A 57,671-nucleotide genomic window follows, 5' to 3' on the forward strand; every position below is an offset into this window, starting at 1 on the left:
CAGTTCAAACATAATGTGTAATATTTATGAGTATAAGAGCTTATTAATTATATAAATATACTAAAAATCAATGAGATACAGAAATTTACGCAACACTATTTTCTTATTATTCGAGTAGATTTTCTACTGATTATCTGTGTTATATCACCATGATAACGAGGTATCTCCAAACTCTGATTACATGATTATTCTACCTGAATGTTTCTGCAATACAGTTCAGATAAAATAAGATTTCCCGATAGCCATTTCATCAGCTGAATCAGCAACAAGATTTTATTTTCCCTTTTATTGGGATTCCAATAACTTAGATAATCAGGATACTTTTACCATACTATCATGGTATCAGGACTACATATTATATTGGATATAGGTTTTATGAGAACAATAGCCATCTATTCCATATAACTACATCTTGTGTGTTTTTGAAACTTTGGTTTATCCAACCATATATATCGAAACATTATTTCTTATTACTGCAATTTTTATGGTTCTAAGATTGAATAATACTTATAGCATCTGTTTCTGAATACACGAAAATTGGTTTGATAAGTTTTAGGACTATATACAACAATATTCCGCTACATGGATATTCCAAAACAACCGGATGCTACAGCACATGGTAAGCCGGAATATGCCTCCAAAGAATTGTGTTGTTGATTTCGGTTTGCAACGGCTTTCTCCGGTAAATTTGGATGTAATAATTATTCCCGGAAGGTATCTTTCTGCCGTGCAGAGTTTTCCAAGCAAGTTGTACTTTTGTGGCCACAAAACTCCGTTTCGTACTCACAAAAGTAACTTGCCGAATGCAGGTGCATCGGAGCGGCTGGCCGCTGTTTCGCATGGCGAAAGATGGTCTGGGAAACCTAACCACCAATGTATCCAAGTATGAAGAATCAGAGAACCAAGTACATCAAGGTAAGAATGACACCGGAGGAAGTAAAACAGTTTAAGGAGAAATCAGCCTCCTATTCATCTGTGAGCCATTATATACGCTCGGCACTGGCAGAGTATTCTAATATTGGTATCAAAAGGCAGCTCGAACTGATGAATGACCTCGGTCTGTTTTACCGGAAATATCAAAATGAACTTTCCTGGGCTGGAGGAAACCTTAATCAGTCAGTTAAACGTGCCAATGAGCTTGCGGTAGCCGGATTACTCGCACCCAGCTATATTCAGGAAGTTCTGTTACCGGTTATTCTTGAAACTCAGGAAACATTGAACCGAATAAAGAAAGACCTTGATTCTCTGACACAGAAAGCTGTTAAAATCTGAATTGCAGACTACACGGTATTCAATCATTTCAGATATTATTATAGTATAACCATGGATTAATGAGCTTGAAGTATTTCGGTTACTCAGTCACTTAAACCTTGATAAATAAAGATTCAATATGATAGCAACCATATTACCGGGAAGTACGAACTTCCATGCTGTTGGTTACAATGAACATAAAGTCTCGAAAGGTGTTGCACGGCTTATCGAGATTCAGAATTTCGGTTCACTCGGAACATTTCACAAACCTACCCCGAGTGAACTGGTCGGTTATCTCCAGAAGTACAGTTCACAGAACAGCAGAATCAGAAAACCACAGTTTCATGTGGCCATATCATGCAAGGGACACGAAATGTCGGAAGATGAGTTGCTGGATTTTGCACACCAGTATCTCAAAGAAATGGGATACGGAGAATCCGGTCAGCCGTTGCTTGTTTATTCTCATTATGACACGGAGAATACCCATCTTCATATCATCACTTCGAGAGTGGCACCTAATGGAAGAAAGATTCAGCATAGCCATGAACGCAGACGTTCCCAGGAGGTAATAGACCGTATTCTTGGTAACGACAGGAAGAAGAAAACGGAAGATGACATTAATTTGGCCAAGCTATACACGTTCTCTTCATTTGCCCAGTTCAAGGCAATAATGGTTTCCATGGGATATGAGGTCTATCAGAAAGATGAGAATGTATTCGTCAAGCATGGTGGAAAGGTTCAGAAGGAAATCTCTTTTTCTGAAATAGAAAGTCTTTTCAAGAGCGGTTATAGGGAAAGGACACGTTGCCGTCAGCTAAGAAGCATATTAAAGAAGTACCGTGATGTAAGTTCCAACAAGGAGGAACTGCAGAAGGAATTGAAAACGAAGTTCGGTATTGACATTGTGTTCTTCGGCAAGAAGGATACACCATACGGATATATGCTCGTTGATCATGCAAACAAGACAGTCATTCATGGTGCAAGAGTACTGGCTGTAGAGGAACTCCTGGACTTCTCTACTCCTGAAGAACGATTCAACCGGATTGAGGACTATATTGACCGATTACTGACACTTAATCCGAAAATTACCCAGGGGGAAATATACAGTAAAATCAGGAAGCAGCGTGCCTATATCAAGAAAGGCATTATCTACTTTGATGACCAAAGCCGTCCGTTGAAACCTTTTATGGCAGAAGCTATCGACCGTAACAACCGTATAGCCATGGTTGAACTGTTCAGTCCGGCTAATGAAGCTGAACGTGATCTGCTCTGCAAAATCTTCAAAGTATCCCGCACTGATTTAGTGGATATATCTCCGGAAAGAACACACTATCATATTGATGCTGTAAACCGTTTGCGTGAGATATTCAATGATGATACTGTAACCTCGGTCAGAAGCCAACTTCATGAAGAGGGCTTTATTGTCCGTCAGGATGAAGATGTAACTTACGCCATCAATTTCAAGCAACACATCATTATAAATCTTACTGAAGAAAACTTCAATCTTGACCGGCCAAGAAAACAGTTTGTGAAGCAAATTGAACGGCAAAAATACCAGCAACAAACAAAGCCTACTTCACGTTTCTCAGGCAAGGGCAAGCTGCGTGATGCAGGTGGTGGCAGCCATAGCGAGAAACGTGAGTGGGAAGTTGGACAGAAAGGTAGTTATGATGATGTTGATGATGGCAATTCAATAAGAAGATGATTTTAATTATGCCGTTATTAATTTTCATCACTCATTATTATCTGAGTATGATACAGTTTATTGTAATTACTATTCATTGTATATTTATATCTTATAACTCTGATTAAATTACGTGCTACTTTTTGCTTTTATCCAAAAATTTCACGAATATTGCATATCGTCTGTGCATAAAAAGCGTATATTAACAGTTGTCTTAATTTGACTTACTACGTTTCAACAATTTGCACGGCTGTTTCATACATAAAAATTTGATTAGTTTAATTTAGTTCGTTATTAACTTATCATTATGAACTTAACAAAAGAAGAAAAAACAGTACGCAACATACTTATAAATGTTGCATCAAAAAAACAGCTAATATATTATTCCGATTTGTGCAAAACAGCAAATCTAAGACTTGATATGTCAATCCCTGCTGACAGAGGTAAAATAGGTGAAATTTTAGGTCACATTTCAAGATATGAACATGAAAATGGACGTCCACTTATATCTTCAGTTGTTGTTTCTAGAAGCATGGAACAAGGTGACGGTTTCTTTAAATTAGCAGAGGAATTAGGTTTTGGAAATTGGAAAAAATTAAAAAATGGGAAAATGTTTGAATATGATATGATTAATAAAGCACATAATTTTTGGTCAAAGTAGAGACCATAGTTTGAACTGTATCAATCCATGAGTTATTAGGTTAAATTATTTTATGGATAAGTATCTGAGAACAAGTTTAATTTAAATAGTATCTAAATCAAAGATTGATACAGTTCTAATTATATTGAATGCTGTTTTTATTTGGGGAGGCTTAAAACGTACTATAGTCTTTTATAGAAGATTGAACATGTTTTTGTGCAACAGTTATTGCATCATAACTTATTTCCTCTTCAGCACCTACTGCATCAAGAACTTTATCTGCTAACCACAACGTCAACATCTCTTTCACGTCTTGATGCAAGTATTCTGCAAGCTTAATCACATGTTCACGCTTTGCTCGTCTATCACCTCGTTCAATCTTACTGAACATAGGTGTGTCTATCTCCAGTAGTGCTGCCAATTGTCGTTGTAACACACCCTGCTTATCTCTGAGTTCTCTAATCCTATTTCCAAATAACATAATGTTATGTTTAAGTTTCGATATTATATTGATTTACTACTCGTTAGTTTCGTCTAATTCAGACGGAATATCATTTGAGGAATTAAATCCGTCCATCTGTTTTGATTAGTTTATTTAATTTCATTTCTTTAAACAAATCAAACAAAAGCATAGAGACGTTACTTGTCTGATCTCCCTCATTATGTCAATCATATTGAAGTTGACCATGGTTCGCAAAAATATTCATTGCGATAGTGATGCTGATGTCCATACGTGGCAAGAGCCTTCTATAGAAGGCCAAGTATAAAGCAACTTCCATTGGTATAATACACAAATATCACTACTGTATTATTTTAGTTCTAATTCAAGCATATATATTATAAATGAGCCTTTTACCCTCATGCTCAGGAGGTCTGCTTAGAGAAAAGATATCAGAAGTATCATAATTGATACCCAAATTAAATCAGCGAATCGCTTACCCAATTGTTTCTAAAACTCTTCCCAAAAAGGAGATGTCTTTTTAGGAGCAGCCCCTTTATTGCGAGACTGCTCAAACTATACATCACCATTGTTCAAAAAATAAAATTTATCGAACATAATTCTGTAAAATTTGATAGTTATTGCATCACATGTTATCATCCCTGTTTGCTTCCGGGCTGGCATTCACTTACTCTCCCGCATTTGCAGTACCATCAGCATAAACGCATTTCACTTCTCTGTTCGGAATGGTTAGAGGTGGAGCAACGTTTTGTTAACGCCTAATTATATATTGTTACTATTACTATCTTTCTCAGATAACACCGAATCGAATGAGCGTTCCAGTTCCAATTCTGGACGAGTTAGCAGAATTGGCATTTCCATTCTATTTTCTAAGACAATCTCTTTAGAAGCATTTTTAGCTCTTGAAACAGCAAATTTTCTAAGATCAGTTATCTGTTTCTCCATAGTCTTAGAAAGAGGTACAGTATTTTTGATAGCATCCAAAATATGTATCATCTGTAATTTGGGAGCAATATTAGATTCTTGTGATTCTACATATGCAGTAAACATAGCTTCCTTTACACATTCTTCAATTTCTGCTCCATTAAATCCTTCAGCTTTTTGGGCTAAAATATCTAAAGCAAATGAAGATACATTTTGACGATTTTTTTGCAAATGTATGGAAAAAATATTCTCTTTTTCTTTCTGACTTGGAAGATCCACAAAAAAGATTTCGTCAAATCTGCCTTTTCTAAGTAGTTCTGGAGGCAGTTGATTAATATTATTAGCAGTTGCCACAACGAATACAGGTGCTGTCTTTTCCTGCATCCATGTTAATATTGTAGAAAATATTCTAGAGGTCACACCACCATCTGTAGCTCCACTTGATTGTACACCGCTAAGACCTTTTTCTATCTCGTCAATCCATAATACACATGGAGCAACAGCTTCGGCAGTTGCAATTGCTTTTCGAATATTATCTTCACTCGACCCTACAATGCCCTGAAAGACTTTTCCTACATCTAACCGAAGTAAAGGCATATTCCAACTAGAAGCAATACTTTTAGCTATTAAGCTCTTTCCGCATCCTGGGACACCTAACAAAAGTAAGCCCTTAGGCTCTTTTAACCCCCAATCGCGAGCTTCCTTGTCATATGCTAACTGCCTTTTTTTAAGCCACTCCTTTAAATTTTCCATACCTCCGACATCTTTTAGACTTTCATTTTTTGGAAAGTAATCCAAAATGCCAGATTTCCTAATAATCTGCTCCTTTTCAGAAGATACAGTAAAAGGAGACTTATCGTCAAAGCCATCCTTAACAGAGGCAAGGCAGTAAGCTAAATCTGCCTCCATTGATGTCATTCCTAACGCAGCATCTATCAGTCTATTTCTTAGGTTTGTTTTGAGTTCAACTTTTGACTGCTTCGCCACTATATCCAAAACTTCTCCCAATTCATTACGTTTAGGAAGTGGTATTTGTAATACAGTAATATACTTTTCCAATTCAGCAGGAAGTCTGTAAATTGACGATAGAATAATTGCATGGGTATTGTTATTTGTTGCTTCTGCAATTTTACGGAACATCAATTTAACTTCATCCCTATCAATATGATTATTTATATCATCAAGAACAAATATATTTTTCTCCCCAGACTTTTTTGAGTTAAGAATATAAGCTAACACTTCAAGAGGGTTTTGCATACGCTCAATTCTTTTCTCTGTTTTATCAGGTAATATCTGAACAAGTCCATATACACAATCCCATTGATAGTAATTTACTTTCTTACCTTCTCTACGCAACAGCTCTACAATACCCTTAATCTTTTGTTTCGTTCTGTAGTATTCGTAACTATGAAGATATAATACAGGGTAGTATGCCCTAATCATTAGGATAAGTTTCTGAAAAACATCTTCCATACTATTATGAATTTTGATTTAAATTAATTGTTCTACGAGGCTTCATTTTACTTAAATATTTGGCAGGAACAGGCTTTTTTGTCATTACACGTTTGTTACCTAAATGTTGCTCCAATATATCCATAGCTTCATGAGCCTTTTCGTTTACATCATTTGGTAAATAGTCAGAATCTGTTATAATGGTCCCGTCTTTTAGTATAGTAAATTTAATAGAGGCAAATGGTTCATCTTCTAGTGGGTCATACGATTTTGCCTCCATATAAAAACTAAACCTTTCTTCTTCTGTAGGTGTAAAAGTATAATTCGATCTATAGGTAAATCCGTTTTTTTCAAATTCAGAGATTAAAGCATTTTTCGAGTATTCAGCATTGAGCTCTTGAAACTTTTCCTTTAATTCTTCTACTTTTACATGTGCATTTGGCATATAATAAGTATTGTAAGTAACCTCGTTAGTTGACACATCTAATTTCAAGGCAAACTCACCATTGAAGTTAGAATCATTTCCAACTTCAGTAACCAATAATATATTGTTTTGCAAAGAATACTTCCATCCTAACGTCTCACATGCAGCCATTAAAACATTAGCATTCATTATTTGAGGGTTTCGTACAAACCTAGATGATTCAAATCTTGACATAATTATAACGAAAATAACAATTCTTCAATATTTTTTAATGGATCATGGTAATCATCTTTATTCAAAAAGATTTTATCTGGAAACAATTGCTTTACCAATTTATTACCCAATCTGATATTATAAAAAGCATACAACTTTTCATCTATAGCTATAAATACACGAGAAGCTCCTTCTTGTTTATCTTTTAATATATTGTATTTGAATAGTTTCCTTAATTCTGAGCTGCTCAATAAAGCAATCAACTTATCCTTCCACTTGTCCCCAATATTTGCTTTTATAGCATTATCGGATAACGACAAGTAAAAGAGAGCTGTGAGATGTTTTATAATAGATATTGAATCTGTAGGCTCTAATTCATAGAAGGACATTGTTAAAGATAAAATCTTATCATAGGATTCTGTATTACCTGCATCATTTTTCTTTTTGGGTTTATATGAATCACTTGCATTATTCACCTTTGACTTCATTGTGGATGAATTAATTAGCTTCTGCAAGTGAATAATTACATTTTGAATATCATCACTTATGATAGAGCCATTGCCTGCAGATGATAATTTAAACAATTTTGCCCTATAAAAACCAACCTCTTTTTGAGATAGGCCATTTGACATTTTGCTTTCAATTTCATTCTTTAATGCCTCTATCTCTTTTGTAAGCAGGTCTGATTTTGCCATAGTTCTACGTTCCTCAAGAATATTGTCGTAATCAATAAATAATTCCTCAAGGTTAGCATCTTTTCTAAAATACTCAATCCTCTCATTTTTGTAGTTTTGTACATCGGCAGAAGGCAATATGGAAATCTCTTGCAATGCTTTTTCAATGTACTTTTCTGCAAATTGTTTCTTTGATAAAAGATATTGATTAATTGCAGCTTGATAATGAGCAAGACACATCTCTTCTGTTCTAACATGAGTGATATTTTTAGATGTCACAGAAAATGATAGAACGTTAAAACTTCCTGTAAACAATACACATTGACCATTTTTTACTTCAATAACATTCTTCTTATGGAATGCAGGAAGCTCAACATGAAAGAACTGTTTACTGTATTCAGTTTCTAAAGTTTCAAGTGCTTTTTGGGATTGGCTTCCTACCATCTTATCCTTGTGGCTGTCAAGCCCTTCGTCTGGAGCAGAGTAAGATATGAACACTTTACCTCCTTGTTTAAGATAATTCTTGATTAAAGGAAGTCTGTTGCGCATAAATGTACCATCTGCTACCCATGGACTGGATAACCATATTTCATCAGGTTTGTCAGTTTGGAAAATATTATGCAATTCGGATTCAAATGCAATAGTATCATATAATGCACGTTTATGAAGCCTTTCTGAAAGATCATTAGAATTAATTTCCTCTGCCTTTTTATTTTCTTCATTTGCTATAGATTGCTTATCCTCTTGCTCAATAAGTTTCTTTTCTGCTGTAATAATATTTGCTACATCTTCCTTTACCAAAGGATCAGACTTGGCAAGGTCTAAATCATTGTAAATCGTAAGGTCTTCACTCTCACTTGCAGCTTGAAGCATTTGGGAAAACAAAGTCTGTTTTAAATCTTCATCATCTTCAATTAATTGAGATAACTGAGGCAAAACACTCTGTGTTACATCGTCATAAACAATAGCCCTGACTTGTTTTGTTCTAATGCTCTGAACAAAACAAACTATCAATTCGTACTTATAAAAATTATGATTTTGTGGGGTTGCATTCTGAAGAATAAATCTTTCCTTTGAACTCTGCATATTTGATGCTTGTATTTCAGAAAGCGCTTTTATTTCTTCAAAGCTTAGAGGGGTTAAAGATTCTTCCTCTTTTAAAAAATCTGATTCATTGATAAGTTGAATATCATCAGATGAGATACAGTCACGTAAACCGGCAAAAGAATGATTATTATTTAAATACCAAAGTTCAAAATCGGAACTAAATGATTTCATTCTCTCACCATGAGCGGCAAATTCTTGTCCCTGTTCCGTGATAAAATATGCGGACTCGTCACCCGTCACAAGATTGTATCGAATCATAGAGTCAATAGCATTACGAATCATCTTTTGTTCAGCAATGTCATGCTCTATATCCAATCCTAATATTTTGCCAATATTGGAAAGTGATGTTTGTCCGTCAATACTAATTATTCCAACAATGGCTTTCTCAAATGCTGAAATTTTTTCCGGTTTGTTTGTAACTCCTTTATATAACTGAGCTACAAACTTAATAGTATATGGTATATATCCGATAATGAGTTCAGATATTGCTTTATTTTTATCAATGACATTATTGAGGCGTTGATCCAACGTCTCTTCAATAGTTTCCTTTTTGTCAAAATCCTCTTTTAGAGGTTGTGACTTAAACTTCTTAGACTTTGGGGTAAAATTTTTGTTTCGTCCCTTGTTATATGTATTTTGTTTCATCTTACCAAATGTTGAAGTTGTTTAATATCAAAATGGTCCATCTCATCAATTGATTTTTTATAATGAGCATTTTCTCTAAAGAAGTCTCTATTCCCAATGACAATTAGAAGTCTTCTTGCACGAGAGAAACCGACATTTATACGTCTAATATCTTCAGCAAATCCGTAATGTTTCTCTTTATTGCTTCTCACGGTTGAAATTATGATTATGTTACGCTCCATACCTTGGAACTTGTCCACTACATTAATTCTACAAGGAAGTGACTTGTCAATTTTTCCATCCTTGTACATTTCTTTAATTTTACCATATTGTGCTCCATAGAAAGTTATTATACCTATTTCTTTATCTTCTGGTTTTTCTTGAGAATCCATAAACTTTTGGAAACCGTCTGCTTTTTGCAAGGCTTTAATGACTGTTTTAATAGCATCTAGTTCACCGTAATTTACATATGATGTAGAGCCACTCGGCTGGCTTTCATATGTATTTACATTAACCCAAATAGCATGTGTTTGTGGTTCAATAAACCCAGGAATAGTAAGTCCATGATAACGACTTCCTCTAGCATTATATTGTTCATTATCCATGTCTTCATCAGCAAGTCCACATTTCAGACCTTCTTCAAGTTCTTCACTATAGAAATGACCAATCGTATCCATAATCTTTTTATGCATTCGGTATTGTGTATCCAAAGTTGCGACTATTGATGGTTTGAGTTTGAATGCTGTTCTAAATAATATTTCAAATTGTGACTCCTTGAAGCTTTCGATGGTTTCTGCCAATACTTTTTGATTTGCCTTTTTCAAGGATGTTATGATGTTATTTTCATTCATCATCGGTGGAAGCTGTTTATGGTCACCTATGATGATGATTTTCTTTCCCCATACCATAGGTACAGACATCTCCAATGGTGTAGCCTTACTTGCTTCATCCATAATAACAACATCAAAAGCATTCTCATTGTTACCAAACAAATATTTATATATTTCTTGAAGTTGTTTGGAGCCACATATACTACAAGTGGCAGCAACAAGATTTACATTACTCTTATATGCTTCATAGAAATACTCTCTTGTATTGCGATCTCTGACAGTAAGATCCCTCTTCCATTGATTTATAACAGATGCATACTTAGTATCATCTGTCATGCCTTTAAGAATGGAGTCTATCCAAATGTTTGTACCATTGTCTTCATTCTCAGCACTTGGTTTAATACACCAATCTTCCATAAAGTCCAACATGTACCTTTTTGCTTCTATTCCGATTTCTTTCTCCGTTGATGCATTCTGGATTCGTACAGGTCTAATACCTCTACGCCCCTGCAATCTTTCAAGAGCATTGTCAACTGCAAGGTTAGTTTGTGAAGTTAGAAGAATCTTCGAATCAGGTTTCTTAAGTATTTGTTGCCATATAATCTCTGCAATAACAGTTGTCTTACCTGTACCAGGAGGGCCTTGAATAATTGCAATATCAGGAGCAGAAACAGCTTTTGCTACAGCCTCCAATTGCTTATCATTAAGGAACTTTTCAATTTTTGTTTCTGTTATTCGTTTCTTAACCTCTTCAAGATTCTCATCAAATTCACCTGCATATCTAGGATCAAATAGGAAGTCACATAATCTTGGATTAGCAGGTGCAGGAATCCTTTTAGTTTTTGAATGTGGATAGAACTGGTTTGGATTGGTAATTCGCAACATTGAATCGGCCAATCTTTGTAACTCAGAAGATTTGCCAACCATCGGAAATTGCAAGTAGTCTCCAACATGTATAAATCTCTCAACTCGTCCTTGGGCATTGCGATCCTCCATGTATTCAATAAATTCTGAGCTAATTTCAAATTTAATACTATTGAGTTTTCTTCCAATGCATTTTCCTAGCTTCAAAGCATTTTTCAGCATTTGAGTTCTGTTATTTCTCAGTTCTTTAATTTCATCATAATCCTGATACTCTTCCTCATATGCCAAATCTATCGCTTCATTAATAGCATCATATTCATTAGCCTTGATGAGATTTACGTTCTCATTTATATAACCATTTCTAAGATTCTTTTCAAATTTTATATTTAATTGATGGTCAAACTCAAAAGACAATATAGTTTTACCTTCATCATTTAAATCATATTCATTTGTAAGCAAAGATGGGTATAAAGTTATACTAGAGTTGATAGCATCATGAAATGAAGCTAATTCTTCCAACTCAGTATACTCAATAGTGTAATTGAGAACCTGACATGTTTCATCATTTTCAAAAGAGGCTGTAAAAGAAGGAGCAATCTCAGTTATTTTTTCCGCTACCTCCTTATAAACTTTCTTACAATAGCTAATATCATCACTTAATAATTTGATAGCAACAGAAGGATGATATTCCGGTTCTTGAATACTTAAAGATTCACCACAATGTTGGCGAACTTGAGAAAGTAATTCTATATAGTTGTTATAATCAGCTGGATAAAATTCAACCAATCCTGATGCTGCTTTAACTCTAATCCGTTTGTTAGAAACAAATTTTAACTGCATTTCACGCAACAATCCCTTATTCGGAATTACAAAACAGCCATAGTCGTATTCTTTTTTTATGAAGGTCTTATTATCATATGCAGCAATAACCTTCTGGTGCATCTCGTATGCAGTGTTGAAAAAAGAATAAGAATCATTAGAAGTAAAAATATATGAATTCCCACTTACAGAAAGACCTTCAATTTGCACATCTGGTCTAAAATCTGTAGGTGTAAAGATAGCTCTGCAAGCAGCAATTCTTATACTTTGTATTGCTTGAGAGTTAAAGTTAAGATAACTTTTTCCCTGAGTTTTTATAAGTAGTTGACCACTAACAGAATCAAGTACATCTATCACTCCTGGCATTTCTTTAATCTCAGATATAATTGAAGCTATATTTTGGTTGCTTTTAAACGATGCGACTATAACAGTCCTGCGTTCAGTTGTCAATGTTTCAGGATAATCAGATTTTATTAATTCTTCTAGATATAACGCTTGACTATCATCGTTAAAGGTATATACCCCATCTGCATAGCTATAGTTCGGATCATAATCATTTAGGTTTGAATTTATACTCTCCAACAAATTATCAAGATTTTCTGATGACTTAAGTGTTAAACTACCAGAAAGAATATGCTTTACATCTTCAGCTACTTTATAGCAGTTATCAGCTGCTACATTTGATAACTCTTCAAGAATTTCTTCTGTTATATCAACGTAACCGACAAATGATATTTCTCCTTTTTTATTTGTTACAAAATCTATATTAGGATTACGGTATTTTGTAGCTTGAACATTTTTTATAGCTGAAGTCAATCTTTCCTGAAGAGTTGGAGCTTTAACTTTTAATGTTAATGTATTATACGTGCGGTTATTATAGTGCTCTTTCTCTATGGTTCCGACTTCTTCTACAATAAATAATTCCTTCTTATCTGTATTTAAAGCTCTTTCACCATCAATATATGCTTTCCACATTTTTCGAGATTGTTCTCTATTTATCTCTCTTACTGGTTCTTTCAAGGAAAGAAGACTTGTACAGAAATCCTTGATTTCACGATATGATGTCATAAGGTCATTGCGATCGAGGAAATCCATAAAATTGTGGTTTATGTATTCTTCAGCCATGAATTTCAGATTCATGCTCTTATATTCAGAGGGATCAGTTGGGACAACAAATTCTTCGTCTGAGATATAGCTTAACGAGAATTCAGTTAGATTTTGTCTTGGCGTAACATATATAGATAACTTCAATTCTTCGATAATAAATTGATATTTTCGAAAGTCTTTCTTGGTCTTTCCTTTATAAATAATTTTGCATTGATGGACACCAAGAATAGATTCGAAAATTTCTTTTGCTGTCTGAGTTGTAGATTTAAGATAATTCTTGCTACACTCAAAGGCTTGTTGAGAGTATACAATAATACATGGCGTTGACTCCAGTACCTCTGTAAATAATTCTTCCGTGAATGTTCTATCTAATTCAGCCATATTATTTTATTTTAGATAAACTATACTTATGTTTCGGTCGTACATATTTAATTGAACACGTATAATTTCCTCATTTTCAATAAGTAAAACTACACCATAATCCGCGAATGAAGCCCCCATGCTATCATACCCATAACCACGAAGTTGAACTATATTGTCGCTAACATTAGTAATGCGCATACGTTTTGGAGACATCTGTATATTGTTCTGCCACAAAGGGTGCATACCGTCCAAGTTAAACATAGTGACGGTATATCCTTCTCCATCTTCAATATTTTTTTCTATAACTAATCTTCTATTTGCTCCATAGTTATGGCCAGATATATCTTGATTATTTTGAAATCTTACGTGATCTGAAGAGGTGAAAGTAACAGAACCTTTTGGTGGGAAATTATTGCCTTCTATGAGATTTTTAATGAATTTATCCATTGTTATTTGTTTTTGGTACAAAGTTAATTAAATGTCCAAAAAGTGACAAGTTTATATTTGTGCAATGTATGAGTATTGTTACACGAAATCATATGACATAAACAATTATTGTACAATGTAATGTACTATTGTAACTTTTATAGTTAAATAAAATATGCGATTCAGATTTCATCTATCTGAATATTCTGGTTTATCCATCCCAAATCACAAATGTGTTGCACATTTCTTACCAAAAAAACTTGGTTAATACATTTGTCACAAAATCAATCAATACTTGAAATGATACAAACTCCGGTTATAGTGACATTTGCAAATCAGAAGGGAGGTGTGGGAAAGACTACCCTTTGCATCACCTTTGCCAACTATCTGGTGACAAAAGGTGCAAGGGTTGTGGTGATAGACTGTGACTTCCAGCACTCCATCATGAAATGCCGAAAGGCAGACATCAGAAAATACGGTGAGCAGGAAATGCCATACGAGGTATGGGCATACGAAGCCAACGACAAAGCGATGATGACTTCCCTTATGGAGAAACTTCACAACGATCCAGAAATAGATATTGTACTTATGGATTCACCCGGCAGTCTGAAAGCAGAAGGGCTGATACCCATGTTTGTCAACTCGGATATCATTATTGTTCCATTTCACTATGACCTGGTAACCGTTCCCTCCACAGCCAGCTTCCTCATGTTTGTTGACCGGCTGAAAAAAGCTGTCGGTGAAAGGATGAAAGCCAGACTCTTCATCATTCCCAATCTGAATGACGGAAGAATCGGCAAACGTTCCGAACTGCTTATCTGGGACAATGCAAGGGATACCTTCTCCAACTATGGATACGTCACTGCGAAGATTCCCAAACGTGCGGATATGGAACGGTTCAGCACCATGGCGGCACTGGATATGCAAGCAGCTATCGTTACATCGGTCTTTGATAAGGTCTATCAGAGTATCTTCGATACACTTCAACCGATAAGGGAAAAAGAACTCAAAGGCATACAGCTGACGGAAAATCTGAATCCCAAACCTAAGAAGAAAAAGAAGGCACAGCCGTGTGATGAAGCTTTACAGGACATTACCGGCCAATCTGAAACCAGTCCTTCAGAAAATGGCAACTGCAATCAGAATAAAGAACTATAGTAATCAGTAAACTTCAATAACCATAGCACTATGAGTAAGGATATACCGGAAATAGATGACCTGACAAGAGGTATCAATGATTCAGAACTTATATTGACGCATGATTCCGTAGAAACTCAGGTTGAGCAAAGAGAGAATAATAATGAAGCACAGGAAAAGGATACTGCTGTTTCCCTTTCGGATACAGGATGCTGGGATGACTTCATGGAATTCCTGCAATCGGACGGTTCGGGAACGGACAAAACTGAAAGGCTTGTCTGCAAGCTTGACCGTGACCTTGCGGATTCACTGGACGACTGCGATATACATGGTAGATGCCGCTCTGACCTGGTGAATGCCATTGTAAGGGCATTCTTCAAGTCATACCTGCCACGTCTGGCAGAATACAGAAGAGAAAAGAAATCGTTGTTTAACAGTTATAATCTGTAGGATATGAAAAAGACAGACTGGACCGACAGGATGCTGGCCGCTCTTGTCGAGCTGTATCCGGTAGAAACCACGGCCTATACAGCAGCAGTTCTCAATCTGAGCGAATCGACCGTCAAGCTGAAAGCCCGTGAGCTTGGACTTGTAAAAATGGCCAAATCCAGATGGATGGAGCGTGCCGACTATATCAGAAACCACTTTCAGGAGTGTTCCTTCTCTGAGATAGGGAAAGCTCTCGGCATTACCCGGATGAGTGTCGGACGCATAGCCGCTGCACTCGGACTGAAACGCAGCAGTGAAGAGAAACACCAGATTTCCTCACGTATCCGTACCCAGATGGTAAAGAGGGAAAGACGGCGTATCGTCTTCGGACTGGAACCGGTCACAGGTATCCGTGTCATCTCAAACAGGGCAAAGGTAAGGGTACGCTCAAACTTGAAGTCAAACGGATACATCATCAGTGAGGAACACAACGTGATTTATTATACCGGCACTACGGAACGCAGGGAACGTCTGGAAAGCCGGGGCATCAGACTGGGACTGCATATCCTTCCGCTTCCGGAGGACAGTTCCGCTCTTTCATCCAACATCATATTACAACAGCCATGCAGTACGGACAGATAGTATTCCTTCTCTTTGTGGCAATGGTATTCTACTATGCGGCAATGATTTTCATGGACTTCCAGAGGACGAAGGCCGCACAGAATGCCGAACAGGACAGCCATAAAGAAGAGGATATTGACATATCGGAAGAGGCGCGAAGTTTCAGACCGATAAAGATAAACCGGGATGAACCTGAATCAAAAGAAGGAAATCCCCAACAGAATAATACGGGGAATCCCGAATCAAATAATGAAAGTAATAATTCTGACGGTACAGAGAAATCTGCATCCAAATCAGAATCTTCCAGACACGTTTACCGAGAGGCCATCATGACTGACGGCATTCTGGTTGAGAATATCATTCAGGAAATAAACCGGCTGGCAGAGACCGGTACCAGTGACCTCGGTGCCGTTATCTTCAGCTGTGAGAATGCCTGATATATATACCGTTCCTTTAGTGACATCTGTTTCTTTGGCGATGAAATCATTTAATATTATTCAGAAATGCAGATAATAAAGAAAAGTGCCCGGAATCTTACGGAGCGTTTCATCGGTTCAAGTTTTGGACAGAAGTGTGTGATGGCGGCCATTGCACTCGTTATTTCCACATCAAATGTAATGGCAGGAAGCAAGGGAGCAGCAGGTTTTACCAAGGCCACCCAGGAAGTCAGTTCCTATCAGACTCCGGTATCGAACCTGATGAAGGCCATTGCTGCCGTTATCGTTCTGGTCGGTGCCTTCAACGTCTATTTCAAGATGCAAAACGGAGACCAGGACGTGAAGAAGACCATCATGCTTACCATCGGAGGCTGTATCGCATTCATCGCACTTTCGGAAGCTCTTCCGCTGTTCTTCCAGTAATCCTTTCCCGACATGACAATGAATCAGGAAGGATACCCTGTGTTCAAGGGATTGCAGAAACCGCTGGAGTTTATGGGCATACGCGGCCGTTTCCTCACTCTGGCAGCGGCAGCCATAGGCGTATCATTCGTAGGCTTCATCGGTTTCTCAATCACCTTAGGGAAGATTGCAGGGTTCATAGCCATGATGGTCATGGCACTGGCGGGACTGATAACCATCTACATCAAGCAGCGTGGAGGACTCCACAACAAGAAAAGGGCAAGAGGCATCTATATCTACAGAAGCCTTAGAAAAGAACAGTAAATCACTTTATACAGTATGGCACACAAAAGGAAAAGAATTTTTGACGGACTCTATGCACAACTGGAGGAGACGGACGGCAATGTCGTGCTGTTCTCGGCCAGAGGTGAGCCGTCCGTTATCTTCGAAATAACCAATCCGGTCCAGCAGCTCTGTACGGATGCGCAGCAGTACATGCTGTTTCATGACGTGCTATCCAATATTCTTCAGACCATCGGTGAGGGATATGCACTGCAGAAGCAGGATATTATGTGCAGACAGGCATATCATCATGACGTGCCGGATGATGCGGAGTTCCTGACAAGGAGCTATTTCAGGTACTTCGAGGGAAGGGAGTTCACAGAGATAAGGACTTTTCTTATCCTCACCCAGGAGGCCCAGAGAAGCCAGTTCATCCAGTATGACCCGAAGAGATGGCTCGATTTCCATTCCAAGGTATCAAAGACGGATGATATTCTGACGGAGAAGCATATCCGGCACAGGAAGCTCGGCAAGGAGGAAGTCAGCGAGTACTGCCACCGTTTCATGGCATTCCAGTTCCGGCACGGACCGTTCTCGATGACCAACTTCAAGGCTTCGGACGAATATCTCAGGACAGGTGACCGGATTATCCGTTCCTATCCGCTGGTGGATATTGACGAGATTAATCTGCCTTCCATGATAAAGCCGTACACGCAGATGAACATCAACGGCTACGGTATCGCAACCGACCTGCTTTCTTTCCTTACCGGCGTCCCCTACTCGGACTGTGTGGTGTTCAATCAGGTCATTCAGATACCGGGACAGAGGAAGCTGCTGCGCAAGCTCCAGGCCAAGGCGAAGCGTCACGGTTCCATGCCGGACCCGAGCAACCGTATTGCAAAGGCCGACATTGAGGAAGTGCTGGACAGGTTGGCCGTTGACAGTACCATGCTTGTGTACTGCAACTTCAACATTCTGGTGAGTTGTCCGCCTGACAAGGTTACTCCGGTAACTTCCTTTCTGGAGACAAAACTGTACGAGTGCGGCATCATGCCGTCAAGGACAGCCTACAACCAGCTGGAGCTTTTCATGGACAGTTTTCCCGGTAACGGCTATGCCTTCAATCCGGACTATGACCTGTTCCTGACACTTTCGGATGCTGCCCTGTGCTTTTTCTTCAAGGAGCATCTGAAGGAGTCTGAGGATACACCGCTGACCACATACTACACCGACCGTCAGGGACTGCCTGTCTGTATCGACATTACCGGCAAGGAAGGCAAAAGGAAAATGACGGACAATGCCAATTTCTTCTGTATCGGTCCTTCAGGTTCCGGAAAGTCCTTCCACATGAACAGTGTGGTACGTCAGCTTCTGGAACAGAATACGGATGTGGTCATGGTGGATACGGGCGATTCCTACGAAGGCATATGCGGATATTACAAGGGTACATACATAGCCTACTCGAAGGAGAAGCCCATTTCCATGAATCCCTTCAAGGTCACGAAAGAGGAATATGAGCTTAATTTCGGTGAGAAGAAGAACTTCCTCAAATCGCTGATATTCCTGATATTCAAGGGTAACGCATTTCCAACAAAGATTGAGGACATGCTGATAAACCAGACCATCGTGGAGTATTACGAAGCCTATTTCAATCCGTTTGAAGGATTCAGCGACAGTGAGCGTGAGGCACTGAGACAGAAACTGCTGGTCGCCGCCAAGATGGAGGATGACTATGAACAGTACACGCACAGCATGGAGGACATCGACAGGCAGATAAATACGGAAGAGGTTCAGGAGAAGGCTGAAAGCCGTGCCCTGCTGCTGCCTTCCGAAGTACGCCGTCTGAAGCTGATCCGACAGTGCCGCTCACTGACTGCTCTGATAAATGATGAAGCGGCCACAGAATCGGAAAAGGAACGTGCACTTACTATCATAGAAAAATATAAGAGGGAACTTTATAACAATTCCATGCTGATTAAGATAGACAGGCAGATTGACCACATGGAGGAACAGAAGCGCAGGCTGAAGGTTCAGGAACTCTCGTTCAATTCCTATTATGAGTTTGCCCTGGAACGCATACCGCAGATTACACAGCTGGAGAAAATCAGTTTCAATATACATGACTTTGCGGCCATACTGAAACAGTTCTACCGTGGCGGCGAGCTGGAGATGACGCTGAACTCCGACCTGGACATCAACCTGTTTGACGAGCGTTTCATTGTATTCGAGATTGACAAGATAAAGGATGATCCGGTGCTATTCCCGATTGTGGTACTGATTATCATGGACGTGTTCCTGCAGAAGATGCGTATCAAAAAGGGACGGAAGGCTCTTATCATTGAAGAGGCATGGAAGGCAATTGCTTCACCTACCATGGCGGAATATATAAAGTATTTGTATAAGACCGTCCGGAAGTTCCACGGAATAGCCGGTGTGGTCACACAGGAACTTAATGACGTGATTGATTCCCCTATTGTGAAGGAGGCCATCATCAACAACTCGGATGTGAAGATTCTGCTTGACCAGACCAAGTTCAAGGACAGGTATGAGGATATTGCAGCCATTCTGGGACTCACTGACATACAGCGTCAGCAGATATTCACCATCAATGCGCTGAACAACCACGAGGGAAGAAGCTACTTCAAGGAGGTGTGGATTTGCCGGGGACAGCACTCGGATGTGTACGGCGTGGAGGAAGCACCTGAATGCTACTGGGCATATACTACAGAACGTACCGAAAAGGAGGCACTGAAGATTTATCTTGCCCGGTACGGTACGCTGCAGGAGGCCATCACCCGTATCGAGGAAGACCGCAAGGCGGACGGAGGGCTTCTGTATCTGGAGTTTGCAAGAAAAGTCAACCAACATCAAAAAGTTATGTCACTATGGTAAAATTCAGATTCATGCTGATTGCGGTACTGCTTGTATCGGCATCAGCCAATATGTCTGCTGCCTGGAGAATCGTATTCGACCGTAACTGCCTGAAGATTGTCATGGCCAATACCGCTTCACAGAAACTTATCGAGGAGCAGCACAACCAGCGTGTGGATACCATCGCCGCCAAGAAACAGAAGGTGGAACTCTATACGGTAAGCATGGCTACCATGAAGGAGCTCTACAAGTTGAGCATGGAGAACATATCCGGTTTCGGAACTGAAAGTCTTTATTACAAGGAAATAGGTCTGTGCGCTTTGGATATTCTGCGAAATGTTCCGGTACTTGTCAGCACGGTAAACAAGGCCAGATTTTCAAACAGGCTGCTCTGTCTGAACGAGCTCGGCAACCTTGTAGCGGAAACACAGCAGCTGGTCGGCAACTTCGTCAATATCGTGAACAATGCCAGGATTCCCAATCCGTTGCAGGGACAGGCAACTGCAGAAAAAAAGGATGACGGCTACAATCTGCTTGACAGGTATGAAAGGCTGACACTGGCCAACAGTATCTATACTGACCTGAACAGGATACGCTACAAGGTGGAAGGGATGGTTCTGATGGCACAGTATGCCACTGCAAACGACCTCTTCTTTGCCATAGATCCTGAAGGATGGGCAAATGTGGTGACCATGAAGAATCATGTGGGAAATCTTGTACAGGACTGGAACGGACTGGTGGCTTCAAATTATTAACCTTTCATATATCTCTGTCATGAAACTCAGGAATATAAGTATCATATCAGCCGGTATTATAATGCTGTTGCTGCCTGTAAAGGCTTCCGCTTTCATAATACCCAAAGACCTGCCGACCATCGAAGCACTCATTGCCCTGCACAAGGCCATAAAGAAGGACGAGGACAAGGCTCTGACAAGAGTGGCCACAAGCTATGGCGAGCAGTCGCTCATTGAAAAGGGTGCGGAAAAGTTCAATGATGTCCGTACCACTCTGGATACAAGGCTGAACAATGCCTATTCGTACCTGGTACTGGCCGGTGCCATTTCTTCAACGGCCAACTCACTGTATCAGCTGGTAACGGAATACAAGGACTTTACCGGTAATACTTTCAGTCATGTATTAAAGAAGCCTTTCGTGGCCTGGTATTATGCAGATGCCAACGTGGCAATATCAAGGGAGATACAGCACTGCTACAGACTGTATGCATCCGTAGCCGCTTCGGGTATAAACCTGATGAAGGCCTCCATGGATGAAAAACTGAATCTGGTAATGACACTGAAGGCTTCCATCGACAGGGCAAGGTACATAATAGACAATGCTAATCTGTATTGTTTCCTTATCACGGACTGCGGATGGAAGCCGGACTATATCTGGGAGATACTGAACTCCAATGTGAAGAATGAGATAGCTGAGCGTGTAATCAATAAATGGAATCAGGGTTATGCAGGTTAGAAGAATATTTACAATAATCATGTGTCTGGCAGTATCATGTATCATATTTACATCCAATGCCCAAAGCATAGTCAGTGACAGTGAAAAGCAGAAGCAGTGGAAGTCTATGGAAAACGGTCCGTGGGATTTTGCTCCTGACTGGTATTACTTTTTCCTGCATAAGAAATACTCAGGTGCGGAAATGTACTGGAAATGGGACTGGTTCAACTCTGGATTCCGTGTCCGTTTCAAGGAACCAAAGTCTGATGTGAAGCGTATCATGCCGGTGCGTGTAACTGCCGAAGAGACGCAGAGGCAGAAAATCAAAAAAGTGGAGAGTGAGCGCAAATATATCGAGGAACTGTATAAGGAAGAACTGGCAAGGGAGGCTGACAGAAATGTTGACCTGATGTATGCCACTTACAAGGACGAGTTCAACCGTATGCAGGACTGTATTACGTACGGACTGCTCTATTGTATGCAAAAGAGTGACGGCAAGCTCCGCTATCAGGTGGACGAGCTGAGCCGCCAGAATGAAATACTCTGTGCGGATATAGCCTATATACACAAAACCGGTGTCGGCTATGGGCTGGAGAATGCCAAGCGGCAGAAGGCATACGAGGAAGCCAAATCTAGGATGGCAGAACTGGTCAACAGGACTGCACACCTTTGTGCCGTTGCCGCTACACATTATTGAAAAAGAAGTAAAAACAAATAATATTTTAAAATATGGATTTATTGTTTATTCCGCTGACAATAGGACTTCCAGCCATTGACGAAAGTCTGGAAAAGCTGCTGACGGCCATGGAGACATTTCCCAATGTGGCCGTTCTCGGTGATGCCGTTTCAATGGCAAAGGCTCTCGGTCTGTGCCTGGCCCTGTGTGTCGGTTCATACGAATGCTGGATGATGATGCTCGGAAGGCGTGGTATGGATGTCATGAAGCTGTTGCGCATCATCGGCATTTCCCTGTGTATTTCATCCTCTTCATGGATATGCTCGGCTCTGCAGGTTCCGGGAAAGAGTCTGGAGTCCGCTACATGGGCTATGGCAAAGGCAAAGAACAAGGAAGTGGCGGCCTTCGAGCTGAAGGTGGCACAGAAACAGAGTGAATATCTTGACAGGCTGAGAACCGTGCAGGACTCCATTGCCACGGCAAAGCAGGTGGCCGAAATCGGTCAGGATGCTGCATGGTGGGACAAGCTGATATATAATGTGGAAAATCTGGGCTCGACCATCAACAACTACGCACAGAGGGCTGCCGTGGCGGCTGAGACGAAGGTCAGTGAATGGATAAACGATGTCATACGCTTTGTCGGAGAACTGATTTTCCAGATGTCGTATTACGGGATGCTCGTGGCACAGAGGATTTTCATGGCCATCATGATGATATTCTGTCCGATCATGTTTGCCCTCTCGCTGGCACCGCCATGGAACTCGGCCTGGAGCCAGTGGATGTCAAAGTTCCTTTCCCTATCGTTATGGGGATTCGTGACCTATATGTGTATCTATTATATAGACTTCATCCTTCTTTATAACCTGCAGCAGGATCTGGTGGCATATGACCATCTGCTGCACGGCTCGGTAAACTCCTGGGAACAGATCGGCGCACTGGGACTGCAGGGAATAGGCTCCAACTGTATGTATGCCATGGGTATGCTCGTGGGTGCCTATATCATACGCTTCGTTCCTGAAGTGGCTTCGTGGCTGATTCCGGGAGGTGTAAGTTCAGGTACAGGTTCCGTTGCCGGTTCGGCTGCAATGGGCATCACTTCGGCTGCAGGTGGTATGGCCGGAAGTATGGCAGGTTCTGCCATGAAAGGAACGGGTTCAGCTGTCAGGTCATTGGTCAAATAACTTAAAATATTTCATTATATGCTTATCGAATCACTTGCACAGAAAACCAGACTGGCCATGATTACGGTTTTTGCGGTAATAGTAGGATGCACCGTCATCTGTGCCTTTACAGTCTGGTGCTGCATTTCCCTGGTCAATGAGGAAAGGCAGCAGATTTATGTACTTGACGGGGACATCCCGTTTCTTGCCGAGCGTGCACGGCTGGAAGCCAACTTCACAATGGAGGCCAAGGCGCACATACAGCTGTTCCACCAGTATTTCTTCAATCTGCCGCCCGACAACGACTATATCAAATGGACGGTAGGGAAAGCAATGTATATGGCTGACGGGACTGCACTGAAACAGAAACAGGCCATGGACGAGAACGGTTTCTACTCGGACATCATTTCCTCTTCGGCTGTCTGCACCATCATGTGTGACTCCATTCAGTTTGACGAACATGAACGGAAGTTTACCTATTATGGTACGCAGCTTATCAAGCGCAGGACCAGGGACATCAGACGCTCGATGGTGACAACAGGTTACATCGAGTCCGTACCGAGGACAAGGAACAATCCGCACGGTCTGCTCATTACAGGCTGGAGGACTCTTGAAAACAGGGATTTGGACTATTGATATGCTGACATTATGAAATCATTCAGAAAAAAGATACAGGAAAGCCGTCTGAAAACGCATCTGCTTGTCAGGTCGTGGCTGCAGCCCAAGCTGGGTGCCATCGGTACAAGATACCGTCTGTCCGCAAGAATCAGACTGGCCAACAGATGGGCAGCAAAGCATCCGAAAGCGACATTCGCTGGTGTGGCAGGGACACTGCTTCTGCTACTTGTCAGTACCGTTGCCATAGATTCGGGCAACGGGAAACAGAGTGAACCGGATGTCAGTTCGATTGCCGGTATGGAGCCGGTGTTTCATGGATTCCGTACCATCCAGGCAAACAAGGACATTCACCGCAGTGTATTGACGGACATGACGGTGAAGGGACAGTTACTGCGTCATGAACTGGACTCCATGATTGCCATACCGGTTAAGAGCCGTGAGGATTCCTTGCGGATCATCCTCAAATACCGGCAGCTGGAAAATATAGTCAAATCCATTAAAAACAATGATAACCCATGATTAAGATTAATTTCAAACAGCCCAAGTATATCTTTCCGCTGGTCATATTCGTTCCGCTGTGTGCACTGGTATACTTTGTGATGCAGACTTTCTCTGGCGGTGAGGAGACTGCCGGAACGGTAGCTACAGACCGTATCAACATGGAACTTCCCCAGGCCAATGCCGAGGAAGCCGGAGACAAGATGTATGAGATGTCCAGACGTTTCGGTGACGAGGATGCCTTCACGGCCGTCAGCGGTATCGGGGAGGAAGAACAGAAGAAGGAGGAACTGGAACACGGCTACAGCGAGGAGGAACTGAACCGTCTGGATGCAGCTGAAGCTGAAAGACAGCGGCAGCAGCAGGAGCTTGAAGAACTGGAGCGTTCGCTTGCAGAATCCAGAAAGCATATCAATGCATATGCCTACGGTAACGGGCCTTCGGAAAACGGTGGAACGGCTTCCGGAGGTATGGGCTATTCCTCACAGGACGAGTTTGCACGTGACCTTGAAGAGATTCAGCGAAGGAGCTATGAACGGCAGAAGGCCATTGAAAGCGGACTGGGTATCAAAGACCCGGAAGCGGAGGAAGCGGAAAGAAAGCACAGGGCTGATTCCATAGCCAGAGTACGTCAGGAGGAAAGGGAACGCAACCGTCCGAGTCTGGTAATCAAGTCCGATGACACCAATGCCGACAGGTTCAATACGGTTAATGCTCCGGATGAATTTGCCGAGAACAGGCTGATACGTGCCATGATTGACCAGACTACAAAGGCGCATGAAGGTACACGTCTGCGGTTCAAGCTTCTGGACGATGTGACGGTAAGCGGCACAAAGCTGAAAAAGGGTACTTACCTCTATGGAACGGTAACCGGTTTCGGACAGCAGCGTGTCAGGGCTTCCATAACCAGTATTCTTATCGGCGACAGGTTCATCAAGGTTAAGCTTTCTGTATTTGACAATGACGGTATGGAAGGTTTCTATGTTCCTGAATCGGCTTTCAGGGATTTCATGAAGGATGCAGGTTCCAATACGGTACAGCAGAATATCAGTTTTGAATCCAGTGACGGTTACAGTACAGGTATTTCCACGGAGGCCATTGCACTCCAGTCACTGCAGAACATGTATAACTCTGCAACTTCTGCCATATCTTCCAATATCAGAAAGAACAAGGCGAAAATCAAGTACAATACTATTGTTTATCTGATAAATTCGGAGGATGCACGCTAATATACCGCTACTTAATATTGCGTTTATATCCGATTATAACAGTACCATTCATAAACTATAAAGATTACTCAATATGAAAACCAGAATTTTTCTGATAATATGCCTTATCACAGGCATAGCCGTACATCTGTCGGCCAACGAGAAGATATACATCAACCGGGAAGTGACTACGCACATTGTCATGCCCGAGAACATCAAAATGGTGGATATTTCCACTACTAAAATTATAGGCAACCAGTGTACAGACAATATCGTCCGCATCAAGCCTTATCTGGAGAATGATTCCATATCGTCGGAAGGTTACAAGGAAAACGAACTGCTGGGTACACTCACCATTATCGGTGAGCGTCATATCGCACAGTATGACATCCTCTATACCGAATCACCCAAATATGCTTCTACCATCTACAATGTATCCTACAATGAGACACAGTCCTATATCAATCCGGAGGTTTCCATGCCTATGGCCGAGATTGCACGATATGCCTGGGCTGTCTATGGAAGCAGAAGAAAGTTCAACCAGATTGTATCAGACAAAAACGGAATAAGGGCATACATCAACAACATCTATTCCATCGGTGACTATTTCTTTCTGGACTATACGCTGAAGAACAGGACTAGGATTGCATACGACATTGAGGAAATAAGGGTAAAACTTACTGACAAAAAGGAGACAAAGGCAACCAACTCACAGACCATAGAGCTTACTCCGGTATTCTCCATGAACAACACCCGTAAGTTCAAAAAGGACTACAGGAACGTGCTTGTGATTCCGAAGCTGACTTTCCCTGAAGAGAAGGTGCTCCGTCTGGAGATTTCCGAGAACCAGATAAGTGGACGTGTAGTGGTACTCACCATCGAGTATGAGGACATTCTCAATGCAGACGGCTTCGACTCGGATATTCTGGACGGTGCCGACTATTACCCCTACTATTATATTGATCATTCCATAAAAAGATAGGCCATGAAAAAGATTCTGTTCATTCTGTTGTGCTCGGTTGCATTCATCGGTACATCGGCACAGACCGGAAAGGTTTCCGTCAATGCCGGATTCCTTTTTCCAAGTACTCTGAATGCCACTTTGGGTTATGAGTTTCCGCTTTCATACGGAAATGCGGTCGAAGTATACGGTGAGGTCGGGAATCACTGGCAGAAACCGGTATGTCACAATTTCTGGAAAGGATATTTCTGGGATGGAGGTATGGTTTACAAACATCGTCTGGCACGGTACAAGAACGGCATGATGCGCCTTCGTCTGGGGCCACAGTTCGGTGCAGTACAGAAGAAGTTCTTCTTCGGACTGGAGGCCGGATTTGAATACAGCTATGTGTTCCGCAGCGGACTGGAGTTCTCTGTCATACAGAAGAACAATGTGAACTTCCTGCATGGGGATACCTTCCGCAACGGTCTGCTGTTGGGTATAAAGATTCCTTTCTGACAATATAAATCTTACGGCGTATGGCATTTGAGGAGACAAGAGAACAGCAGCAGATGTACAACTACTTCAGGAGCTGCATCTATATCTTTCTTATTATTGAAATCATCATGAACCTGCCTGTTTCGGCAGACAATAGGGTTACACAGTTCGTACTCGACCTGCTGGCACGGTTCAGGGTATTCAATTTCGTATCGGGATGCAAGGTGGCCGAACTTATATGCATCTGTATTGTCTGTATTGGCACAAAGGCTGAGAAGTCACTGAAGTTCAATGTAAGGACAATGGTCATCTATCCGGTACTGGCCGGTCTGACACTTGTAGGGCTTTGTTTTGTATTCCATGGCATGAGTTTCGGATTCAGCTGGCTGGGGTTTCCTGCCAACCGTCTTCTGTATGCGGTCTGTTCGGTGGTGGGTACCATGCTGGTACATCAGGGACTGGACGGCATAGCCAAGTATTACAACTACAAGGTTGGTGAGGACCGTTTCAACTTCGAGAACGAATCGTTCCAGCAGTCGGAAACGCTGGTCTGCAATGATTACTCGGTGAACATTCCGATGATATACTACTGGAAAAAGAAGATGCACAAAGGCTGGATCAATATCATCAATCCGTTCCGTGGCACGATTGTACTGGGTACGCCGGGTTCGGGTAAGTCTTTCGGTATTATTGACCCGTTCATCAGGCAGCATTCAGCAAAGGGATTTACCATGATGGTATATGATTTCAAGTATCCGACACTGGCCAAGACGCTTTTCTACCAGTACTGCAAGAACCGCAAGGCAGGCAAACTGCCTCAGAACTGCGGATTCCGTACCATCAACTTTACTGATGTGGAATACTCCAACCGTATCAATCCGATTCAGCGGAAATATATCCCGGATCTGGCTGCCGCTTCTGAAACGGCGGCTACTCTGCTGGCCTCACTCAATAAGGGAGGTGGAGAAAAGAAGGGCGGTTCGGAAGCTTTCTTTACCAACTCTGCGGAAAACTTTCTGGCTGCCATCATCTATTTCTTTGTAAACTTCCATCCGGTCGGGTTCAGGAACGGTAAGAAGCTCAGACGCTTCATATCACTGGAGGGAAAGAAGCTGGAGATTGTCATACGCAACTGGGATGACTTCAATGCCATAGACAAGGACGGTAACGTGGTCCTTGACTTCGTGGATGAGAACGGCAATGATGTATCGACTGACGAGGACCGTATGTTTGTGGACCTGAACGGATACAGCTATAAGGACAGAACCGGCAGGAAGATTCTGATTAAGAGGTGCTGGTATGAGGACGAGCATGGCAATGAGGTGGAACCGGATACCGTAACCGGCGAGTTTTCGGACATGCCGCATGTGCTTTCATTCTTGGGAAGGCCATACGACCAGGTATTCAATATCCTGATGCAGGATGACAGGATTGCTTCGCTGATGGCTCCGTTCAAGAGTGCATACGAGAACAAGGCGAATGACCAGCTGGAAGGTATGGTCGGTACGCTTCGTGTAAATGCTGCACGTCTTGTGTCTCCGGAAGCTTACTGGGTATTCACCGGGGATGATTTCGACCTGAAGATTTCTGACAAAGCCAATCCGAGCTATCTGGTGATTGCCAATGACCCGGAAAAGGAACAGGTTATAGGTTCTCTTAATGCCCTGGTTCTGAACCGACTTATTACAAGGGTAAACTCAAAGGGTAACATCCCGGTTAGCATCATCGTGGATGAGCTTCCGACCCTGTACTTTCACAAGATAGACCGTCTTATCGGTACGGCTCGTTCCAACAAGGTTGCCGTAACTTTAGGTTTCCAGGAGCTTCCTCAGCTGGAGGCTGACTACGGCAAGGTCGGTATGCAGAAGATTATCACTACCTGCGGTAATATCTTCATGGGTGCGGCACGAAACAAGGAGACTCTGGAGTGGGCACAGAATGATGTGTTCGGAAAGGCAAAGCAGACCTCACGTTCCGTTTCCATCAATGACCACAAGGTATCAACCACAATATCCGAGAAGATGGACTTTCTGGTTCCTGCAGCCAAGATTGCGGATATGGCTACCGGCTGGCTGGCCGGACAGGCGGCACGTGACTTTACGGCTACCGATGACAGTATGCTTGACCATTTTGACATTGAACAGTCGGAAGAGTTCAGGACTACAAAGTATTTCTGCAAGACGCACTTTGACATGAAGAAGATTAAGGACGAGGAAAAGCACTATGTGGCTCTACCCAAAATCTATGAGTTCAGGAATGACAAAGAGAAGGAAATCCTGCTCAACCGTAACTTCAAGCGTGTGAACCAGGAAGTGGAGGATATGGTAAAGGAACTTCTCGGTATCAGTTAAATATACAGCCTATGAATCTGACTTTAAAATCAAAATCCGGACTTAGCGGCAGTGCCCTGAAAGTCATTGCCATGATTTCCATGGTGATAGACCATGTTGCTCTCTATCTGATGGAACAAGGTACATTATTATACGAGACGATGCGCTGTATAGGGCGCATTGCTTTTCCTGTGTTTGCCTTCCTGATAGCGGAAGGGTTTATTCATACAAGGAACAGGTACAGGTATTTCTTTACCCTGCTGGGCTTTGCCGTAATCAGTGAAATACCCTGGTATCTGCTCAATGGTGCTGACGGGACACATAATGTAATGTTTACCCTTGCCTTGGGAGTTGCCACGCTCATGGTTCTTGAAAATTTTCTGCAGCGTAGTCTAGTACTTGGATTTCTTTGGACATTTGGCATGGCCGGACTCGCTTTCTGGTTTGGAGTGGATTATGAGTGGAGAGGAATTCTTGTTATTGTTATATTTTACCTTTTTAATGGATATGACCACTCTTTCATATATAGTAGAGGTCTGCAATTTTTTTGCATATTTGTTTTGATGATACACTACGGGGTAATCGGCTCTGTAATGGCTTGCATAATTCTTTATGTATATAATGGAACAAGAGGATTTGTGCAGGGAAGCATAGCAAAATACGGTTTCTATGCTTTTTACCCTGTACATTTAATTGTTATTATTTTGTGATAAATCTTTTATTTATCGATTTCGTTAATAGAATTTTCTATCTCAACTCGTATCCTCTGTTTTAGTTTGATTCCTAGTTTTATATTATCTAAGTCATCTAAACATTCATTGCATTTTTCTAAATAAATCTTTTTATTAATTTCTTTATTCTGATACTTTTTTTTGATTGTATAAAATCTATCCCTTACTTTCTTAATATTATTTAGAAGGGTAATTAATCCTTTTAAATTATCTTTAATTTCAATTTCCGCATTCCAATCTCCTTCTGATTCTATTATTTTAAAATCGTTATGTTTATAAATTTTCCAAAAATTTTTAACACACTCTATGTTTGTAACCGCATTATTCTTTTCACTATAAACAAAATGACTAAAAGATTTACTAGAATTAAATATTTGAATCCAGAAAGGTTCACAAGCTATAGGCACGTACTTTGGATTACTTGAAGCACCACCTAATCGCACAAATGAATTTATATAATAATTAGGATTTTCTATTATTGCTTCCTTTATCATTGAACAGCACGTTTTATCCAATATAATTTTCCGAGAATCAGGTTCCAGGTTATCAATACATGAATAAAGCATAGACATATGTGATTCGTCTATATTACGATTTTTATTCAAATGCGCCAAGAAAAATGTTTTATTATAATTCAACAACTCTTCTTTTGAAAATAATATTTGATTTTCTCTAAATTCTCCATCACAATGATTTATTATTAATGTACTCAATAAACTGTGACATTGAGGATTGTCTTGAATAATCTTTTTTACGATATTTAAGTATTCCTCAACATTATCAAACTTATACTTATCTACAAATAATTGGGCGGTTGATTTATACAATAAATTAAGAATAACCATATATATATGTATCTTGTATATATCCGAAGAAATGTAAAAGGAGCACTCGATAAATCTTTTTAGCTGGTTTTTATCTTTAAAGGTTAAAATATTTCTTGTATCAAGAAACTCAAAAAAATCATTCAATTTACCCTCATTTTTCCATTTTTCAATACGTTGTTTAAAATCTTTATTCTCTGGATTCAATACATACTTCATATCCTCTTTCTTTAACATTCCATAAATCTGATTAATGAAATATATGTCAAATGACTTTACAGAGAATATCCTTCTATAATTATCCTCATTAGGGTTTCTTTCAGAAGGAAATAGTCTTTGGATTATATCATAATATTTATTATTTTTATCAATGTTTTTATTAATAATATAATAATTATAATCATCTATCAAGTATTCCTTTTTATAAAGCTTTCTATGAATATCAGGATTTTTATATTTAAGCAAGCTTATTAAAAGGTAATCTCTAAAATCTACTTCATCCTTAAGTTCATTATAATCAGTAAGAAAAAGATTTATAAATCTTTTTGCGTCTCTTATAGATAAAATATATTTAGAAAGTATGTCAATATTAGCTCGCAATGGAGCAGTAAACAAAGCATGATTCTCATCTGATATTTTTAATCCATCTAAAATGCTTTTCTCTATATATAAATGAATAGTATTATAAGGTCTGATTGGTAAAATAAACTCATAATTAAAAAATTTATCTGAGAATAAAGATAATTCATCTGCATATTTATCACTTATGACATTATTAATTTGTTTCTTATCATATGCAGTAATAAACACTGTATTTGGAAATGAAGCATTGCCTTCTATTAGTTTAAACACCTCAATTATTTCACTTGCAAGTAATCTGTCAAGATCTTCAATTATTATAACTACTTTACAAGGAAGTTTTTTTAATGCCTCTGATATATTGTTTTTTGAATTAGCTTTACTATTAGAATTAATGAGTTGTCTAATGGTTTCTATAATTTTTTTATTATCTAAAACCATTAATGCCTTCATATACTCGTTGAACATTGAATTGAATTCCGAGTTATATGGTTTCAAAATATTACATAATTCAATGAAAAAATCTTTCTGAATATTTTTTACCTCATTTGAATTTCTAGGATTAAATCTAAGAAAAATAAATTTTTGTCCTTTGATTTTACTTAATTCACTTTCTAATAAATTAAGAAAGGAACTTTTACCAAAACCCCATGGAGCAACAATGCCAATACTCCATGATTTACATAAATTTAGATTGCTAATTTCTTTAGAAAGTAACGTTGCATGTGTAGAATAATCCAATAAATCTTCTGAATTATATTTTATAGGATCATCTTTTATAAGTTTATTCTCAGCATGTATAGTTATTGCATTTTTTTTGAATAATAAATTGAATATACATATACAATCTAACACGAGTAATAATGAAAATATAACATCAGTATAAGATATAAATCCTATGAATTTCTTAAAAACATATATCATCTATAAATCTATACTTTATATAAACAATACATGAAAACAATATGATTATCAATTGTTTGCTACTTAATAAATATTTATTTTTATAGCACCTTAAAAGTGTATTTATAGAAAAAAGCACCAATAAAAGAACAATTATTTTGAGTAGTAAATTATTGGGCACATCTAAAACATTAAGAAGATATTTATTAAATTTTTCTAACCAAAATTTTTCATAACCTAGCCAAGTATAGAATAATGTTAGTAATGAAATAATTAACCATAAGATATTTGATTTATTGTTCTTTTTCATAAAAGTAACTTTATTTAATATAAAACTATCAAATAAATTCAACATTATATAGAATAAGGTTTTAGGGTATTGATAACCAGTAACCCTATTCCTTATTCTATATAAACTAGATTGTATTAATTCGTATCTAATTTATCAATTAAATCTACTAGTGGTATAGGACTATCGCTAGTTCTTAAAATAGATATAAGATTACTACACTTGTCATCTTCACCAGTCAATAATGGTAAATTCTTATTAGAGTATAATTCTAAATCTTTAGCAATATTTGATTTAGGCCTTGCAACCCAATGAAACAACTGGGAGTTATTATCATTAATACCTGTAGAATCAAAAGAAATAAATCCTTTGCGAGCATATTTTGAAAATGCAGGAATATATAAATTATCCAAGTATGTATTAATAATATCGTTTCCTAGTGGAATATTTAATGCTTCTAAAACCAGACTATATTCATCTACGTATTCTTCTATATGTAATATTTCACGTAACAATGGATTAATTTCAACATCAATATTAGAGTAACAATCTTGTTGTTTACGAATGAACTTAAACCTTTCTTCATTATCCTCCTTTGCATATTGAATTATTTTAGGCAGAAAAGTGCCTGCTGATGCCACATGAATAAGCTCTGACCTAACTCGAATAAACCAATCAATATCTTTATTCAACATTTCATTTTCTGTATATTCCATTAGTTATGAATATTAAAAGTTTTAGTACAATTTGAGCAATAAGGTACAATCTGGCATGTCCTTGGTCTATAAGCCAAACTGAATTTTATATCTTTAATTTTTGCTTTAAATTCCTTATCTTGAAGTAATACTTCATTACATGCATGTTGCTCTGCACAATTTCCTATATAATTAGGGCATCCTTTAGGTTTTGTACCTAATTGTCCTAATGGTAAAAGTGCTTTTTGAAGTCTTATATCAAATAATTTCATTAATTCTTCTGTAGTCTTATATGAAACATTCGTTTTACATGCTGAATATTTTTTCCATTTAGCTCCAGCTACTACATAAATAGATTTATGAAAGTTATCTAATAATCTAGCGGTTTTAACAACATTTTTTTCATATTTCCCTAAAGGGGGCATAGTTTTCTTGTGTGTAGTCATATATAAAAAGATGATTTTCAGTTAAATAAAACAAATATACAGTTATTTCTTGTTTTAACAAAATTCCTTCTTTATAAAAATAAGATTTCTATCCGGAAATCTTTTATTAAAGTAGCCTCTGAGTATTAGTGGGTTTTATTATTGATTATCTTATCATTTGGAATACTTTATTTAATTGAATAATATATTTCGGATCTTCCGCATACCCAATCTCATCAAGCCAAAGCAGATAGTTTCCACCTTTATATTTGTATTGAACTTTTGTATAGTAAGCCCGGACACTTTCTGTCCAATGATTGAATTCATAGTATTTCCCTGTGCGTGGATTGGTAAGCCCGAAAAGATTGTGCTTGTTCCGGCATACTGACGAACGGAACCATCCGGTCTCCAGTATAGCCTGAGCCAAAACTATTTTTGGGTACAGGATTCCATTTCTTATGATTTCTTTATAAAGGTTGGGGATGGTAAGTGCAGGAAGTTGATTTTCTGCTTTTATAATGTCATCTACATTCTTTTGCTGTTCTCTTTTCAGGGATGCTTTCCTGTCACTATTTCGGCTGTTACCATCCAATTTCTTCTGATTGTCCGGCCTGACAATCAGGGTATCCTTTGTCATTATCTTACTCTTTTCCCTTTTTATAACATCCTTTTCTACATGCTTGTAGGCCTCTTTTTGTCTTTCTGTTGGCAGGAGTTCCGAATCTCTGGTTATCGTATAGAACTGTGCCGATACGCTTACCGGCAGCAGTATTAACAGCAGTGAAATCAGAATAGTGTTGCGCATTTCTTTTTCAGGGGATTGCCGTAAATACATTTGTGGCATTCAGGCGGTTAGAACCGCAAATATAATAGCTTAATTACAGTAATATGGAAATGCACAACAGAAATCAGTCCGATTTGTTGCCATACGAAAAACTGGCAATACTGGGTATCGACCGTGAAAAGGCAGACAGTTTACCCATGAAAGTGAAGGAGAAGCTGATGGCAGGTGAAGTGACTCCCATCATGCAGGTATCCATCAACGCAAGGAACGGCAGCATCATCACCATGCCGATGAAACTTCAGATGACTACAGACAAAAACGGTGCTCCGGCTCTTATAGCTTATCCGGTACGTGCCGAACTGGACTGGGAACGCAACAAGATTCTCAACCTTACTCAGCAGGAGGCTGAACGTCTGGCCAAAGGTGAGGTAATACAGAAGGCGGTCAACGTAAACGGTGAAAAGACTCAGCAGTATCTGCAGCTTGATCCGGAAACGAAATCCGTCATTCACAGGCGTGTCACTGACATAAAGCTGGAGAAGCGTCTGAAGGACATGGAGAAGGTGAACGACATTGAACTGGGTATGCAGCAGAAGCAGCAGGTACGGGAGGGAAAACCTGTTGAACTGAATGTGGGCGGCGAGAAGGTTTCGGTCGGCATTGACCTGAAGGAGCAGCAGGGATTCAAGCTTATCAAGGGAGACATGAAGGAATGGGAAAGACAGCAGAAGCTCCACTATGATGAGATTCATCCTGAATACCTCGGCCTTGTCATGACTGACAAGAACCGTTGGGAGTATAAGAAGGTGGTGGACAGACAGTCCGTTGAGCGTGCCATTTCACTCTCTCCATCCCAGAAGGGAACAAAAGCAAACAGTCTTAAACTCTAATACTGATTCCTATGGCCAAAAAGACAGATTCAGATAATGATACCGGTATCATCCGGCAGTTCAACGAACTGAAAAAGAAGCATCCGGATGCCATGCTGCTGTTCAGACGGAACAGTTTCTATGAACTCTATAAGCAGGATGCAGTCAAGGCTGCCACAGTGCTTGCCATCGAGATTGCAAATAGGATGCTGCCTGACTACAAGAGACCTGTAAAGGTTGCATCATTCCCACAATCGGCACTTGACGTTTATCTGCCCAGACTGATACGTTCCGGAATCAGGGTTGCAATCTGTGATGCCTTGAACAGTTCTTTGAAGAAGAAGGCCGGACAGGATAAAACTGAAATTAATGACAGAACCATTCAAAACAATACAGATATGGGAAAGAAGAAAAAGGAACAGGGTGCGCAGGAAGCTCCTGACAGAACAGTGGAGAACACTGTTGATGTAAAACCTGCAAGGGAAAAGAAGTCGAAGGCCAAAGTTGAAACCAAAGCTGAGACCAAAGCTGAAACCGGGACGGATAATGAGGTAAAGACCGAAAAGAAGGACGAACAGAAAACGGAAACAGCCCAGGAACGAAAGCCCCGTGAGCCGCAGATGGTGACTGCCAACGGTGAAAAGGTTACTCATGGTCATGCCTACCAGAGTACTACCAATCCTGCCGACTGGTACTTTACCGCAAAGATTGACGGACAGCAGCTCAAGCCGCAGAAGATGGATGCAGCCGACCTTGCTGCCTATCAGAACAAGGAAATGACGGTGCCGCAGCTGATGGAACGCTACTATCCGACAAAGCTGATGCCGAAGGTATCTGAGGAAGCCTTCCGTATGCCGATGGAGATTGCAGGACCGGACGGTTCCATAACCGTTAACAAGTTCAATGTCTATAAGGAGAAGGACGAGCAGCGTCCTGACTTTGGGAAATACAAGTTCTATGTTCAGGTTGGGGATACCAACATGTCTGCCGTGGCTTCACGCCAGGACCTGAATGCCTACTTCGACAGGGTGGCTACTCCAAACCAGCTTATTGAGAAGAACTTCGGGGAACGTCTGCATCTGAAATCCGCATACGAGAAATATCAGCTTCCTGAAGGTGTTGACCCCAAGGGTGTGCGTGTAGCCAAGGACAGGAATGACAACAAGTGGAAAGTGTCGGTTGACCTCGGAGAGAAAGGACAGACTTCCCGGCATGAAATCTCCTTCGATGACGGCTATTCGCTTTTCAAGACCAAGACGGCCACAAGGGAACAGATTGCAGCCAAATATCTGAATACGGAGATAACCGGTATGCTTGCTGCCAACACCGCAAAGGTGGAGAAATCGGCTTCGATGAAAATGTAACATAATCAGAAAACTAAAATACAAGTTATATGTCAGCTAAAATGAATCATGAGGAGCTTGTGGAGCTTCTGCAGGAGGGCAAAATCGGTTTCCTCCGCTTTGTTATGGACAGTGAGAATGCAGATGATTATCTGGAGTGGTGCCGTTCACACGGTACGGACCCTTCGGATGAATCGGCTGAGTTCTATGTGGAACAGACGGACATCGAGCAGATGGACCGTCAGGTAATGGATGACGACAGCTATGGCATCTGGAACTGACACTCAGGGAAACAGCGGACAGGCGGCCATAGACCGATTCGCTGCAATGATGATTGAGCGTATGCAGCAGATGAAGGATACCGGATGGAAACAGGGATGGATTGGCGGCGCATCGGGTTATGCCGGACTGCCGCAGAACGTGGGTGGCCGCAACTATTCAGGTTCCAATTCCTTCTTCCTTCAGATGCATACCGCAGCCATGAACTACCAGCTTCCGGTATATCTGACCTTCAAGCAGGCACATAACCTGAAGGCTCATGTCCTGAAGGGTGAAAAGGCCTTCCCGGTGGTGTATTGGGATATGATGATAAAGGACAGTCACGGCAAGAGGATAAGCACGGAGGAATACCGTGCAATGAGCAAGGAAGAGAAGAAGGATGTGGATGTCATTCCTTTCATCAAGTCATTCCCGGTGTACAATGTGGCGCGTGCGTCCGTAATGGTCGCGTAATAAATATCTCGATAATAAGAGATTAGGTTAGTGTTCAAAGTTTAGAGATAAACAATAGACCTATCCCCGACTGACTTACTTGGAGAGGAAACTCAAAGAGAAACACAGCACGTCAGCAAAGCGATAAGTTAGCTAATTGCCAAGCTACGACTGAATTGCAAGGGGAAAGACAGATATGAGGATGAAGCCTGATTGGTTAAACGATAGTTCAGTGACACAAGTTGTAGTTGTGGCGGAAGGCAGTTACATACGTCATATCGTGGTACTACCGCCTATTGAGCCAAGGCGAGTAGCAAGAACAAACCATGACACGACCGCAGTAAGCGGAGAAAAGAACGAAAGTCGCATCCGACAATCTGTTACCAGACGTTATTACGTGATTAAACGGAGATTACCTAAATCGGAACGCCGAAAAGCTATGAGGATTTGCCTCTGAATATCCGACAAGGTAACGGAACTCCCGTAGTAGTCCGAGCAAGGGAAAACCTTGTACATGGCGAAGGGGAGTAGTTAGTAACTTTAATACAAACAAAAGAAAACGAGAGATTCGTTATGAGAAATCCAGAGATTGTATTAAACACATTATGCCAACACAGTAAGGTCTCGGACTATAAGTTTGAGCGACTGTACCGCATTCTGTTCAACAAAGAGATGTTTTGCATTGCCTATCAGCGCATTTATGCAAAGCCAGGCAATATGATTCCAGGCACGGATGGTCAGACCATAGACCAAATGAGCATTGGAAGAATCGAACGTATCATCGAAACACTTAGGAATGAATCCTACAAACCGAATCCTGCAAAAAGGGTGTATATACCAAAGAAGAATGGCAAGAAACGCCCTCTTGGTATACCATCCGTAGAGGATAAGCTTGTGCAAGAGGTAGTTCGGATGATTCTTGAAGCCATCTATGAGGGGCACTTTGAAAGCACCTCTCATGGTTTCAGGCCTCATAAGAGCTGCCACACCGCTCTGACAAGCATTCAAAGGACTTTTACAGGTGCAAAGTGGTTTATTGAGGGAGACATAAAAGGCTTCTTCGATAACATAGACCACGATGTACTTGTCAGCATTATGCGAGAGCGTATTGCAGATGAAAGGTTTCTTCGCCTTATCAGAAAGTTTCTCAAAGCAGGGTACATCGAAGACTGGAAGTACAACAACACGTATTCGGGAACTCCTCAAGGTGGAATAATCAGCCCAATTTTGGCAAATATCTATCTTGACAAATTCGACAAGTACATGAAAAAGTACATTTCACGATTTGACAAAGGGAAAGAAAGGTCTTATAACAAAGAATACTGTTGTCTCAACACGAAAACAGTAAACCTAAGAAAGAAATGGAAAGCGGAAACAGATGAAACTGTAAAAGCTGAATTATTGACGAAAATAAAAGCCATGCAAGAAGAGAAAAACAAGATGCCATGCAGACTTCCAATGGATGAAAATTATCGGAGATTGAAATACGTGAGGTACGCAGATGATTTTCTGATTGGAGTTATAGGGTCCAAAGCAGATTGTGAACAAATAAAGGCGGACATCACAGAGTATATGATGAGCAACCTTAAACTTGAACTTTCTGCCGAAAAGACACTCATAACCCATGCGAAAGAGAACGCAAAGTTCCTCGGTTTTGACATCACCGTCAGGACATTGGATGTGTTTAAAAGGAACAGCAAAGGAATCAAAAAACGAGAATTTGTTGGCAAGGTCATGCTTATGCTCTCTTCTGAAACTGTGAAACAGAAGCTTCTTAGTTACGATGCTGTAAAGTTTACGAACGAAAACGGCAAAGATGTATGGAAGCCGAAATCACGGGAGAAAATGGTCGGTATGAAACCCGAAGACATCCTTGCACAATTCAACTTGGAAATCAAAGGCTTCTACAACTATTACTGCATAGCCAACAATGTTTCGTCAACATGTGCCGATTTCGGCTACATTATGGAGTATAGTCTTTATATGACTCTTGGTCAAAAATTAAGAAGACATGTAGGGCAAATCAGAGACAAGTACCGTAAGGGCAAGAATTTTGGCATCCCATATAAGGATGCAAAAGGCAAAGAACGGTTCAGAATACTCTATAAAGAGGGATTCAAACGTAAAAGCGCATTAACGGACGATTTTCTCGACCGTACCCCTTGCACTATGTATGTTCCCAAACCAAGCCTCGCAGAAAGGTTGAAACAACAAACCTGTGAAATGTGTGGTGCAACTGACACTAACGTCGTGATGCACCATATACGCACTCTTGTTGGGCTAAAGGGAGATACTCCATGGGGCAAGTTGATGTTGTCGAGACATCGTAAGACACTTGTAGTGTGTGAATCCTGTTATGCTAAAATACAGCTCAATGGAAAATAATGTGAGTTTACTAATGGAGAGCCGTATACATGGAGACATGTATGTACGGTTCGGGGGCAGGTACGGAGAAACCTACTGCCGAAAGGCAGAAAGGCACTCTGTACCGAGCCTACAGACCAACTTAGCCGAAGTACAGCCGGAGAGGATACAGAAACTCATGGACAGGTTCAAAGTTCCGGAACTTAGGGATACGGAAGGTATGTACACCCATGCCGCACTCGACCGTATGGTAGAGACGCAGCAGTGGCTATGTCCGATACGTGCCGATAAGCGTGAGAACGGTGCCTATTATTCTCCCTCAAAGGATATTGTAGTGCTGCCCATGAAGGCGCAGTTCAATATCGGTGATTCTCCGGAAGAAACCTACCGTGGTGGAATGGAGTATTATTCTACCATGCTCCATGAAATGACTCACTCCACCATGACACCGGAGCGTCTGAACAGGGAGATGGGCGGCAGGTTCGGTGACCCGAAATATGCCAAGGAGGAGCTGGTGGCGGAACTTACGGCTGCCATGATCAGCCATTCCATGGGCTTTGATTCCAGGATAACGGACAACTCGGCTGCCTATCTGGACTCATGGATTGGTGTACTGAAACAGGAACCGAAGTTTATCGTATCAGTCATGGCTGACGTGAACAAAGCTTCCGACCTGATTCTTGACCATGTGGATAAACAGCGTCTGGCTCTCGGCGAACAGCCTTATCTGGCAAAGAATGACCCGCTGACTTCAATGAGTGCTGACGAAGAGAAATCTTTCAAGAATGCGGCCATTGTCAAGACCCGTTCCGGAGACTATGCTATCCGTGCGTCATACGATGGTGTGGAGCTGGGGCTGAAGAAGGTTTCCAGGGAAACGGCCAAAACATTCTTCCAGCTTACGGACTGGAAGGACAAGGAGGCTTTCCTGAACATGACGGCACGGAAGACATACGAACCGGAGATTACTATGATGAGCAGGAATCGGAATGCCGGTACAGGACTTGGTATATGAAATCTGTATAACATCTTAAATCGGAAAGCATGAGTGACTACAAGGTTAATTTCAGGGAAATGAAATCCCGTGTGGGGATTGATGACATTGCATATGCTCTGGGATACCGTCTGGACAGGAAAGCCGGTATCGGACGTTACATCGAGCTGGTACTCGGTGAAGGTGGTAACAAAAGGGATACGCTGATTGTCAGCCATCCGAACGACAAGGCGGCACAGACCTTCTTCCGCCGTGATGGTTCCAAGGGCGATGTGGTGACACTCATACGTGAGAATCTGTCTTCCTTTACCATTTCGGGAAAGGATGAATGGCAGAAGATAGCCAAGGTCATGGCACGCTTTGCCAACATGCCGGAACCGGAATACAGGGAGGACAGGGAGTATGTTAAATCGGCAGGAAAATCATCCGGTGTGTTTGACGCTTCCAGATATGAGGTGAAGCCGGTTGATACCGAAAAAATACCGGGACTGTTCTTCCGGCGCGGACTGTCCAAAGCGACCGTTACGGTTCTTTCACCCTTTATTTCCCTTATAAGGGACAGGAACAACGGAAAGTTTGAAGGCTACAATATCGGATTCCCATATACTGACGGAAAGGGAAATGAAGTCAGGGGGTATGAAATCAGAGGACATGGCGGTTACAAGTCGAAGGCTGCCGGTACGGATTCGTCATCTTCGGCATGGGTGGCTGTTCCTTCGGGTATCAGTCCGGACAATGTTAGAAGCGTGTTCTTCTGTGAATCGGCTTTTGATGCCATGGCCTTCTACCAGATGAACCGGATACAGATTGGGGACAGTGCGGCTCTGGTTTCACTGGGCGGCACATTTTCCGACCGGCAGATAACCGGAGTCATGGAACGGTTTCCCAATGCACGTGCCTTCGACTGTTTTGACAACGACCTGGCCGGGCGAATATACGGACTGCGCATGATGGCCCTGCAGGAAGGCATTCAGATGAAGATAAGCAGGACTGACGGCGGCATCCGGATTGAAACGAAGGGAAAGGTATTCGAGCCTGACATGGAGCGTCCCCTACTGGCCCAGGTTGCCAGGCAGCTGAACATCCGGTACCGTATGGGACAGTGGCTTCCTCCGAAGGCTTTCAAGGACTGGAACGACTGTCTGCTGAACAGGCCGATGGAGCCGGTGATTTTACCTCATAAGGAGGAACGTGAACAGAATCTGAGTGAACAAAGGAATAAAGGACGTAAAATCTAAATGAGATGGACAGAATCAAGTTAAGAATAACGGTAGTGATTGCTTTGGCGGTTTTTCTGCTGAAAGGTACGGACACTTTTGCACAACAGACAGACCCGACTCTGACGGGTGCTGTCTTTGCACAGACTTCCACTCTGAAGAATATCTATGACAAGCGTCAGAAGGCTCATGAGAAAATCATTGCTGCCGAGACTGCCGTAACGGTCGCTCTCGACAGGGTACACAGTGTGGAGGAGAAGATGCTGGAATATCTTTCCAATGCACAGGGTGCCATGCAGAATCTCTATCAGATTAAGCGTGCCGGGGAACTGGTGGCCACGGAGATACCTCAGAACTGCAGCCTGCTGCTCAAATCGGTCGGCAGTAACCTGAAGGGAACGGCAATTGCTGCAATCGTCTCGGACGAGCTGGCTGATGCCGCAACCCAGATGGCTGCGCTTTATCCGTTCATGAAGCAACTGGTGACTTCCGGAAGCTATGATACAGGCGGTTCTGACGGAGGCAAGGAGAAGCACAAGGTAAACCTGCTCAGTTCTTCCGAACGGTACTACATAGCAAACGAGGTACTGACCAGACTGGAGGCTGTCAATACCGACCTTTTTATCCTGGCATGGCAGGTACGCACACTCTCATGGAACGACCTCTGGTTCTCTCTTGACCCGGAAGGATGGGCAAGCGTGATGTCCGGCAAGAACATAATAGGTGGAATCGTTGCGGACTGGAACCGGGGATTCTCATTCAATTAATTCAAACAATGTAACTTATCAGGAATATGGATTCAGAAAAGAAGATTATAGGACGCTGTCCGTTCTGCGGCGGCAACGTGGTGAAGACCTGCAAGGGGTATCGCTGCGAAAACAACACAGGTGAGCATCCTTCTTGTGTGCTCAACATCAATGCCATCATCGGCAACCGGAAAATGAATGACGGGGAGATTGCCGAATTTCTGGAGAAACGCCATATCCTTCTGGACGGCTTTGCCACCAAGGAAGGAAAGACTTTCCCGACAGTTCTGGAACTTGCTGATGACGGTGTAGTCAATATGCAGTCTGTTATCGGCAGGTGTCCGCACTGCGGCGGCGAGGTACGTGTGGGAACAAGGGCTTTCAACTGTTCCAACTACAGCAATCAGGAAGCACCGTGTTCATTCGCCATCTGGAGGAATATAGGAGGCCATCAGCTGACACTGGAAGAGGCGAAGGAACTTTGTGAGAAGAACATTACTTCATCCGAACTGGAGATGTACCGGGAGGACGGTTCCATTTACCGCAAGCGTCTCGGTCTGGCTCCGGACAAACTTCAAATCGTAAAGATATGAAACAGGGAAAGAAACTATTGATACTGCCTGCAGTGGCAGTTCTGCTCGGAATGGGAAGTGCCTGTTCCGGCAACAGCGAGAATAAGGCTCAGGATATGGCAAGAAAGGCACTGATGGCTTCGGTGGATAACCCGGAAGCTGTAAAGATTGTCGGTATCAGCAAACCTGACTCTGTATTTGGCCGTGAGTATGTTACCATGGAGGAGAAGATGGCTCTTTCTGTGGCCATGATGAAAATCAGCCGCAGGTTTATGGAGGATACGGATTTTGATAATCCGGATTCAGAATGTCACGGGATGTCCGGAAAGATGAAACGTCAGATGGATGCCATGACGGCACTCCGCTCTCTGATGGTTACGGGGGAACTGAAGCCTGCAGGTGATGAAGCCAGCCATGAACGCAAGCCGTTCAGCGGCTGGAAGGTAAAGATAGAATATGAAGCCACTGATTCTGACGGACAGCCATACCGTTCTGAATACTGGTTCATTATGGACAAGGAAGCGCAATGTGTAATCAGGTCATTTGAAATTCCACTGTTATGAAGCTGAAAAGATTTTTATTACCGATTCTGGCATGGAGTGGGCTGATGCTCACTTCCTGTCATTGTGAGCATGAAGAAGATGACGGTCTTTTATCTTCCCTCCAAGTCGGCAATGTGGTTTGTTCGGACGGCAATATATTGTCCATGGACAAATTCAAGCAATCTGACAAAGAAGCTGTTGCCATAGTTTTCCATGTAAACCGTAGTGCTGAAGCTGACAATCTTGGTTATGCAGTTTACATTCATGATATTGAACCGCTGGCTTTTGCCGACAGTCTTGGAATTGACCAGGGTACTTCTGCATCATTGACTGACGAGGACGGAAATGAGAACACCTATTCTTTGTTCAATAACGATGAAGTCAAGTCACCGATGGCTATCAGGACTTTTGATTTGTGGAGTTATGGGCAATCGGCATATATTCCTTCTGTCCGGCAACTCTCTTATCTGTTCGCTGTCCGGCATCAGATTAATAAGTGTATAACCGAAGTCGGTGGAACTTCGATTAATCTGAATCCTGGTGAATGCTGGTTATGGTCTTCTACTGAAGTGGAAGGGCAAAAGGAGAATAAGGCCTGGCTTTACTCTATGCAGTCAGGAACTATTCAGGAGACACCGAAAGATCAACCTCATAAATCCAGGCCGATAATTTCTATATATACAACCAAATAAATAAAAGTCTAAATATAGTCATCTGTGAAGTTTCAGATACTATATTTAGACTTTCTTCTTAACAGACATTTATCAGTCACAATCAGGTTCAGCAGCCAACAAATGCTCACTCTCATAATCCTCATAAGGTTTTACCCTTCTGTCACTCAAAAAAATATGATTAAGCGTATACTCCAGTGATTTTAAAGTCTGTTCACGAAGTGCTGGTTTCAGTTGACATTCCCATACTGTTATGCAGTGCCATCCCATGGAAGCCAGCTCTTTTTGCTCTTTTATGTCACGCTCCTTATTTTTCTGGATTTTATTCTTCCAAAACTCAGAGTTTGTTTTGGGTAATACAAAATATTTGCATCCGTCATGGCCATGCCAAAAACAGCCGTTTACAAATATTACAGTTCTGTATTTCCGCAATACAAGATCAGGATGCCCCGGCAGACGAGGATGATTAAGCCGATAGCGAAAGCCTCGGCTGAACAAGAACTTACGGACCAGTAACTCCGGCTTGGTATTCTTACTACGAACTGCGGACATATTTTTATGTCGTTGTTCTCTAGTCAATCGGTCTGCCATAAATGATTATTTCAGTTTAATTATTTCCTTTAATTCTTCCACACTATAAGGTGGATTCCTCCTGTGAGTCATAGAATGACAATTGGAACAAAGTGGTACTAGATCTCGCTCAATATCTAAGTTATACCCTTCGCCCATTTTAGAAACAGGTGTTGTATGATGTACTTCTATAAATCCTTTTCCTATATCCCCATATACATCTTGAAAATTCATACCGCAGACAGCACAAGTATATCCTTTTTTATAAAGACATAGTTTTCGATTAATAGGGTTACGTTCGTATCTAATAGATTTAATTTCTTGAATGGTACCTTCAGTCTGAACAGCTTTTTGTAAGAACTCTTCCTCACTTATATCAGTTATAGTGAGAAGAGAGAATATTAATTCAAAGCTGTATCTTACCAATTCAACAAGAATAGACTCACATTCATTAACATTATCCGGTATAGGTATTTTAGTCATTTTAAAATCAAATGTTCTCCACGTAATTGGCCATTTATTTTCCAATAAATCAGATTTATTTACTGAATAACAAGATTTTAATCCTTTATCCACAAGCATCTGTTTATACGAAAAGAAAGTAGATTGCTTTTCTTCTGGTGCATGAGCCATTTCATTGAGAATATACCCACCGTGTTTTTGTGGGTATATTTCAATAACTAGCCTGATTTTATTGTGTATATAAACTTCTACACTGAAATACATCTGGTCTTCATTATAAGGAGAACACACATAATGTACCTCTCCATCTTTAAAGACAGGTTGTATTTCAAATGGCATTGAAAAGTAGTTCTCTAAATCTTGTTTTAGTTTAAGACACAGCTCTTCCATATTATTCTTCTATTGGGAGTTCAGGATCAGGTAAATCTGCTACAAGCCTCTTTAAAATTCTAGATACTGTATATCTCATATCTTCGTAGTTCTCGATTGATGACTGTGATACTGTCGTATTTTCAGCCTCTGCAAGTGCCCATAACAGATCATCAAGACCTTCAACAACTAAATTTTGAGCTAAATAAGGTCCATATATTTTTTTATAGAATGGATGGCTTTCATTGATATTAACAGCATGTTTTCCATCAGCAAGTGCTGGCTCCCATAATGCATTACCCTCAATGGTTTTAACTGGTATAACACGATTCTCCTGAGGATTTACATTATGAAGAATTGATATAGCTTTGGTAAACTTACCATTGCTATTAACTATTTCAGCACTTTCATCATCAATAGGAGTAATAGTTGAACCTTCTAGTTCGGGAGCTTTACTGTCAATATTTTGATTGGATGAGATGTGCGCACCTCTACCAGTATTATGAACATTTTTATTCTCCGTATCTCTGTATCTTTTTTCAGCTTCACGTCTGGGTGCTCCTAAAAATTTCATTATAAAGCTTGCCAATTCTCCTATTAGAAGAATACGGGACTTTTTAATATCGATACTAAGTAGTTCATCAAGTGTATAATCGAATGAAAAATCAACTCTCAGTAATGAATAGTGTGGTTCTTTCTTCAAAAGGCTGAACCAATCTCCACTGTGTATCAAACGATTTTCTCTATAAACATAAATTCCTTGAAAATCATTACTACCACGGGCAGATTTCTCAGCCTCTATGCTGGAATATTCTCCTTTTTTGGGAATAATATAAGCTGCAATATGGAATTTAAGCTGTGTACCATCTGGCATATCAACCGGTACATCTTCTTCCTGTAAGAGTTCTGTATTTTTCTCTTTAGTACAAAATGGATCCCATGGAGAAACTGATTGTGTATTTACTGTTATCTCAACATTTTGTGCACGGCTATCGTTTTTATCTAGATAGCGTTGAAATACCATAGACAGATGAAATCGAAGTTCTTCTAAGATTTTATTCAACCCATTTTGTGCATTCTTAAAATTCTTATAATTTTTCATCAGACGGTCTATCTTCTCCCAAACAAGAAGAGTACCAGAACTTCCTTCTGCTACCATATTCAACATATCCTCTTCATCTGAATCAATAACAGGAAATTGTAATAACCAAGAACCGTTATTTGCTATATAATCTAAATCCCACTGAACCTTCCTCAATTCTGAATCAGGTGAATTTCTGGAAATCAATGAGAATTGTTTGCAGAATGCTGTTGATGCAGTTTTCAGTCCTAATCCAAATTTACCTAAAGAATTTTTCTCTATTCGTTCTTTTGAACCGTATTTCATTGCATTCTTCAAACCGTCCAAATCCATTCCACAACCATTATCCGCAAAATAGACTTTAACTTGCATGTTTGGATCCATGTTTACTTCTATATTGATTTTTGTTGCATTTGCCGCAATTGAATTATCAACGATATCGGCAACTGCTGTATTAAAATTGTAACCAGTATCCCTTAATCCGTTTACAATTCTCTCAGGATCAGGAAGTAACTCAAAATCCTCTTCTGTTTTTTGTTGAACTGTCGTAATCATATATATGTTTTTTAATTATTTTTTATTGAAGGTACTAATTCTAAAGCTCTAAGAATGTCTGCCTTATCTTGGCTCTTACCATCATTCCCTATAATTGCGTATGAAGCAATATCACGTTTCCTTTCAATCCTTTCATTTACAACCTCTTCTACTGTATCAGTGTAATATAATCTATAAACAAATACAGTCTTCTCTTGACCTCGTCTGTATGCACGTGCTGAGGACTGGTCTTCAAGAGAGGGATTCCACTCCAGATTATAGTGTATTACGTGATTCGCTCCTGTTATATTAAGTCCTGTTCCAGCTGCCCTCGGGTTAAGGACCAGCATTGCCGGTTCATCTAAATGATTGAATTTATCAACTATACACTGCCTGTCTTCTATTGGTGTCTCTCCATTTATAGACCATATTTTAATTCCAAACCTGACAGGTATATCCTCTTCAAATATTTCGAACATACGTTTATATGAAGTAAAAACAATTACTTTTTCTTTCCGACTTATAATTTCTTCAACAATTTCACAAAATCTTTGATACTTAACCGACACTACAGATGGATCATCTTTACAAGAACTATCCTTTACTGCATACGGGTGTGTACAATATATGCGTAGTTGTTGTAACATTCCAAGAGAAGGATTTTCTGTATCCATTCCATCCTTCAATGCTTCCAGATAATTACAATATTGTTGACACTCTATCTCCGACATTCGAAGAGGCTGTGTAGATACTATCTTCTCAGGCAAGTCTTTAGCTACATCTGAAACAAGTCTACGTACCATTAGTGCAGAGAGTATTGGCTCAATTTTCTTACCACCTTCAATGTCATCAGTAATGTTTTTCTTGAATGTATTAAGTGTGCCAAGCAAACCAGGCTGAATAAAGTCTACCAATGACCATATATCCGTTATATGATTTTCAAAAGGGGTTCCAGAAACCGCAAGGCTTCTTACTCTATTCAACTGCTTACAGGCTCTAGTTCTGGAACTGTCAGGGTTCTTTATACTTTGAGCTTCATCCAAAACAACCATTTTCCACTTAATCATATTAAGCATATGAATATCACTTATTACAGTAGTATAGGAAGTTATGATCACATCAAATTCAGAAAAATCCCGAAAATTGCTTATCCTGTAAGGCCCATAATGAACTATAACATTAAGTGACGGTGCAAACTTCTTACATTCCCTTTGCCAGTTAGTAAGAAGTGATATTGGTGCAACAACGATTATTGGGGTCATAAACTGACTTTTCAAATATAACATTTCAGTTATTACCTGCATAGTTTTCCCCAATCCCATTTCATCTCCAAGGATACATCCGTTATTTACTTCTAACATAGTCCTTATCCATGAATATCCAGATTCTTGATAAGGGAATAATGTGGCTTTAAGGTCCTTTGGTATACTTGAATCTGTAACTACTGGCTTATGTAAAACGGATTGCTCTACATGATTCTCAACAACATCTAAGTCACCAAATATACTTTGTTCAATAACGCTTAAATACTGTTTTAAATTAATACGCCCAGAAGATACTATTCCAGACTTTGTAATTATCTCCTGAATTATACTGCTTGTTTCTGTTATATAGAACCATATATTGTCACATATGCACTGATCTATAAGCAATCCATTTACAATATCTACAGTTATCTGTTTACCTTTACGAATAGCATAAACATTGAAATATATATCACCTTCGACACTGCTGGTCAACATGATTTTTGCAGCAGCTCCTATTTTAGAGAAACGAGTAGCCGGTAAATCTACTAAAGGGCTTTCACATTCTATTCCGTCTATTCTATTCATATCAGAGAAAGAATAAATCTCTGAAGCACTTAGATGGTAAATATTGTTACCATCCTTCAGCGCCAAATGGTTATCACATATAATCCAGTTTGCCTTCATAATTAACTCATAGATTGAAACCTTTCCAGACTTGCCGCACTTATAGAGATACCTTTATTGGCTTTATAAATCTCGTTTGATTCACAAAGTTTAGTATCAGTTTGAGGCTCTGTTTTATATGGTTTTACAGTTATAGTTTTCTTTTTCAAGTCAATAGTAAAATTATCTGTATTATCTACCAACAACCTTAAAGAAAGAACACAGGAATAATACCATGCTATTGTTGCCAAATATCCAGCACTTGCATTCACTACATTCATTTGATTAAGAAGCGCAGAGAAATAAAAGTCATTTCTGTCCACAGTTTTATTTCCCGCCCACCAGGAATAATCACTTACAAATTTCCAAAGATATGTTGCAACTTTATGTTTATCATCATGTACATCAGAGTAATCATCATTAAGCATTTCCAATGCTGTAGCCATAAAACTGGATTTATCTTCCATAGTTGGAGCCTCTTTTAATCTGGTCGCATATTCTTTCATTCCTTTATGATTAAGCCCAATACGCTCACAAATCTTAAAGAACAGACTCTGATAGCTTAACATCTCCGAACAAAAATCAACAAAATATGAAGCAATTACAAACCATTGGTTAGCTATATAAATTTGTTGTCCAAAAGTATTATTTACAACTGTAGTATAACTGAAATATTCTACCGTACAGTTTTTTTTATTCAACATGTTACGAAAGGTAACTTTGAATGTATCACTCAGCTTAACCTCCTGCGCTATGAACTCATCAGTAAATCTTTTCTTTGCATCTACAAGAACCTGATGTAAATCTTTCAGAATCTGTTTTGATTCAATGACTTGTTCCGTATCTATCACTTTGTTCATATGCCTATATTTTTAATAATTGTTCGACAATTTCTTTTGATAATCTTTTGATAACAGGTATTGCGACACTATTTCCAAACTGATGATATGCCTCCTTTCTTGGAACAACTATATGAAATTCCAGATTATCAGAATTATAATTTTGGTTATCTGCATTTTCCGGATATTTCCAGCCATTCCCTATAATTCGATAACCCTGTAAACGACCTGCTTCAGTTGGAGTTAGTTTTCTGGGATTTAATCCTTTATCAGATTGATCAATAAGAATTTCGCTACCATCTTTCCAATATCTTGCAGATATTGTACTGCTATATACGCTATTTTCATTAAAAAGTGAATAGCCAAATCCCTTACCGTTAGCCTTGTTCCTTTTCTTTCTCTCTTGATGACCAATCCATAACCTATCACTAATAGTATAGTAACTATCAATAGAATCTTCTGGCTCGAAAATATCTGAAACTTTGGTCTTTATTACCTTATCTCCAAGATCTTTCGATTTTTCATATATTGTACTACCATCAGGTGCTATTCCATAGGGGAATTTAAAAGTTGTAGCTTTAACAATGTCTTTATACCATGCAACAATAAACAATCTTTCTCTATTTTGAGGTACCCCAAAATATTTTGCATTTAAAACATCATAGTTATATGCATACCCCAATTCATCTAATGTTGCTAAAATCGTTTTAAGTGTTTCGCCTTTCATATGAGTCTTCAATCCTTTTACATTTTCCAGGAACAACACTTTTGGTGGAATACCTGAATCAATTTTTTGCTTAACAATATTAGCTATATTAAAGAACAAAGTTCCACGAGTATCTTCAAACCCACGTCTTAAACCTGCAATAGAAAAGGGTTGACAAGGAAAGCCTCCACAACAGACATCAAATGCAGGAATACTTTCTGGTATTGCTTCTGTTATATCGTTGTTAAAAAACAGATAATTCCCATAACTATCTTTTTGGAAAAGATCTGGTTCTATATCTTTATAGTTAGCTTCATATGAAATTCGTGCATATTTATCCCATTCACTGGCAAACACACATTTTCCTCCAACACTATGCATTGCAGTATGAAAGCCTCCAATACCAGCAAACAAATCTATAAATGTAAATTTATTTTTCTTCATCAACTTTTCTTTTTAACAAACGATTGTAAAGATTCCTTGGAAATCTGCAATACTGATTTATGTAAATGTTCAGGAATATCATCTATTACATCATTATTTTTTTTATCACTATTTACAATATACATGGACTGAGCAATTTCCAGAAATTTATTAAATTGTTTCAACCCCCATTGGTTGTAAACAGTATACTGAAGTCCGTCATTTAGTGTTATTAATTCATCTGATTCAAGAAAATATCTTGAAGACAAATCAGCATTGTCTTTCATCCATTCCTGTACAACTGATAATGGACGTATGACACCTCTTTGTTTACTTATTATGCCCGATGGGAACACTCTTTCAAGTTCATTATATGTGATACCAGGATGTTCTTTAACATATTGCTTTACTACAGCAAGAACAAACCTTTTTTTAGGATAAAACTGGCTTCCATTAAAAGAGAAACGTGTTGTATCCTTTGTACTCGCAGAATGATTTTCCATTTCTTTAGAACAAAGCTGTTTTTGCGATACAACAATTTCAAGATTCCGCATTTCTTCTTCAATCAACACCCTGTCATATCCCTGTTGCACGAGAAAATCTGAGAATATGGATTTAAGTATATTCCTGTCCTCTGAAATACGTTTAATATCCAAACGTAATTTAGATAAAACCTCATTTTTTTCATTTAGTGAAGTTATATAGTCATGAACTAAAGACTTTTTGAAATGTTGAAACAAAAGTAAATCTGATATTTGTATTCCTTCGTGATTACTTTCCTCTAATAGGATTTCTTTACTAAGGATTATATCTTGATTATTACGATAGAAAAACTTAATACAACTACCGAAGGATATGGCTGCCTCTGTCAATAATTCATCCATTGCAAAGCTTACATTATCTGTTTCATTATACTGAAATTCTCCACACTGGATAAAAACAGGAATATAATCGGATTGCACATTTTCTCCATAAGTTTTAGACAATACAATATCAACATTAGAGCCATTAGGTAAATTATAATTCTTAATCAAAGAGCCATTAGTCTTCCTCCATCCTAGGACTCTAAAACAGTTTTCTACTGCAGAAACAAATTCAGCTTTGCTGTAATTACTGTCTAATGTATTTCTTAATATCTCAACTATTTCAAACCAATTCTCATTCATATTTAAGCCCATACAATACTTTCTTAATCATCCCGTTTTAATAACCAGAATAATGTTTTAAAGATATTTTTATCTATAAAAATCATACTCTTATTATTATGATTCTTACATTATCATGGGTGATAACCATATAATAGAAAATCTATCGGGGAATCACTATTTAATCATACTTTAGGTATCTTTATATAAACAGAGTCATTGGTGGTAGACACCAATAAATCCTTAACATCGACCTCAAGTACTCTTGCAATCTCAACTAAAGTTTCTATTGATGGTTGTGAAACGTTTGTACACCATTTTGAAACAGTAGCAGGGTCTTTTTGCAAAGCTTCTGCAAGCCATTTGTTAGTTCGTTTTTTCTCCACTAAAACGACCTTAATACGATTTATATCTTTTGCCATAAGTATATAATTGTTTGTGCAAAAATAATATAAAAAGATGTATATATGTAAGATTTATAGCCATATTTTCGAGCTATATCTCCATTTCTATTGCGTTTTATGCAATAGAATAAAGTGGTTGTCAGATTTGAGTGACTCTTGCTGCACTGAATAGCTTTACAGTATTTTAGGCATATGACATTAACAACTTATGTTACCATTAGAAATGGTCTGAAAAACGGAGACAAACAGTCCGCTCCGTTGATACAGGCTAGAGCTTGCACTTCCGAAACGGACAATTTCCTTGAAGACTTACCTTTAAATACAGGCAAGCTGTTCAGACTGTTCGTATTTCATGCGATACAGGAACAACTTGCCTTCTAAAACGGAAACTTACCGGTTGACTTATCTCGTATCTCGATACTAGGCAAGTTTCAGCCGACAGGTTTATACAACCATACAGATAAATCAGGACAGTTGCCAAAGACAGAACCATTAAGGTTGCGCTACTCTTCACTTCAAAGACTCTGACATTGGCAACTGATTATCGATAACATGTCTGAAAACGAAAACAAGCAGGCCGTTCCGATGATGCAGGCTAAAGCTTGCAATGCCGGAACGTCCTATATCCCTGAATACTCGTCTTAAAATACAGGCAAGCTGTTCCGACTGTTCGTATTTCATGCGATGCCGGAACAACTTGCCTTATGCTACGAAAACTTACCGGCTGACTTGCTTCGTATCCCGATACCAGGCAAGTTTCAACCGACAGATTCATACAATCATGCAGATAAATCAGGACTGTTGCCAAAGACAGAGCCTTTAAGGTTGCGCTGCTCTTCACTTCAAAGGCTCTGACATTGGCAACCGGTTACCGGTGGTTTGTCTGAAAACGGATACTATGCTCCTCAGAAATCTTTGAATACTGAATATCAGGAAATCATTGGAGCATCATAGCCGGAACCGTTTCTTATGTGCAAAGGTACTGCGGACTGGAGAAACGCCAAGTGACGCTTGCGCTTTCAGTCGGAGGACTTGACGGCAGCCTTCCGCAAATTTTCTCATACCTCAAAAATTTGGGTATTCCGTCTGCATTCTCTGACTTCACACTTGTCTTTTTCTCCCTTTGGTCCGCAGTCACAAATGCACATAAAACGGTTTTTCCCGGCCATGAAGCTCAATGAGCTTTACTGGAGGGAAAAGAACTGGAACTTCAAAATTCAAGTGTTATGCGAGCAAGAAGAATGAGTATCAAACAATCTTTTAAATTTTTACTGATATGTGCAGATTGATGACGACACAACTGGCGGAAGCTCTGGAGGGTTATCCGCTCTACTCCCAGGACGGCAAGGGAAAAGAGGCTGTTTGCCGTGCGGTTTTTGCCCTTGGTTCTGTAAGGTGGTTTATCCTTGAAGGAAACAGGGAGGATGACGATGTGATTCTATTCGGTATCGTAGTCGGACTCATGGAGGATGAATACGGGTATGTTTCCCTCAATGAGCTTTCTGATGTGGAGCTTGACCTGAGTGCTCAGGGGCTTGGCAAGCTTCAGGTAAGACAGCAGCAGAACTTTAAGCCGGTTCCGCTAAAACTGATTAAAGACAGCAGACTTCAGGAATTTCTTGCAAGGTTTGAATAGGCTGTATGAAAACAGAAGTGGCCGGTCCTATCCGTCACGGACAAGACCGGCTGCTTATTATAGCAGGTAAATGAAAACAAAACTATAATTGTATGGTAAATGGAAAATTGTCGTAATATTTTTAATATCTCTGCCCGGCATGGATGGAGCGTTTCTATGGAAAACATGGATGGAATCCAGTTTCTCAATTTCAAACGGAAGACTTCGAGCGGTGTGCCGTTCTGCTTTACCATTGAAGCCGGTGACGGTACAGCCGGCTGCATAGCAAAAGAAATATTCTCTTTCGTCAGTGCCGTTGTCCCTGAACAATGTGCAAGGGAATGGATGATTCAGTCAGGAGCAATGGAGCCGACGGAGTTCCTTCAGGCCGTGGCTGACATGGAGGATGTCAGGTTAAGGGCATGGCTGCTGGCTCTTGAACTTGCAGCTATGAATGCAAAATGTAATCTTCTGGATACCATTCCATGGGACAGACTGAACTAACGGTGTTTCTTACGCTTGCGGCCACGTTTGGGCAGACCGGTTTCCTTGTAGGCTATCAGGTCAATTCCTCTGAACACCCTTTTTGCCTTATCAGGTATCTTCAGGAAAGCCAGCGGCTTATCCATATAACGGATATAGGCATAGATGGTGCAGCGATGAACACCCAGGTAGCGTGCTGCCTCCTTTACTGAATATGTCTTTTCCGGAACGACTTTCATTATATCTCATGCTGGTTAATCTTTTCGTTTATGGGATATCGCAAATGTAAATAACTGATTATTAGCTGTCAATACGTCAAATATGGGATTATTCCGGAGATTGTGGGATTTGTATGGATTATGTGTTACCGGTCATATTCAATATGACTGGATTAAGGCGGTTGATAACGAATCTGTTTTACGGAAATCAGGAAAGCATATATTTGACGGTTGACAGCGTTGACAGCAAATCCAATGAAAATCCGTTATAAAGTCTATCTAGGAAGTTTCTGTAATACAGTACATTATATTCTTTCTGATTTTTCTTATAAAGAATAGAGTATTATAATGTGTCAACGTTTGGCTATGGATTTTTAGCGGACTGAAAATTATGGCTACACTTGTCAACGTTTGTCAACGCATGATTTCTATATGAAGTATCTGATAAACTGGCAGATACTCTCTGTCAACACTGTCACCCCTGAAACGGGTGCATTTTATTATCTGAAAACATCTGATGCGAAAGGGATACGTGGTTATCCTAATGTACCATTACAGCCACAGGTTTGTTCAGCATGCCTCTTCAGATATTTTTTTGCAAAAGTATCTCCGGCATTGCAAACGTCAAACACAGGGCTGAAAATCTTCCTCAAACGGGGTTGAGCGTATTTTCAGCTTTCCTTGAAGTTTGCCTTATTGAATGCCTGCGCTTCTGAGAACTGCAAAAAATATCCTTCGGGCAAGCTGAAAAAACTTGCAGACAGAAGGGAAAAAAATCAGAGCGTATGGTACAGATGGACGAAAGCATCAGAAAACAGTTGGAAAAGCCTCAGACATGGTTCTGCAAGTATTTTCCCAAACGTATTCAGAATGTGGGCGAGAAGGAAATCGCCGACAGACAGTTGGTTTATGACTTCAAGGACGGAAGGTCTCATGAAGCGGTGGCACAGATGACGGCAGCAAGAATGATTGAGGAACACGGCAGCAGATGCTCACAGTTGGTATTCATTCCGGTTCCGGCATCATCGGTAAGAAAGAATGAAATCCGGTATATGGACTTCTGCAAAAGGGTATGTGAACTCACAGGAGCAATAAACGGGTATGACCATGTAAGGGTATGCGGAGAAAGACTTGCTATTCATGAAAACCGTAAGGCTGAAAAGGAAATCAGAAGGGTGAGCATCATCGAGTTTGATGAAGAGTGGTTCAGAGGCAAGGCAGTCATAGTCTTCGATGATGTAATAACACGCGGATTAAGTTTCGGTATATATGCGAATCAGTTGGAGAGTTTCGGAGCGAATGTCATTGAAGGCATCTTCCTTGCAAGAACCCATTATAAAGTATAGAACTATGAACGGAATATTATCAGAAAAATCAAAGTCACTGGCTTTCACGGGACACAGAACTGTTCCCGTAGAAAGGCAGGATGAAATAAGTGCACGGCTTGTTGAAGCCGTGTCCGTCGCCTGCAAATCGGGTATAACTTGCTTCTTCTCAGGCATGGCCATGGGATTCGACCTGATGGCCGCTGAAACTATATTGTCACTGAAGGGGAAGTATCCGGAAATCCGGCTAATTGCCGTTGTACCTTTCAGAAGACAGAGCTGCCGGTGGCCGTCAATGGAAAAGGAACGTTATCAGAATATAATTTCCAGGGCTGACCAGGTTATCGTATTGAGTGAACACTATTTTCACGGGTGTCTTCTAAGGCGCAATGACTTCATGCTGGAGCATTCATGTGGCGTGATAGCCTTTTATGACGGCAAGCCTTATGGAGGAACATTCTATACCTGCAGGGAGGCAAGGAAAAGATGTATGGATATAATCAATCTGTACTGAAAACCTGCCCGGATTATAGTGAAAATATTGTACAAAACAGATATGCAAATTTCTTGCATATCTCATTTATAATGCTTATATTTAGATAGTTAAACAAGTTATAAGGGGTAGTTTTATGAATAACATCTACAACCGGTACATTTGGCTGCTGCATACAGTCTACCAGGAAAGAAAGGTCACTTTTGAAAGGCTTTGTGATATTTGGAAGCACCATTTCCTGTACAATGGGAAGCCGCTGAGTCTTCGTACATTCCACCATCACAGAAAAATGATTGAGGAGAATTTTGATATAGTTATTGCGTGCAACAGAAAGGACTATACATACTACATCCAGAATCTGGATGAAATACTCGGTGACAGCTGCCGGAACTGGCTGTTCAACAGCCGTATCATTGA

59 protein-coding genes, 1 rRNA gene and 2 pseudogenes (2 of these 62 running past the window's edge) are annotated in these 57,671 nt (G+C 40.2%); 41 read left to right on the top strand and 21 right to left on the bottom strand.

What is annotated here, in order from left to right; translation table 11 throughout:
* Nucleotides 1-12, bottom strand: the 5' end (the start) of a protein-coding gene (locus tag CZ225_RS10495) for a hypothetical protein (RefSeq protein ID WP_005836478.1). The gene continues 201 nt to the left of window position 1, outside the view; only the first 12 of its 213 coding nucleotides appear in the window; the start codon lies at nt 10-12; its stop codon lies off the left edge, out of view.
* Nucleotides 13-604: 592 nt separating this feature from the next.
* Between CZ225_RS10495 and CZ225_RS10500 the strand changes: the two genes are divergently transcribed.
* The 4 genes from CZ225_RS10500 (at nt 605) to CZ225_RS10515 (ending at nt 3,596) form a co-directional block, all read left to right on the top strand.
* Nucleotides 605-889, top strand: a complete 285-nt coding sequence (locus tag CZ225_RS10500; RefSeq protein WP_129585790.1) for a hypothetical protein — start codon at nt 605-607, stop codon at nt 887-889.
* Complete coding sequence (locus CZ225_RS10505) at nt 886-1,272, top strand: plasmid mobilization protein (RefSeq protein WP_005836480.1); 387 nt, start codon at nt 886-888, stop codon at nt 1,270-1,272. Before CZ225_RS10500 ends, CZ225_RS10505 begins: the two co-directional genes overlap by 4 nt.
* 118 nt (nt 1,273-1,390) lie before the next feature.
* Nucleotides 1,391-2,956, top strand: a complete 1,566-nt coding sequence (locus tag CZ225_RS10510) for a relaxase/mobilization nuclease domain-containing protein (protein ID WP_005836482.1) — start codon at nt 1,391-1,393, stop codon at nt 2,954-2,956.
* A 286-nt stretch (nt 2,957-3,242) separates the two neighbouring features.
* Nucleotides 3,243-3,596 (top strand): hypothetical protein, encoded by a 354-nt coding sequence (locus tag CZ225_RS10515; RefSeq protein WP_005836484.1) that lies wholly within the window; start codon nt 3,243-3,245, stop codon nt 3,594-3,596.
* 151 nt (nt 3,597-3,747) lie between these two features.
* Here the strand turns inward: CZ225_RS10515 and CZ225_RS10520 are convergent, their stop codons facing one another.
* The 7 genes from CZ225_RS10520 to CZ225_RS10550 all read right to left on the bottom strand — a co-directional run bounded on the left by CZ225_RS10520 (nt 3,748) and on the right by CZ225_RS10550 (nt 13,883).
* Nucleotides 3,748-4,056 (bottom strand): helix-turn-helix domain-containing protein, encoded by a 309-nt coding sequence (locus tag CZ225_RS10520; protein WP_005836486.1) that lies wholly within the window; start codon nt 4,054-4,056, stop codon nt 3,748-3,750.
* A 633-nt stretch (nt 4,057-4,689) separates the two neighbouring features.
* Nucleotides 4,690-4,797: ribosomal RNA gene (gene rrf, locus CZ225_RS10525) — 5S ribosomal RNA — on the bottom strand.
* On the bottom strand, nt 4,798-6,432 hold the full coding sequence (locus CZ225_RS10530) for an AAA family ATPase (RefSeq protein ID WP_005836488.1): 1,635 nt from the start codon (nt 6,430-6,432) through the stop codon (nt 4,798-4,800).
* A 4-nt stretch (nt 6,433-6,436) separates the two neighbouring features.
* The gene (locus CZ225_RS10535; RefSeq protein ID WP_192920497.1) at nt 6,437-7,024 is read right to left on the bottom strand and encodes a hypothetical protein; all 588 of its coding nucleotides are present in this window, start codon (nt 7,022-7,024) and stop codon (nt 6,437-6,439) included.
* Nucleotides 7,025-7,071: 47 nt separating this feature from the next.
* Nucleotides 7,072-9,474 carry a phospholipase D-like domain-containing protein gene (locus tag CZ225_RS10540; RefSeq protein ID WP_005836490.1) on the bottom strand — a complete coding sequence of 801 codons (2,403 nt, stop codon included), beginning with the start codon at nt 9,472-9,474 and terminating at the stop codon, nt 7,072-7,074.
* On the bottom strand, nt 9,471-13,454 hold the full coding sequence (locus tag CZ225_RS10545) for an AAA domain-containing protein (protein WP_005837649.1): 3,984 nt from the start codon (nt 13,452-13,454) through the stop codon (nt 9,471-9,473). The genes CZ225_RS10540 and CZ225_RS10545 overlap by 4 nt, the downstream gene beginning before the upstream one ends.
* A 6-nt stretch (nt 13,455-13,460) precedes the next feature.
* A complete protein-coding gene (locus CZ225_RS10550; RefSeq protein ID WP_005837648.1) occupies nt 13,461-13,883 on the bottom strand; it encodes a hypothetical protein in 423 nt (140 codons plus the stop codon).
* A gap of 279 nt (nt 13,884-14,162) precedes the next feature.
* Between CZ225_RS10550 and CZ225_RS10555 the strand changes: the two genes are divergently transcribed.
* The 18 genes from CZ225_RS10555 (at nt 14,163) to CZ225_RS10640 (ending at nt 30,128) form a co-directional block, all read left to right on the top strand.
* The gene (locus CZ225_RS10555; protein ID WP_005837647.1) at nt 14,163-15,020 is read left to right on the top strand and encodes a ParA family protein; all 858 of its coding nucleotides are present in this window, start codon (nt 14,163-14,165) and stop codon (nt 15,018-15,020) included.
* Between the two features lie 30 nt (nt 15,021-15,050).
* Nucleotides 15,051-15,449: a hypothetical protein gene (locus CZ225_RS10560; protein ID WP_005837646.1), complete on the top strand. Its 399-nt coding sequence runs from the start codon at nt 15,051-15,053 to the stop codon at nt 15,447-15,449.
* Between the two features lie 3 nt (nt 15,450-15,452).
* Nucleotides 15,453-16,070, top strand: a complete 618-nt coding sequence (locus tag CZ225_RS10565; RefSeq protein ID WP_005837645.1) for a hypothetical protein — start codon at nt 15,453-15,455, stop codon at nt 16,068-16,070.
* Nucleotides 16,052-16,486 (top strand): hypothetical protein, encoded by a 435-nt coding sequence (locus CZ225_RS10570; RefSeq protein ID WP_005837644.1) that lies wholly within the window; start codon nt 16,052-16,054, stop codon nt 16,484-16,486. The genes CZ225_RS10565 and CZ225_RS10570 overlap by 19 nt, the downstream gene beginning before the upstream one ends.
* A 66-nt stretch (nt 16,487-16,552) precedes the next feature.
* A complete protein-coding gene (locus CZ225_RS10575; protein WP_005837643.1) occupies nt 16,553-16,909 on the top strand; it encodes a DUF4134 domain-containing protein in 357 nt (118 codons plus the stop codon).
* A 12-nt stretch (nt 16,910-16,921) separates the two neighbouring features.
* Nucleotides 16,922-17,212, top strand: coding sequence for a hypothetical protein (locus CZ225_RS10580; protein WP_005837641.1), 291 nt, complete (start codon nt 16,922-16,924; stop codon nt 17,210-17,212).
* A 15-nt stretch (nt 17,213-17,227) separates the two neighbouring features.
* The gene (locus CZ225_RS10585) at nt 17,228-20,062 is read left to right on the top strand and encodes a TraG family conjugative transposon ATPase (RefSeq protein WP_005837640.1); all 2,835 of its coding nucleotides are present in this window, start codon (nt 17,228-17,230) and stop codon (nt 20,060-20,062) included.
* Nucleotides 20,056-20,796 (top strand): hypothetical protein, encoded by a 741-nt coding sequence (locus CZ225_RS10590; protein ID WP_005837639.1) that lies wholly within the window; start codon nt 20,056-20,058, stop codon nt 20,794-20,796. Before CZ225_RS10585 ends, CZ225_RS10590 begins: the two co-directional genes overlap by 7 nt.
* A gap of 61 nt (nt 20,797-20,857) precedes the next feature.
* Entirely contained in the window at nt 20,858-21,511 is a 654-nt protein-coding gene (locus CZ225_RS10595) for a hypothetical protein (protein ID WP_034535704.1), read from the top strand.
* Nucleotides 21,501-22,187, top strand: coding sequence for a DUF5045 domain-containing protein (locus CZ225_RS10600; RefSeq protein ID WP_005837637.1), 687 nt, complete (start codon nt 21,501-21,503; stop codon nt 22,185-22,187). The genes CZ225_RS10595 and CZ225_RS10600 overlap by 11 nt, the downstream gene beginning before the upstream one ends.
* A gap of 32 nt (nt 22,188-22,219) precedes the next feature.
* Nucleotides 22,220-23,347, top strand: a complete 1,128-nt coding sequence (locus CZ225_RS10605) for a TraJ family protein (RefSeq protein ID WP_005837636.1) — start codon at nt 22,220-22,222, stop codon at nt 23,345-23,347.
* An 18-nt stretch (nt 23,348-23,365) separates the two neighbouring features.
* Nucleotides 23,366-23,962 (top strand): conjugative transposon protein TraK, encoded by a 597-nt coding sequence (gene traK, locus CZ225_RS10610; RefSeq protein ID WP_005837634.1) that lies wholly within the window; start codon nt 23,366-23,368, stop codon nt 23,960-23,962.
* Nucleotides 23,963-23,974: 12 nt separating this feature from the next.
* A complete protein-coding gene (locus tag CZ225_RS10615) occupies nt 23,975-24,463 on the top strand; it encodes a hypothetical protein (protein ID WP_005837633.1) in 489 nt (162 codons plus the stop codon).
* Nucleotides 24,460-25,671, top strand: a complete 1,212-nt coding sequence (locus CZ225_RS10620; RefSeq protein ID WP_005837632.1) for a conjugative transposon protein TraM — start codon at nt 24,460-24,462, stop codon at nt 25,669-25,671. The genes CZ225_RS10615 and CZ225_RS10620 overlap by 4 nt, the downstream gene beginning before the upstream one ends.
* 73 nt (nt 25,672-25,744) lie before the next feature.
* The gene (gene traN, locus CZ225_RS10625) at nt 25,745-26,632 is read left to right on the top strand and encodes a conjugative transposon protein TraN (protein WP_005837631.1); all 888 of its coding nucleotides are present in this window, start codon (nt 25,745-25,747) and stop codon (nt 26,630-26,632) included.
* A gap of 3 nt (nt 26,633-26,635) precedes the next feature.
* Nucleotides 26,636-27,109, top strand: coding sequence for a hypothetical protein (locus CZ225_RS10630; protein WP_005837630.1), 474 nt, complete (start codon nt 26,636-26,638; stop codon nt 27,107-27,109).
* 20 nt (nt 27,110-27,129) lie between these two features.
* Complete coding sequence (locus CZ225_RS10635) at nt 27,130-29,439, top strand: type IV secretory system conjugative DNA transfer family protein (RefSeq protein ID WP_077154048.1); 2,310 nt, start codon at nt 27,130-27,132, stop codon at nt 29,437-29,439.
* A gap of 11 nt (nt 29,440-29,450) precedes the next feature.
* Nucleotides 29,451-30,128 carry a TraX family protein gene (locus CZ225_RS10640; RefSeq protein ID WP_005837627.1) on the top strand — a complete coding sequence of 226 codons (678 nt, stop codon included), beginning with the start codon at nt 29,451-29,453 and terminating at the stop codon, nt 30,126-30,128.
* Nucleotides 30,129-30,136: 8 nt separating this feature from the next.
* On the opposite strand, the gene CZ225_RS10645 is transcribed toward CZ225_RS10640, so the two are convergent.
* The 4 genes from CZ225_RS10645 to CZ225_RS10665 form a co-directional block, all read right to left on the bottom strand.
* Complete coding sequence (locus CZ225_RS10645; protein ID WP_005837626.1) at nt 30,137-32,476, bottom strand: KAP family P-loop NTPase fold protein; 2,340 nt, start codon at nt 32,474-32,476, stop codon at nt 30,137-30,139.
* Nucleotides 32,477-32,881: 405 nt separating this feature from the next.
* Nucleotides 32,882-33,460 carry a hypothetical protein gene (locus CZ225_RS10655; protein WP_005837624.1) on the bottom strand — a complete coding sequence of 193 codons (579 nt, stop codon included), beginning with the start codon at nt 33,458-33,460 and terminating at the stop codon, nt 32,882-32,884.
* Nucleotides 33,460-33,885: a hypothetical protein gene (locus CZ225_RS10660; protein ID WP_005837623.1), complete on the bottom strand. Its 426-nt coding sequence runs from the start codon at nt 33,883-33,885 to the stop codon at nt 33,460-33,462. Before CZ225_RS10660 ends, CZ225_RS10655 begins: the two co-directional genes overlap by 1 nt.
* A gap of 145 nt (nt 33,886-34,030) precedes the next feature.
* Complete coding sequence (locus tag CZ225_RS10665; RefSeq protein WP_005837622.1) at nt 34,031-34,669, bottom strand: glucosaminidase domain-containing protein; 639 nt, start codon at nt 34,667-34,669, stop codon at nt 34,031-34,033.
* A gap of 83 nt (nt 34,670-34,752) precedes the next feature.
* Here CZ225_RS10665 and CZ225_RS10670 point away from each other — a divergent pair, with 83 nt between their 5' ends.
* The 12 genes and pseudogenes from CZ225_RS10670 to CZ225_RS10725 all read left to right on the top strand — a co-directional run bounded on the left by CZ225_RS10670 (nt 34,753) and on the right by CZ225_RS10725 (nt 44,698).
* Nucleotides 34,753-35,538 (top strand): DUF4099 domain-containing protein, encoded by a 786-nt coding sequence (locus CZ225_RS10670; protein WP_080597354.1) that lies wholly within the window; start codon nt 34,753-34,755, stop codon nt 35,536-35,538.
* Between the two features lie 11 nt (nt 35,539-35,549).
* A complete protein-coding gene (locus CZ225_RS10675; protein WP_005837620.1) occupies nt 35,550-36,881 on the top strand; it encodes a MutS N-terminal domain-containing protein in 1,332 nt (443 codons plus the stop codon).
* 29 nt (nt 36,882-36,910) lie between these two features.
* Nucleotides 36,911-37,141: a hypothetical protein gene (locus CZ225_RS10680; RefSeq protein WP_005837618.1), complete on the top strand. Its 231-nt coding sequence runs from the start codon at nt 36,911-36,913 to the stop codon at nt 37,139-37,141.
* Nucleotides 37,125-37,580, top strand: a pseudogene (locus CZ225_RS10685) (ArdC family protein); the annotation flags it as partial. The gene CZ225_RS10680 and the pseudogene CZ225_RS10685, both read left to right, overlap by 17 nt.
* Before the next feature lie 223 nt (nt 37,581-37,803).
* A complete protein-coding gene (locus tag CZ225_RS23350) occupies nt 37,804-38,028 on the top strand; it encodes a hypothetical protein (RefSeq protein WP_129585791.1) in 225 nt (74 codons plus the stop codon).
* 116 nt (nt 38,029-38,144) lie between these two features.
* A complete protein-coding gene (locus CZ225_RS10695) occupies nt 38,145-39,956 on the top strand; it encodes a reverse transcriptase/maturase family protein (RefSeq protein ID WP_005837616.1) in 1,812 nt (603 codons plus the stop codon).
* A gap of 112 nt (nt 39,957-40,068) precedes the next feature.
* A pseudogene (locus CZ225_RS10700) lies at nt 40,069-40,950 on the top strand (zincin-like metallopeptidase domain-containing protein); the annotation flags it as partial.
* Nucleotides 40,951-40,979: 29 nt separating this feature from the next.
* Nucleotides 40,980-42,167, top strand: a complete 1,188-nt coding sequence (locus CZ225_RS10705) for a toprim domain-containing protein (RefSeq protein ID WP_005837614.1) — start codon at nt 40,980-40,982, stop codon at nt 42,165-42,167.
* Between the two features lie 5 nt (nt 42,168-42,172).
* Nucleotides 42,173-42,913, top strand: coding sequence for a hypothetical protein (locus CZ225_RS10710; protein WP_005837613.1), 741 nt, complete (start codon nt 42,173-42,175; stop codon nt 42,911-42,913).
* A gap of 26 nt (nt 42,914-42,939) precedes the next feature.
* On the top strand, nt 42,940-43,485 hold the full coding sequence (locus tag CZ225_RS10715) for a topoisomerase C-terminal repeat-containing protein (protein WP_077154050.1): 546 nt from the start codon (nt 42,940-42,942) through the stop codon (nt 43,483-43,485).
* On the top strand, nt 43,482-44,027 hold the full coding sequence (locus CZ225_RS10720; RefSeq protein ID WP_005837611.1) for a hypothetical protein: 546 nt from the start codon (nt 43,482-43,484) through the stop codon (nt 44,025-44,027). Before CZ225_RS10715 ends, CZ225_RS10720 begins: the two co-directional genes overlap by 4 nt.
* Entirely contained in the window at nt 44,024-44,698 is a 675-nt protein-coding gene (locus CZ225_RS10725) for a hypothetical protein (protein WP_005837610.1), read from the top strand. The genes CZ225_RS10720 and CZ225_RS10725 overlap by 4 nt, the downstream gene beginning before the upstream one ends.
* Before the next feature lie 72 nt (nt 44,699-44,770).
* On the opposite strand, the gene CZ225_RS10730 is transcribed toward CZ225_RS10725, so the two are convergent.
* The 8 genes from CZ225_RS10730 to CZ225_RS10765 all read right to left on the bottom strand — a co-directional run bounded on the left by CZ225_RS10730 (nt 44,771) and on the right by CZ225_RS10765 (nt 53,138).
* Nucleotides 44,771-45,268 carry a very short patch repair endonuclease gene (locus CZ225_RS10730; RefSeq protein ID WP_005837609.1) on the bottom strand — a complete coding sequence of 166 codons (498 nt, stop codon included), beginning with the start codon at nt 45,266-45,268 and terminating at the stop codon, nt 44,771-44,773.
* Nucleotides 45,269-45,274: 6 nt separating this feature from the next.
* Entirely contained in the window at nt 45,275-46,099 is an 825-nt protein-coding gene (locus CZ225_RS10735; protein WP_005837607.1) for an HNH endonuclease, read from the bottom strand.
* 1 nt (nt 46,100) lies between these two features.
* The gene (locus tag CZ225_RS10740) at nt 46,101-47,714 is read right to left on the bottom strand and encodes an ATP-binding protein (protein WP_005837606.1); all 1,614 of its coding nucleotides are present in this window, start codon (nt 47,712-47,714) and stop codon (nt 46,101-46,103) included.
* Nucleotides 47,715-47,725: 11 nt separating this feature from the next.
* Nucleotides 47,726-49,525 carry a DEAD/DEAH box helicase gene (locus CZ225_RS10745; protein WP_225684370.1) on the bottom strand — a complete coding sequence of 600 codons (1,800 nt, stop codon included), beginning with the start codon at nt 49,523-49,525 and terminating at the stop codon, nt 47,726-47,728.
* 101 nt (nt 49,526-49,626) lie between these two features.
* Nucleotides 49,627-50,463 carry a hypothetical protein gene (locus CZ225_RS10750; RefSeq protein ID WP_005837604.1) on the bottom strand — a complete coding sequence of 279 codons (837 nt, stop codon included), beginning with the start codon at nt 50,461-50,463 and terminating at the stop codon, nt 49,627-49,629.
* 4 nt (nt 50,464-50,467) lie between these two features.
* Nucleotides 50,468-51,592, bottom strand: a complete 1,125-nt coding sequence (dcm, locus tag CZ225_RS10755) for a DNA (cytosine-5-)-methyltransferase (RefSeq protein ID WP_005837603.1) — start codon at nt 51,590-51,592, stop codon at nt 50,468-50,470.
* Entirely contained in the window at nt 51,592-52,749 is a 1,158-nt protein-coding gene (locus tag CZ225_RS10760; protein WP_032598404.1) for a hypothetical protein, read from the bottom strand. The genes dcm and CZ225_RS10760 overlap by 1 nt, the downstream gene beginning before the upstream one ends.
* Before the next feature lie 152 nt (nt 52,750-52,901).
* On the bottom strand, nt 52,902-53,138 hold the full coding sequence (locus CZ225_RS10765; RefSeq protein ID WP_005836494.1) for a helix-turn-helix transcriptional regulator: 237 nt from the start codon (nt 53,136-53,138) through the stop codon (nt 52,902-52,904).
* 174 nt (nt 53,139-53,312) lie between these two features.
* Here CZ225_RS10765 and CZ225_RS10770 point away from each other — a divergent pair, with 174 nt between their 5' ends.
* The 3 genes from CZ225_RS10770 to CZ225_RS10785 all read left to right on the top strand — a co-directional run bounded on the left by CZ225_RS10770 (nt 53,313) and on the right by CZ225_RS10785 (nt 55,239).
* Entirely contained in the window at nt 53,313-53,501 is a 189-nt protein-coding gene (locus CZ225_RS10770; protein ID WP_034523158.1) for a hypothetical protein, read from the top strand.
* Nucleotides 53,502-54,396: 895 nt separating this feature from the next.
* Nucleotides 54,397-54,756 (top strand): DUF2958 domain-containing protein, encoded by a 360-nt coding sequence (locus tag CZ225_RS10780; RefSeq protein ID WP_005836496.1) that lies wholly within the window; start codon nt 54,397-54,399, stop codon nt 54,754-54,756.
* A 99-nt stretch (nt 54,757-54,855) separates the two neighbouring features.
* Entirely contained in the window at nt 54,856-55,239 is a 384-nt protein-coding gene (locus CZ225_RS10785) for a hypothetical protein (RefSeq protein ID WP_005836498.1), read from the top strand.
* Here the strand turns inward: CZ225_RS10785 and CZ225_RS10790 are convergent.
* Nucleotides 55,236-55,457: a helix-turn-helix domain-containing protein gene (locus tag CZ225_RS10790; RefSeq protein ID WP_005836499.1), complete on the bottom strand. Its 222-nt coding sequence runs from the start codon at nt 55,455-55,457 to the stop codon at nt 55,236-55,238. The genes CZ225_RS10785 and CZ225_RS10790 overlap by 4 nt on opposite strands.
* Before the next feature lie 411 nt (nt 55,458-55,868).
* Between CZ225_RS10790 and CZ225_RS10795 the strand changes: the two genes are divergently transcribed.
* The 4 genes from CZ225_RS10795 to CZ225_RS10810 all read left to right on the top strand — a co-directional run.
* Nucleotides 55,869-56,099: a hypothetical protein gene (locus tag CZ225_RS10795; RefSeq protein ID WP_077154052.1), complete on the top strand. Its 231-nt coding sequence runs from the start codon at nt 55,869-55,871 to the stop codon at nt 56,097-56,099.
* A gap of 122 nt (nt 56,100-56,221) precedes the next feature.
* A complete protein-coding gene (locus CZ225_RS10800; protein ID WP_005836500.1) occupies nt 56,222-56,782 on the top strand; it encodes a PDDEXK family nuclease in 561 nt (186 codons plus the stop codon).
* A 4-nt stretch (nt 56,783-56,786) separates the two neighbouring features.
* Nucleotides 56,787-57,275, top strand: a complete 489-nt coding sequence (locus tag CZ225_RS10805) for an SLOG family protein (protein WP_005836501.1) — start codon at nt 56,787-56,789, stop codon at nt 57,273-57,275.
* A 115-nt stretch (nt 57,276-57,390) separates the two neighbouring features.
* Nucleotides 57,391-57,671 carry the 5' portion of a helix-turn-helix transcriptional regulator gene (locus CZ225_RS10810; protein ID WP_005836502.1) on the top strand. It continues 619 nt past the right edge of the window, so only the first 281 of its 900 coding nucleotides appear in the window; it begins with the start codon at nt 57,391-57,393; its stop codon lies off the right edge, out of view.

This window comes from Bacteroides bouchesdurhonensis, from assembly GCF_900155865.1.
Taxonomy (GTDB): Bacteria; Bacteroidota; Bacteroidia; order Bacteroidales; family Bacteroidaceae; genus Bacteroides; species Bacteroides bouchesdurhonensis.

Bases quoted from the DNA above. Each gene is read 5' to 3' on its own strand.
- CZ225_RS10665 (WP_005837622.1), bottom strand. From the start codon at position 34,669: ATGCGCAACACTATTCTGATTTCACTGCTGTTAATACTGCTGCCGGTA.
- CZ225_RS10800 (WP_005836500.1), top strand. From the start codon at position 56,222: ATGGTACAGATGGACGAAAGCATCAGAAAACAGTTGGAAAAGCCTCAG.
- CZ225_RS10600 (WP_005837637.1), top strand. From the start codon at position 21,501: ATGCAGGTTAGAAGAATATTTACAATAATCATGTGTCTGGCAGTATCA.
- CZ225_RS10500 (WP_129585790.1), top strand. From the start codon at position 605: ATGCTACAGCACATGGTAAGCCGGAATATGCCTCCAAAGAATTGTGTT.
- CZ225_RS10520 (WP_005836486.1), bottom strand. From the start codon at position 4,056: ATGTTATTTGGAAATAGGATTAGAGAACTCAGAGATAAGCAGGGTGTG.
- CZ225_RS10565 (WP_005837645.1), top strand. From the start codon at position 15,453: ATGAAAAAGACAGACTGGACCGACAGGATGCTGGCCGCTCTTGTCGAG.
- dcm (WP_005837603.1), bottom strand. From the start codon at position 51,592: ATGAAGAAAAATAAATTTACATTTATAGATTTGTTTGCTGGTATTGGA.
- CZ225_RS10560 (WP_005837646.1), top strand. From the start codon at position 15,051: ATGAGTAAGGATATACCGGAAATAGATGACCTGACAAGAGGTATCAAT.
- CZ225_RS10615 (WP_005837633.1), top strand. From the start codon at position 23,975: ATGAAATCATTCAGAAAAAAGATACAGGAAAGCCGTCTGAAAACGCAT.
- CZ225_RS10580 (WP_005837641.1), top strand. From the start codon at position 16,922: ATGACAATGAATCAGGAAGGATACCCTGTGTTCAAGGGATTGCAGAAA.
- CZ225_RS10735 (WP_005837607.1), bottom strand. From the start codon at position 46,099: ATGGAAGAGCTGTGTCTTAAACTAAAACAAGATTTAGAGAACTACTTT.
- CZ225_RS10740 (WP_005837606.1), bottom strand. From the start codon at position 47,714: ATGATTACGACAGTTCAACAAAAAACAGAAGAGGATTTTGAGTTACTT.
- CZ225_RS10760 (WP_032598404.1), bottom strand. From the start codon at position 52,749: ATGGGCTTAAATATGAATGAGAATTGGTTTGAAATAGTTGAGATATTA.
- CZ225_RS10750 (WP_005837604.1), bottom strand. From the start codon at position 50,463: ATGAACAAAGTGATAGATACGGAACAAGTCATTGAATCAAAACAGATT.
- CZ225_RS10695 (WP_005837616.1), top strand. From the start codon at position 38,145: ATGAGAAATCCAGAGATTGTATTAAACACATTATGCCAACACAGTAAG.
- CZ225_RS10645 (WP_005837626.1), bottom strand. From the start codon at position 32,476: ATGATATATGTTTTTAAGAAATTCATAGGATTTATATCTTATACTGAT.
- CZ225_RS10710 (WP_005837613.1), top strand. From the start codon at position 42,173: ATGGACAGAATCAAGTTAAGAATAACGGTAGTGATTGCTTTGGCGGTT.
- CZ225_RS10675 (WP_005837620.1), top strand. From the start codon at position 35,550: ATGGCCAAAAAGACAGATTCAGATAATGATACCGGTATCATCCGGCAG.
- CZ225_RS10575 (WP_005837643.1), top strand. From the start codon at position 16,553: ATGCAGATAATAAAGAAAAGTGCCCGGAATCTTACGGAGCGTTTCATC.
- CZ225_RS10790 (WP_005836499.1), bottom strand. From the start codon at position 55,457: ATGAAAGTCGTTCCGGAAAAGACATATTCAGTAAAGGAGGCAGCACGC.
- CZ225_RS10680 (WP_005837618.1), top strand. From the start codon at position 36,911: ATGTCAGCTAAAATGAATCATGAGGAGCTTGTGGAGCTTCTGCAGGAG.
- CZ225_RS10660 (WP_005837623.1), bottom strand. From the start codon at position 33,885: ATGACTACACACAAGAAAACTATGCCCCCTTTAGGGAAATATGAAAAA.
- CZ225_RS10550 (WP_005837648.1), bottom strand. From the start codon at position 13,883: ATGGATAAATTCATTAAAAATCTCATAGAAGGCAATAATTTCCCACCA.
- CZ225_RS10605 (WP_005837636.1), top strand. From the start codon at position 22,220: ATGGATTTATTGTTTATTCCGCTGACAATAGGACTTCCAGCCATTGAC.
- CZ225_RS10795 (WP_077154052.1), top strand. From the start codon at position 55,869: ATGAAGTATCTGATAAACTGGCAGATACTCTCTGTCAACACTGTCACC.
- CZ225_RS10540 (WP_005836490.1), bottom strand. From the start codon at position 9,474: ATGAAACAAAATACATATAACAAGGGACGAAACAAAAATTTTACCCCA.
- traK (WP_005837634.1), top strand. From the start codon at position 23,366: ATGCTTATCGAATCACTTGCACAGAAAACCAGACTGGCCATGATTACG.
- CZ225_RS10780 (WP_005836496.1), top strand. From the start codon at position 54,397: ATGTGCAGATTGATGACGACACAACTGGCGGAAGCTCTGGAGGGTTAT.
- CZ225_RS10535 (WP_192920497.1), bottom strand. From the start codon at position 7,024: ATGAATGCTAATGTTTTAATGGCTGCATGTGAGACGTTAGGATGGAAG.
- CZ225_RS10505 (WP_005836480.1), top strand. From the start codon at position 886: ATGAAGAATCAGAGAACCAAGTACATCAAGGTAAGAATGACACCGGAG.
- CZ225_RS10765 (WP_005836494.1), bottom strand. From the start codon at position 53,138: ATGGCAAAAGATATAAATCGTATTAAGGTCGTTTTAGTGGAGAAAAAA.
- CZ225_RS10715 (WP_077154050.1), top strand. From the start codon at position 42,940: ATGGATTCAGAAAAGAAGATTATAGGACGCTGTCCGTTCTGCGGCGGC.
- CZ225_RS10640 (WP_005837627.1), top strand. From the start codon at position 29,451: ATGAATCTGACTTTAAAATCAAAATCCGGACTTAGCGGCAGTGCCCTG.
- CZ225_RS10705 (WP_005837614.1), top strand. From the start codon at position 40,980: ATGAGTGACTACAAGGTTAATTTCAGGGAAATGAAATCCCGTGTGGGG.
- CZ225_RS10545 (WP_005837649.1), bottom strand. From the start codon at position 13,454: ATGGCTGAATTAGATAGAACATTCACGGAAGAATTATTTACAGAGGTA.
- CZ225_RS10730 (WP_005837609.1), bottom strand. From the start codon at position 45,268: ATGGCAGACCGATTGACTAGAGAACAACGACATAAAAATATGTCCGCA.
- CZ225_RS10555 (WP_005837647.1), top strand. From the start codon at position 14,163: ATGATACAAACTCCGGTTATAGTGACATTTGCAAATCAGAAGGGAGGT.
- CZ225_RS10745 (WP_225684370.1), bottom strand. From the start codon at position 49,525: ATGAATAGAATAGACGGAATAGAATGTGAAAGCCCTTTAGTAGATTTA.
- CZ225_RS10670 (WP_080597354.1), top strand. From the start codon at position 34,753: ATGGAAATGCACAACAGAAATCAGTCCGATTTGTTGCCATACGAAAAA.
- CZ225_RS10635 (WP_077154048.1), top strand. From the start codon at position 27,130: ATGGCATTTGAGGAGACAAGAGAACAGCAGCAGATGTACAACTACTTC.
- CZ225_RS10785 (WP_005836498.1), top strand. From the start codon at position 54,856: ATGGAAAATTGTCGTAATATTTTTAATATCTCTGCCCGGCATGGATGG.
- CZ225_RS10530 (WP_005836488.1), bottom strand. From the start codon at position 6,432: ATGGAAGATGTTTTTCAGAAACTTATCCTAATGATTAGGGCATACTAC.
- CZ225_RS10725 (WP_005837610.1), top strand. From the start codon at position 44,024: ATGAAGCTGAAAAGATTTTTATTACCGATTCTGGCATGGAGTGGGCTG.
- traN (WP_005837631.1), top strand. From the start codon at position 25,745: ATGAAAACCAGAATTTTTCTGATAATATGCCTTATCACAGGCATAGCC.
- CZ225_RS10655 (WP_005837624.1), bottom strand. From the start codon at position 33,460: ATGGAATATACAGAAAATGAAATGTTGAATAAAGATATTGATTGGTTT.
- CZ225_RS10630 (WP_005837630.1), top strand. From the start codon at position 26,636: ATGAAAAAGATTCTGTTCATTCTGTTGTGCTCGGTTGCATTCATCGGT.
- CZ225_RS10590 (WP_005837639.1), top strand. From the start codon at position 20,056: ATGGTAAAATTCAGATTCATGCTGATTGCGGTACTGCTTGTATCGGCA.
- CZ225_RS10510 (WP_005836482.1), top strand. From the start codon at position 1,391: ATGATAGCAACCATATTACCGGGAAGTACGAACTTCCATGCTGTTGGT.
- CZ225_RS10770 (WP_034523158.1), top strand. From the start codon at position 53,313: ATGACATTAACAACTTATGTTACCATTAGAAATGGTCTGAAAAACGGA.
- CZ225_RS10720 (WP_005837611.1), top strand. From the start codon at position 43,482: ATGAAACAGGGAAAGAAACTATTGATACTGCCTGCAGTGGCAGTTCTG.
- CZ225_RS10620 (WP_005837632.1), top strand. From the start codon at position 24,460: ATGATTAAGATTAATTTCAAACAGCCCAAGTATATCTTTCCGCTGGTC.
- CZ225_RS10585 (WP_005837640.1), top strand. From the start codon at position 17,228: ATGGCACACAAAAGGAAAAGAATTTTTGACGGACTCTATGCACAACTG.
- CZ225_RS10595 (WP_034535704.1), top strand. From the start codon at position 20,858: ATGCTGTTGCTGCCTGTAAAGGCTTCCGCTTTCATAATACCCAAAGAC.
- CZ225_RS10570 (WP_005837644.1), top strand. From the start codon at position 16,052: ATGCAGTACGGACAGATAGTATTCCTTCTCTTTGTGGCAATGGTATTC.
- CZ225_RS10805 (WP_005836501.1), top strand. From the start codon at position 56,787: ATGAACGGAATATTATCAGAAAAATCAAAGTCACTGGCTTTCACGGGA.
- CZ225_RS10515 (WP_005836484.1), top strand. From the start codon at position 3,243: ATGAACTTAACAAAAGAAGAAAAAACAGTACGCAACATACTTATAAAT.